Origin of the sequence: Bradyrhizobium sp. in8p8, from assembly GCF_000426845.1 — a bacterium.
Lineage (GTDB): Bacteria > Pseudomonadota > Alphaproteobacteria > Rhizobiales > Xanthobacteraceae > Bradyrhizobium > Bradyrhizobium japonicum_C.
In genome coordinates this window covers 745,626-801,280 of the sequence record NZ_AUGD01000001.1, presented here as the reverse complement: position 1 = coordinate 801,280, position 55,655 = coordinate 745,626, and the positions used below count along the sequence as shown (strand labels likewise).

Here is a 55,655-nt window from a genome sequence, read left to right as displayed (position 1 = left end):
CGGCGTGCCGCCGAGCGCCCTGGCGATTGCGCCGGACAGCTTCACCGAGTCGATCAGGTCCTTGCCTGCCATCTCGTAGTCGACGCCGAGCGCGACCCATCGCATCGCCCAGTCGGCCTTCCACTGGCACTTGACGTTGCCGCCGGTGACGGGAGTCTCGACTTCCTGGTTCGTATCGGGGTCGACATAGGTCACGGTGCCGGCCGCGACGTCGCGACGGATCATTGGCACCTGCAGCACGACACCTGTGGTCTTGCTGATCGGCAGGAACGGCGAATAGGTGGCGCGCCGGTCGGGCCCCAGCGTCGGCAGGATGATCGCCATGATCTTGTCGTAGGCCGCGAGCATCTTCAGCAGCGTCGCATCGAAGCGGCCTGACGTATAATAGTCGGTCGAGCTCGCGAATTCGTAGTCGAAGCCGAAATGATCCAGGAAGGCGCGCAGGCGCGCATTGTTGTGCGCGCCGAAGCTGTCATGCGTACCGAAGGGATCGGGCACGCGCGTCAGCGGCTTGCCGAGATTGGCTTCCAGCGGCGCCCGGTTCTGCACGTTGTCGGGCACCTTGCGCAGGCCGTCCATGTCGTCCGAGAAGGCGAGCAGGCGCGTCTTGACCTTGTCCTCGGTCAGCACGCGGAAGGCATGGCGCACCATCGAGGTCCGCGCGACCTCGCCGAACGTGCCGATATGCGGCAGGCCGGAGGGACCGTAGCCTGTTTCGAACAGCACCTCGTCCTTCGGGCTTTTCTTCAGCCGCGCGACAATGGCCTTCGCCTGCTCGAACGGCCAGGCGTTGGATTGTTCGGCGAGCGCACGCAAGTCGCTCGGGTTCGCGGCGAGATCGATAACGGACATCAGGGGCCTCCGGGCCGCGGAAAATAGCGATTTCCGGGCCAAATGCAATTTTGTGAGCGGTGTTGCCTCTCGCACCGTCGTTGCGAGCCAACGGGTCCGCGCAGAGCGCGGCCCGATGACAGGCTCCGCGAAGCAATCCGGAATCTTTCCGCGGAAACAGTCTGGATTGCTTCGTCGCTGCGCTCCTCGCAACGACGACGGAGGGAGAGGCGTTCGCCTTAGAACGGGCTCACCGAGAAATAGCGTAGCCACAGATCGGTATAGCGGCCTTTCTCCCAGACGCGGAACATCGCCCAGTTGAGGGCCTGACGCAGCACGTCGTTGCCCTTGCGCACGGCAATGCCGATGCCCTCGCCGAAGAAACGGCTCTCGACGAAGGGGCCGCCGGAGAAGGCGCAGCAATCGCCGGAATCCGTACCGTTGATCCAGAATGCGAGCGAGATGGCGTCGCCGAAGATGAAATCGACCTCGCCCCTGCGCAAAGCTGCGCGCACCGCGTCGTCGCCGGGATAGGCGTGCAACTCGGCGTCGGTGAACATCGCCTTGAGATAAGCCTCATGCGCCGAGCCCGCGATCACGCCGACCTTCTTGCCCTCGAGATATTCGGGCCGGATCTCCGGCATCACGGCATCCTTGCGCGAGACGAAGCGCGCCGGCACGCGGTAATAGGGATCGGTGAAATCGACGCGGGCGCGGAGCTGCGGGCTCACCGCCATCGAGGCGATGATGGCATCGCCCCGGTTGGAGGTGAGGGCATCGACCAGCGTCTCGAAGCGGCGCATCTGGACGGTGCAGGTGACCTTGATCTCCTCGCAAAGCGCGCGGGCGAAATCGACATTGAAGCCGGCCGGATTGCCGTCGGCACCGGTGAAATTGAATGGCGGATAGTCGGTCTCCGTCAGGAATCGGATGACGGTGAGGCGCGACAGGTCCGGCCGCTCCGGTCGTCGGCGCGGGTCCCAGAAGCCGGGCACGGCCTGCGGGGCTGCTTGGGGCGCGGCTTGCGGCGCGGCTGGAGGCCGCTTGGCGGGCGCCTGGGCCTCGGCGGCAGGCAGGCTCGCGAGCAAGCATGCGGCCACGGCCAGCCCGGTCAGCAAGCCACGGGCAGATTTGGACGATTTCGCCTGTTGCGATGGTGCCATCGGCCGGGAATGAACGAACTTCGTTGGGATCGGAGGGCTTATAGACCATCCCAGCGGGAACGCGAGTGCCGATTATGGGCTGGATCGTTAGGCCGGCCTTGTCCCGGGCACCCACGTTCTGCGCGCGCCGAGCCGTGGATGGCAAGCCCGGCCGTGACGGCTGGATCAGAGATACTTCTTCAAATCCGCCGCGGCTTCCTCGGGCGTCCGCTTCAGATTGAACGGAGACACGAACCTCCCCTCGCGGTCCATCAGATAGATCAGCGCGGTGTGGTCCATAGTGTAGTCGCCGTCCTTGGTCGGGACCTTCTTGGCGTAGACCCGGTAGGAGCTGATGACCTTGGCGGTCTCGGCTGGATCGCCGGACAGGCCCTGGAGGTGGGGATCGAAGCTCGAAAGATAATCCTTCATCGTTGCAGGCTTATCGCGCTCGGGATCGACCGAGATGAAGACGGCGTTGATCTTGTCGGCATCCTTGCCCATGACGCGCAGCACTTCCGAGATTTCGAACAACGAGGTTGGGCAGACGTCGGGGCAATGGGTGTAGCCGAAGAAGATCAGGGTCGGCTTGCCTTTCAGGCTCTTGTCGGTCACGGCCTTGCCGTTCTGGTCGGTCAGCTGGAATGGGCCGCCGATCGCGGCCGGTTGCGCCATTTTGCCGACCCCGCCCATCGCCCAGAACATGATCAGGAGCCCGACAATCAGGCTTGCGGCGAAGGCGGTCGCAATCACCAGCGCACGGGTGGCGGAGCTCATGGGCGGATAACTTCCTGTCGCAGCTCAGAAACAGGCGGCAAGGCCAGTCCTGATCATTTCGAAGAACACGTGGCTGCCATAGTGGAACCAAAGTGCCAGCGCACCGATCACCACAAGACCGCCAACGGCCGTGCCGCCCCAGACCAGCACGGATGGCATCCGGCCGGGATTGGGCGAATTGTCCGATAGCCGATGCGCTGGATGCAGTGGTTGAGCCATGACAACGAGCGGGACGAAGGCCCCGGTTCCCTGGCTCTCAGATAGGCTCTGCGCAGCCTGCGGGCAAGCCGCCGCTTGGGCGTAAAACAACCCGTCAGGCTGCGAGGATCAGCGGAGGAGCTGGCCCCGAGCGGATTCAAGTGGCTCCGTCTGTGGCGGCGACCGGCGCGACGGCTTGGCCGTCGAGGCCTGCGCGTCCAGGTAGCAGGGCTTGTACATGGCCTCGAGCTGCTTGCCCTTCAGGAAAAGCATGCGATGAGTGAGCCCGCCCCGCTGGCCGATCCACCGCCTCACCTGAGAGGGATACATCGCATACAGCATCTGCGTTGCTTCGGGATTGGTGACGGCGCGGCCGTTGGCGCCGAAATCCCAGGCAGCGTGGAAGCCGAGCGTCGCATGCGAGGTCACGCAGATGCGGTCGTGCGGGATGGCGCCAAGGACAATGGTGCAAGCGGAGGCGCAAAGGCCGTCGATGATGACGGTTTCGCCCGATTGCCTGAGGTCCTGGTATTTGTCGACGTAGGTTCCGATCCGGCCGCCGCGGTCGTCCGCGATACGAACCACTGCGTGAGAAGCCCCCATGCCCGCCATCAGGAGAACCGACGCAAGCAACCCCGTCAGAAACTTCATTGTCCCCCGCCCCAGTCGTATTCGAATCTGCGTGTCAGGTGGTGATGCGCAGCCAGCGTCCGTCGTAACCAAGGTTTTGTCTAGGCAGGCGGGCTGACTCAAAAGAAATTCAAATCCAGTGTTGCGTTCGCGCTGCACTCCGGCGGTCTCAATCCCAAAGTGGAACAAGTTAACGAGGTCTTACCGCGCCAACCCTTGATCTCAGCTACAACCGCTGGCTTCAATCCGGGCAATTACAGGGGGAACTCGTGGAGGGGAAAACACGGATGGCTGAAGAGACTGATGTCATCGTCGTTGGCGCGGGACTGTCGGGCCTCGTCGCCGCGACCGAGATTGCGGATGCGGGCAAGCGCGTGATCGTTGTGGACCAGGAAGGCGAGCAGTCGATCGGCGGCCAGGCGTTCTGGTCGTTCGGCGGATTGTTCCTGGTCGATTCGCCGGAGCAGCGCCGGCTCGGCATCAAAGACTCGATCGAGCTCGCGATGCAGGATTGGCTCGGCACGGCCGGCTTCGACCGCGACGAGGACTTCTGGCCGCGCAAATGGGCCGAGGCCTATGTGGCGTTCGCAGCAGGCGAGAAGCGTGACTGGCTGCGGGCCATGGGCCATCGCATCTTCCCCGTGGTCGGATGGGCCGAACGCGGCGGCTACGACGCGATGGGCCATGGCAATTCGGTGCCGCGCTTTCACGTCACCTGGGGAACCGGGCCCGGCATCGTCGAGCCGTTCGCGCGCCGCGCGCGCGAGGCAATGAACAGCGGCCGGTTGCTCTTCAGATTCCGCCATCGCGTCGACGCACTGTCCATTACCAACGGCACTGTGGATGGCGTCAGCGGCACCGTCCTCGCTCCGGACCCTATCGACCGTGGTAAGAGTTCCTCCCGCAACGCGACCGGCGAGTTTGCCCTGAAGGCGCAGGCCGTGATCGTCGCCTCCGGCGGCATCGGCGGCAACCACGAACTGGTCCGGCAGAACTGGCCGAAGCGGCTCGGCGATCCCCCGAAATTCATGATCTCCGGCGTGCCCGAGCATGTTGACGGCCGCATGATCGGCATTACGGAAAAATCGGGCGCGCGGCTGATTAATCGCGATCGCATGTGGCATTACGTCGAGGGCATCCAGAACTGGTCGCCGATCTGGCCGCGCCATGGTATCCGGATCCTGCCCGGCCCCTCCTCAATGTGGTTCGACGCCACAGGCACGCGGCTGCCGGCGCCGCTGCTCCCGGGGTCCGACACGCTCGGCCAGCTCAAATACATCATGTCCACCGGCTATGACTATTCCTGGTTCATCCTGACCCAGAGCATCATCAAGAAGGAGTTTGCACTGTCGGGCTCGGAGCAGAATCCCGACCTCACGGGCAAGAGCTGGCGCATGACGTTGCGCCGCGCCACCAACAAGGGGGCGCCGGCTCCGGTGGAGGCGTTCAAAAGCCATGGTGTCGACTTCATCGTGCGCGACAAGCTCGACGAACTCGTTGCGGCCATGAACAAGCTCGCCGGCAGCGATCTCCTCAAGCTCGAGCACATCAAGATGCAGATCGAGGCGCGTGACCGCGAGATCGCCAACCCCTACGTCAAGGACGCGCAAGTGATGAACATCCACAATGCGCGCCGCTATATCGGCGACAGGCTGATCCGCACCGCTCCCCCACACCGCATCCTGGATCCTGCGCATGGGCCGCTGATCGCGGTGAAGCTCAACATCCTCACCCGCAAGACGCTGGGCGGCTTCGAGACCGATCTCGATTCGCGCGTGTTCGGCGAAGAGGGCAGCGTGATCCCCGGCCTCTATGCCGTCGGCGAAGCCGCCGGCTTCGGCGGCGGCGGCATGCATGGCTATCGCTCGCTGGAAGGCACTTTTCTTGGCGGGTGTCTGTTCTCGGGCCGCAAGGCGGGCCGCGCCGCGTCGAAAGCGGTGGGTTAGATCGTGGGACGACGGATGCAGGTTGGGGTGTTTCTTGCGGCGTTGATCGCCGCCTCGGCTGCATCCGCCGAGACGATCGACGTCAACGGCGTGAAGCGCTCCTACACGGCGCAGCTGCCGGGCAAGAGGCTGGTACCGCTCGTGGTCGTGCTGCATGGCAAGTCCCGGCGCGGTGCCGACATGATCGCGCGGACGACCTGGCCTCAGGTTGCGAAGCGCGAGGGCCTTGCTGTGGTCTTTCCGGACGGGCTCAACAATGCGTGGGCAGACGCGCGAACGAAGGCCGGGCCTGCCCTGCGCGGACCGCCAGCGGGTACCGACGACGTCGCGTTCATCGCGAAAATCGTCGACAAGCTGGTGGCCGACGGCACGGCTGACGCAAAGCGCGTCTTCATCGCGGGCGTCTCCAACGGCGGCGCCATGGCAATGACCATGGCCTGCGCGCGCGCCGATCTGTTTGCGGCAGCTGCGAGTGTGATCATGAATCTCACCGACGAGGCCGCCGTCACGTGCCATCCGTCGCGGCCGCTCCCGATGCTGCTCATGAACGGCACCGCCGACCTGCTGGTCCCCTACGCCGGTGGACGCGGAACGAGCTATTTCGCCGCGGATGGATTCTGGTCGACCGACGAGACGCTGGCGTTCTGGCGCAGGCTCAATGGCTGCGAGGTTGAAGACGCGGAGACGACCGATTTGCCCGACAGGGCGCCCGCAGACCATTCCACGGTGACGCGGATCTCCTCGCGTTGCCCCCAAGGACACGACGTGGTGCTCTATCGCGTCAATAGTGGCGGCCACCGCGTGCCCGGATTTGTTCCGGATGCCCGCTTTCCGAAGATCGCAGCCGGCCTGCTGGGGCCGCAGAACATCGACATCGACGGTGCCGAGACGATCTGGACGTTCTTCAGCAGTTTTCCCTGAGGCGACGCAATCGGCCGAGACTCCGTCCGTCGCAGGCGACACATGCGGGCCCGGCGGCGCATGCGCGCCCCGGGGTGGCGGAGTGCGAGGTGCTGGGCTAGACAGAGCCGCCATTTCACCAGGAGACCCCCAATGAGCATTCAGCGTTTCGAAACCGGCCCGCGCATGAGCCAGGTCGTCGTGCACGGCAACACCGTCTATCTCGCCGGCGTCGTCGCCAACAAGGCGGCCGGCGAGAGCGTGACGAAGCAGACCCAGGATATCCTGGCGACCATCGACGCCCACCTCGCCAAGGCCGGCACCGACAAGTCGAAGCTGCTCTCGGCAACGATCTACATCACCGACATGAAGACCTTCGGCGAGATGAACGCGGTGTGGGACGCCTGGGTCTCGCCCGGCAACACGCCGGCGCGCGCCACCGTCGAAGCCAAGCTGGCGGCGCCGCAATACACGGTCGAGATCATGGTCACCGCGGCGAAGTGATTTTCGCCGACGATCCGAAATGAAGCGCGATGAGACCCATCATCGCGCTTCTTTTTTCGCGCATCGATGACGTCCGAGGTAATCGATCCCGGTGCGCAAACCTTCGATAGTGACGGTCAGCCGGAGACGGCTTCATCGAAGGAGAGCAACATGACCGACCACACCGCCATCGCCCTTTGCTATATCGATGTCTGGAACGAGCGCATGGCGAGCCGCCGCCGCGAGCTGCTGAGCGAAACCTGGACGGCGGATGCCAGCTATGTCGATCCCGTCATGAAGGGTGACGGCCGGGACGGCATCGAGGCGCTGATCGCAGGCGTGCAGCAGCGCTTCCCCGATTTCAAGTTCAAGCTGATCGGCGAACCCAACGGCTACGGCGATCACATCCGCTTTTCGTGGGGACTTGGTCCTGACGGCGCCGACAGCCCGATCAAAGGCACTGATTTCGCGGTGCTGAGGGACGGGCGGATCAAGAGCGTGATCGGATTCCTGGACCAGGTGCCGGCGGAGGTGTGAGAGCTCTGGGTCTTCTTGTGAAGCCGGGGAGGGCGCAGCCCCTCGACGAAGCCATCCTCACGGCTTACCTGTCATGCCGTGCCGCCCCGGATTCTACAAAAATCGGTCGAGACGCCTGCCCTTCTGCCCGATCGCTTCCAGCGATGGTTTGCAGCCCGCGGCTGGTCGCCGCGCGCACATCAATTGGCGCTGCTCGAGAAGGCGCGCGAGGATGCCAGCGCGCTGCTGATCGCGCCGACCGGCGCGGGCAAGACGCTGGCCGGATTTCTGCCGACGTTGGTGGAGCTGTCGATCGATCCCATCGAACGCGAGGCAAGCACGAAGCAAAGCCTCGTCTCCACCGGCCGCGGCCTGCAACGGACCGGCGGCTTGCACACGCTGTACATCTCGCCCCTCAAGGCGCTCGCCGTCGACATCGCGCGCAACCTCGAGCGTCCCATCGCCGAGATGGGCCTGCCGATCAAGGTCGAGACCCGCACCGGCGACACGCCGGTGTCGCGGCGCCAGCGGCAGCGGCGATATCCGCCGGATGTTCTGCTGACGACGCCCGAGCAGCTCGCGCTGTTGCTCTCCTCGGACGATGCGCCGTTCCTGTTTTCCTCGCTGAAGCGCATCGTGCTCGACGAGCTGCATGCGCTGGTGACGTCCAAGCGCGGCGATCTGCTCTCGCTCGGGCTGGCCCGACTGTGGCGTCTTGCGCCGCAGATGCGCGCGATCGGCCTGTCGGCGACCGTGGCCGAGCCGGATCAGCTTGCGCGCTTCCTGGTACCGCAGCCCGACGGCACGGAAGCCGCGGCCGACATCGTCGTCGCCGGCGGCGCTGCGCCGCCCGTGGTCGAGATGCTCGATACCCGCGAGCGGCTGCCCTGGGCCGGCCACAGCGCGCGCCACGCGCTTCCCGAGATCTACGAGCTGATCAAGGCGAACAAGACCACGCTTGTCTTCGTCAATACCCGCAGCCAGGCCGAAATGCTGTTCCAGAATCTCTGGAGCATGAACGACGACGGCCTCGCCATCGCGCTGCATCACGGCTCGCTCGACGTCGCGCAGCGCCGCAAGGTCGAGGACGCGATGTCGGCGGGCCGGCTGCGCGGCGTGGTCTGCACCTCCTCGCTCGACCTCGGTGTCGACTGGGGTGACGTCGATCTCGTCGTCAATATCGGTGCTCCCAAGGGCTCCTCGCGCCTGATGCAGCGCATCGGCCGCGCCAACCACCGCCTCGACGAGGCCTCGCGCGCGGTACTGGTGCCGGCCAACCGATTCGAGGTGCTGGAGTGCCGCGTCGCCATCGACGCCATTGCCGAGAACGCCCAGGATACGCCTCCCTTGCGCACCGGTGCCCTCGACGTGCTGGCTCAGCACGTGCTGGGCTGTGCCTGCGGCGAGCCGTTCCTTTCTGACAAACTGTATGCCGAGGTGCGCACAGCCGCGCCCTACGCCGGCCTGTCGCGGCAGGATTTCGACGACGTCATCGATTTTGTCGCCTCCGGCGGTTACGCGCTGAAGACCTATGAGCGCTTCGCCCGCATCAAGCAGGACAAGGAGGGGCATTGGCGTGTCGCCAATCCCAAGGTGCGGCAGAGCTATCGGATGAACGTCGGCACCATCGTCGAGGACGACATGCTGAAGGTGCGCCTGGTGCGCTCCCGCGGCGGCGGTGCAGGTTCTACTGGAGTGATTGCGCGTGGCGGCCGGCTGCTCGGCGAGATCGAGGAAGCCTTCATCGAGGGCCTGAGCCCCGGCGATACCTTCGTGTTTTCGGGCGAGGTGGTGCGCTACGAGACACTGGTCGAGGATCAGGTCTATGTCTCGCGCGCACACGACAAGGATCCGAAGGTGCCGTCCTATATGGGCGGCAAATTCCCGCTCTCGACCTATCTTGCCGAGCGCGTGCGCCGACTGCTCGACGACGGCCGCGCATGGGGCGGCCTGCCGGAGCAGGTGCGCGACTGGCTGTCACTGCAGAAGGACGTCTCGCGCGTGCCCGCGGTGCGCGAGCTTCTGGTCGAGAGCTTTCCGCGCGCCAACAAGCACTACCTGGTCTGCTATCCATTCGAGGGCCGTCTTGCGCATCAGACCCTCGGCATGCTGCTGACGCGCCGCCTCGAGCGCGCCCGTGCGCGGCCGCTCGGCTTCGTCGCCAACGAATATGCCGTGGCGATCTGGGCGCTCGGCGACATGTCGTTCATGATTCGTGACGGCAGGATCGACCTCGACGCGCTGTTCGACCCCGACATGCTCGGCGACGATCTGGAAGCCTGGCTCGCCGAATCAGCGCTGATGAAGCGCACGTTCCGCAACTGCGCGATCATCTCCGGCTTGATCGCGCGCCGCCACACCGGCGAGGAGAAGAGCCGCCGCCAGGTGCTGTTCTCGACCGATCTCGTCTACGACGTGTTGCGCAAGCACCAGGCGGATCACGTGCTTTTGCGCGCCGCGCGGGCCGATGCCGCCACCGGTCTGCTCGACCTGCGCCGACTGAGCGACATGTTGATGCGCATCCACGGTCGCATCACGCACCGGGAACTCGACCGCGTCTCCCCGCTGGCGGTGCCCGTGATGCTGGAAATCGGCCGCGAGTCAGTTTATGGCGAAGCTGCAGACGAACTGTTGGCGGAAGCCGCCGACGAACTCGTCAAAGAGGCGATGTCGTAAACTGCTGCAGCAATGTCTTTCCGCGGCCCAACTCTCTCCATGTCGCCCCCGGGCTTGACCCGGGCATCCACGTCTTTCCTGCAGCGGCAAGAACGTGGACGGCCGGGACGCGCCCGGCCATGACGGACAACGTTGCGCTATCGCTCTCTTCGGCGCTTGCGCTCGATATCGCAGGTGTATCGCTCCAAGCCGATCTCTCCGGCGCGCTGTTCTGGGAAGAGCAGCGCCTGCTCGTCGTCTCGGACCTGCATTTGGAGAAGGGCTCGAGCTTTGCCACGCGCGGCGTGCTGTTGCCGCCTTACGATACCATTGCGACGCTGAGCCGGCTCGCTGCTGTCATCTCCCGCCACAATCCGCAAGTCATCGTTGCGCTGGGCGACAGTTTTCACGACCGCAGCGCGCATGGGCGCCTATCGGCGGAAGACCGCGACACGGTCGCCGCGCTCCAGGCCGGCCGCGACTGGATATGGATCTCAGGCAATCACGATCCCATGTTGCCGCCCGATCTCGGCGGCACCGTCGCGGACGAGGTCGCGATCGGCCCGATCACCTTCCGCCACGAGCCGACCGGCTCGGATGGCGAGATCGCCGGTCATCTGCACCCGAAGGCGCGTGTCTCCGCGCGCGGCCGCTCGCTGGAGCGCCGGTGCTTTGCGAGCGACGGGATGCGCGCCGTGATGCCGGCGTTCGGCGCCTATGCCGGTGGCCTCAGCATCCGCGACGCCGCCTTCGCAAAGATCTTCCCGAAGAACGGCTTTGTCGCCCATCTCCTCGGCGATCGCCGGGTCCATGCCATCGCGGCCTCCCGCTGTTATTGAGATCCGGGCCCAAATTAGGACAGCACTCCAGCCAGTACTTTTCCGGAATCGCACAAGCCTGCCGCCGGTTCTAACCTCACGCTTGCCGGGGCTGGAATTTCTCATCCCGAACAAGATTGTAACCGGCAGGGGGTCGCTGCGAGGCGGCCCCTTTCGATTCCCGGCATTCGCCTGGACCGGCAGCGCCGGTGCCGTGAACGAATTAAGAACACTTTAGCAAGTCTTTGATATATCATTATGATTCGGCGCATTGCCGACACAATATCTAGCGTCTGACAGACCTTGCGAGAACTAGATGTCCACCATCGCCTTCGATCAGTTTGCCCTCACCCGGATCGCCGATTTCGCGCGCTCGCTGTCGCGGCTGCATCAGGCGGCACGGCGCCATGCCGTCGATGACGACCAGTTCGACCGCGAGTTCAACGCAGTGTGCCAGTCGATCTGGGGCTACACCATCGACGACATCAGCGACGATCTGTTCTCGACGGAGGACCATCTGTTTCTCGATACGCTCGACGAGTCGCATGCGCGCATCTTCGCGGCCGAGCAGGGTTATGATCTCGTCGGCGATCAGGGCATGCTGACCGACTGGTGGGGCTTTTGCTGGATGATCCTGGCCGAGAAGCGCGGCCTCCTGACCCCGGAAAACCGCGCCGCTGCGCGGGTGGCGATCGAGGAGAAATATCTGGCAGCGCCGAACGTGATCGGGGTGATCATCGGAAGGTGACGCTGCAACCGCCGTCATTGCGAGCGCAATGACGATGTTGTGACAGATTGGCCTTTAATCCAATCCCGCCCGCTTGGCAGGCTTCTGGGTCTTCGGCACCGACACATCCGGCAGCGGCTCGCGCACGATCTCGGCTGCGGCCGGCGCATCGGCCGACACCGTCTCGGCGCGCACCGGCGCCACCTTCATCTCGCCAAGCCGCGCGCGGACCTGGGCGGTGAGGCCGGGATAGGAAGCAACCGGGGTGAAGTCGGCAGCCTGGTCGTTGCCGACGCGAATGCCGGTATAGGCGACGAGCCCGTCGGTGGTGGCGATCACGTCGCCCGCCTTCAGCGAGGAATCCAGCGCAAGGTCAACCGGAGCCAGGCCGACCGGCTCGCGGCCGTTGCAGGTGCAGTCGGCGCGGAGCGCCTTGCGATAGGCGAACGCGTTCTCGCTGTCTGCATAGCGCTCGCCGGTCTGCGAATAAGCGCCCTCGATGCTGGAGCCGAAATAGACTTTTGTCGCGCTGGCAGGACAGAACGCCTGGCACATCTGCGCCGGTGAGACGAGGCCGCGCATCAGCGGGAAATATCTGCCGTCGCAGCTGCGCACGCAGAAGGCCGGCCCCGAGCCGCCGGCCGCCGCCGAGCGGGTCGGCGGCACATATTGCGGTGTCGCCCCATTCTGCTGGCCGGTGAAGGGATCGGCGTAGGAGTTTGCCTGCTGCGGCACCTCGCGCTGCGGCCGCTGCTGCGGCATGCCGCCGAAGAGGAAGTCGAACAGGCCTTCGGCCGAGACTGGGGCCGGGACTGCGAGCAGCGGCGCTACCAGCGTGGCGGCTACAAGCATCGCGCGACGCTGCCGGCGCGCATGGGACGAGATTGTACGCAAACGCCTACTCCACCCGACGCTACTGAACCGGCTGGAACCCCTTGGGTCTCAGCACATGATTCACCATAAGAGCGGATGGTAAACGAGCGGTTGAGGGGGCGGGTTTCGTGCTCTGGAGGCTGCACAGCGCGCCGCGCCCGGGGACACCCGCTACCCCTTCAAGAACTCCGACGCCTTGTACAGTGAGCGGAACGGCAGGCCGGCCGCACCGAACGTGTCGGTGGCGCCTTCCTCGCGGTCGACCATGGTCAGCACCAGCACCACATTGGCGCCGGCCTCGCGCACCGATTCCACCGCCTTCATCGCCGAGCCGCCCGTGGTCGTGACGTCCTCGACGATCACGACGCGCTTGCCCGCCAGCGTCTCGCCCTTGGGCAGGCCCTCGATCGCGAGCTTGGCGCCGTGCTCCTTCGGCTTCTTGCGCACGAAGAAGGCCGCGATCGGATGGCCCTTGATCCAGGAGATCTGCGCCAGCGCGCCGGCGAGCGGCACGGCGCCCATCTCGAGCCCGCCGATGAAATCGAGCTGCTCATCCTTCAGTGCCTCGTACGTGAGTTCGGCGAGCAGCGTTGCGCCCTCGGGGTCGAGCATGGTCGGCTTGAGGTTGAAGTAGAAATCGCTCTTGCGGCCCGACGCGAGCGTCACCTCGCCGCGGCCGAATGAGCGCCGGCGGATGATTTCGAACAGGCGGGCGCGGGAGGCGGATTTCGACACGGCGGTCCCTCGAACAGCGTTTTAGGTGGGGGCGGAATTTATCCGCGACGGACGCGACATTCCAGAGGGGGCATCTCCCGTCAACAGGGATCGGTCACCCCGGGCTGCCGGTTGTGAGGGCGCAACCTTCCGGAGTAGTTAAGGGGCAGGCTTCTTGGGAAGGAAACGGAATGACCATCGATCTCTATACCTGGAACACGCCGAACGGCCGCAAGATCTCGGTCGCGTTGGAGGAGATGGAGCTGCCTTACAAGGTCATCCCGGTGAACATCACCAAGGGCGAGCAGATGGCGCCCGAGTTCCTCAAGCTCTCGCCCAACAACAAGATCCCCGCGATCGTCGACCCCGAGGGCCCCGATGGCAAGCCTGTCAGCATCTTCGAATCCGGCGCCATCCTGCTCTATCTCGGCGAAAAGACCGGCAAATTCCTGCCGAAATCGCTTGGCGGCCGCATCCCGGTTTACGAATGGCTGATGTGGCAGATGGGCGGCTTCGGCCCGATGCCGGGCCAGGTTCACCATTTCATCGCGCTGGAGAACGAGCAGGATCGCGCCTACGGCCTGAAGCGCTACATGGCCGAGACGCGCCGGCTCTATGGCGTCCTGGACCGGCAGCTCGAGGGTCGGGAGTTCGTGGCCGGCGAGCTCTCGGTTGCCGATTTTGCCATCCTGGGCTGGGCTTGGCGTCACCCTCGCCACAAGGTTGATCTGGCCGACTTCCCCAACGTCAAGCGCTGGTACGAGGCGCTGATGGCGCGCCCGGCGGTGAAGCGCGGGATGGAAGCGAAGCTGGATTGAGGCTGCTGACGCGCTTTCGTGCCTCGTGCCCCGGACGCGGTACAGCGCGCAAGCGGTGCGCTGCAAAACCGGGGCGCATGTAGCGATGGGTCGCGGCTCTGCGCAGCAGCGCGTCCGGGGCACGGGTGTGATCGCGGCCTCCGCTACACCTTCTTCGCTTCGACCGCCATCCGCACCGCGAGCCCGGCCAGCACCGTGCCCATCAGCCAGCGCTGCACCAGCATCCAGCTCGGCCGCGTCGCCAGGAACAGTGCGATTGATCCTGCCGCGAGCGCGATCATCGCATTCACGCTGACGCTGATCGCGATCTGGATGGCCCCGAGCACCAGCGACTGCGCCAGCACGCTGCCGGCGGAGGGATCGATGAATTGCGGCAGCAGCGCCAGATACAGCATCGCGATCTTTGGGTTGAGCAGGTTGGTGACGAAGCCCATGGCGAACAATTTGCGCGGGCTGTCGACCGCGAGCTTTCTGACCTGGAACGGCGAACGCCCGCCCGGCTTCACCGCCTGCCAAGCGAGCCACAGCAGATAGGCGGCGCCGGCAAAGCGCAGCGCGTCATAGGCGAAGGGAATGGCGAGCAGCAGCGCCGTGATGCCGAACGCGGCGCACAGCATGTAGAACACGAAGCCGAGCGCGACGCCGCCGAGCGAGACGATGCCCGCCGCGGCGCCTTGCGTGATCGAGCGCGAGATCAGATAGATCATGTTCGGCCCGGGCGTGAGCACGAGGCCAAGGGAGACGAGAGCGAAGCCGAGCAGCGCGGAGGTGTGGGGCATGGGTGAACCGTGCGGGAGATGCACCAGCTCTAATATGCGCGGAACACTGACACCACCGCGCAATTGCTCGGAGGACAATTAGGTTCTCGCCACGCGCTCACTGCGCTCCCTCCCCCCGCACTTGCGGGGAGAGGGCTGGGGTGAGGGGCTATTCCCGGGAGGGATTGACGCGAGACCTGTACCCCTCACCCGGATCTCAAGAACGATCCGGCTCTCCCCGCACGCGGGGAGAGGTGAAGAGAGAGCGCTAGTGCGCCTCGTCCCAATTGTTGGCGGCGCGCGCGTCGACATGCAACGGCACCGAGAGCAGCACGGCCGGGAACGGCGCGTCCTGCATCACGCGCTGCACGACAGGGAGCGTCGCCTCGACCTCGGCGTCTGGCACCTCGAAGATCAGTTCGTCATGCACCTGCAAAAGCATCTGCGCCGACAGCTTCTTCTCGGCCAGCGCGTCCTCCACGCGCGTCATGGCGCGGCGGATGATGTCGGCCGCGGTGCCCTGGAGCCGTGCGTTGATTGCGGCGCGCTCGTTGAAGGCACGCACCGAGGCGTTGGAGGCCTTGATGTCGGGGTAGTGGCACTTGCGGCCGAACAGCGTCGTGACGTAGCCGTGGCTGCGGCAGAAGTCGCGCGTCTCGTCCATATAGGCGCGGATGCCGGGGAAGCGCTCGAAATATTTCTTGATATAGGCGGAGGCTTCCTCGCGCGCGATGCCGAGCTGGTTGGCCAGACCGAAGGCCGAGATGCCGTAGATGATGCCGAAATTGATCGCCTTGGCGCGGCGCCGGATCTCGCTCGGCATGCCCTTGATCGGAACGCCGAACATTTCCGATGCCGTCATGGCGTGAATGTCCAGCCCGTCGCGGAACGCCTGCTTCAGCACGGGAATGTCGGCGATCTCCGCGAGCAGACGCAACTCAATCTGCGAATAATCCGCGGAGACCAGCTTGTGTCCCGGCGTGGCGATGAAGGCGCGGCGGATCTTGCGGCCGTCCTCGGTGCGCACGGGGATGTTCTGCAAATTCGGCTCATTCGACGACAATCGTCCCGTCGTGGTCGCGGCCAGCGCGTAGGTCGTATGCACGCGATGTGTCTGCGGATTGACGTAAGTGGGCAGCGCGTCGGTGTAGGTCGATTTCAGCTTCGAGACCTGGCGCCACTCCAAGATCTTCTTCGGGAAGTCGTGGCCCTGCTCGGCGAGTTCGTCGAGCACCTGCGCGGTGGTCGACCATGCGCCGGTTTTCGTCTTGGTGCCCCCTGGCAATCCCATCTTGCCGAACAGGATGTCGCCGATCTGCTTGGGGCTGCCGACATTGACCGGCTCGCCCGCGATCTCCTGGATCTCGGCTTCGACACGGGCCGCGGTCTGGGCAAAGTCGCCGGACAGGCGCGACAGCACCTGGCGGTCGATCGAGATGCCGCGGCGCTCCATGCGGGCGAGCACCGACACCAGCGGCCGTTCCAGGGTCTCGTAGACGGCGGTCATGTGCTCGGCGACCAGCCGCGGCTTCAGCACGCGCCAGACGCGCAAGGCGACGTCGACGCCTTCGGCCGAAAGCGGTGCGGCCTTGTCGATCGGCACCTGGTCGAAGGTGATCTTGCCCTTGCCGCTGCCGAGCAGCTCGCTTTCCTTCAGCATGGCATGGCCGAACCAGCGCTCGGACAGCGATACCAGTGCGTGCGAGCCGCGGCCGGCATCGAGCACGTAGGAGATCAGCAGCGCATCGTCGATGTTGCGCAGCGTGATGCCGTGCTGTGCCAGCATCACGGCCGTGAACTTGACGTCGAAGCCGATCTTGAGGATGCCTGATGATTCCAGCACCGGCCGCAGCGCTTCGATGGCATCAGTGTGCCTGATCTGGTCCGGCGCAAGGCCCGCATCGAACAGGCCGGCGCCGCCGCCGGACTGCTTGTGCGCCAGCGGCACATAGCAGGCATCGTTCGGCGCCAGCGCCAGCGCGATGCCGCAAAGATCGGCCTGCATCGGATCGATCGAGTTCGCTCTCGTCTCGATCGCGACTTGCCCGGCATCATGGACGCGCGCGATGAAGGCGTTGAGCTCCTTGAGCGTCTTGATGGTCTGGTATTTGCTGCGATCGACCGGAAGCTTGCGCAGCGCTTCCTCGCGCGCGGCGGCGAGCGAGATCGGTGCACCCTTCAGGCTCGCAGCCTTGTCCTCCTTGCCGGCCGATTTGTTTGGTTCATTCGGTCGGGCCCGCGCCGGGGTTCCCGTGCCTGGTGCGGGCACGACGTCCGAGGGCGGCAGCGTTGTGAACACGCTGGCGCCGCTGGCATAGCCGGGGTCGGCGTCGACATTGGCGGGATCGATCTGCGCATACTCCGCGACGCGCCGCGTCAGCGTCGTGAATTCCATCGCCTTGAGGAAGGCGATCAGCTTGCGCGCATCGGGCTCGTGCACCGCGAGGTCGTCCAGCGGCACCTCGAGATCGACCTTGTCGTCGAGCAGCACGAGCTGTCGCGAGATCCGCGCCTTCTCCGCATTCTCCAGCAGCGCCTCGCGTCGCTTGGGCTGCTTGATCTCGCCGGCGCGGAACAACAATTGATCGAGATCGCCGTATTCGGTGATCAGCTGCGCCGCGGTCTTGATGCCGATGCCGGGCACGCCGGGCACGTTGTCAGTGGAATCGCCCGCGAGCGCCTGCACCTCGACGACCTTGTTCGGCGGCACGCCGAATTTCTCGATCACCTCGGGGATGCCGATGCGACGGTCCTTCATGGTGTCGTACATGGTGACGCAGTCGGTGACGAGCTGCATCAGATCCTTGTCTGACGAGACGATGGTGGCGCTGGCGCCGCGCTCGCAGGCCTGTCGCACATAGGTCGCGATGAGATCGTCGGCCTCGAAGCCGGTCTGTTCCAGGCAGGGCAGATCGAAGGCGCGCACAGCCTCGCGGATCAGCGCGAATTGCGGGATGAGATCGTCAGGGGCCGGCGGCCGGTGCGCCTTGTAGTCCGGATAGATCTTGTTGCGGAACGTGATCTCCGACTTGTCGAAAACGATCGCCAGATGCGTCGGCCGATTGTCCTCCGGCATCTCGCGGAGCAGCTTCCACAGCATGTTGCAGAAGCCCAGCACGGCGTTGACCTGAAGGCCGTCGGATTTGCGGTTCAGCGGCGGCAGCGCGTGATAGGCGCGGAAGATGTAGGAGGAACCGTCGACGAGGAAGACGTGGTCGCCCTTGCCTGCCGCCTTCGAGGCCACCGGTTTGGCAGGGGCTGTCGCGGCGGGCTTGGTATCGGCGGCGACTTTGGACGCGGCCTTGGTGTCAGCTTTGGCGCTGGTCTTCGGGGATGTCTTCGGCGAGGTCTCGGGCGAGGTCTTGGGCATGGGCCGCAATGTATGAATTTTTGCGGGCATTGACAGCCTGGGAAGCGCGAATTTTGGGTCGGTTGCGCGACTATCCCCACTGTCATTCCCGCGAAAGCAGGGAATCCAGTACGCCGCGGCTTCCTGGCCCAACCACTGACGTCTCGGCGGACTGGTCGCCCCGGTCAAGCCGGGCGACGACACCGGCTACTCCGCCGGCTGCAACCGCACGCCGACCTTCTTCGGCGCGATCCAGAACGCATCGGGCCGCTCGAACAGGAAGCGCACATTGAAACGCAGCGCCACGCGCCAGATCGCCAGCGCTCCGAGCACGCCTGCGATGGTGACGATCAGCGACACCGTGCCGATGTCAGGGATGACGCCCGTGCGCAGCAGCAGCGTCCGCGTCGCCGCCATCGGCAGGAAGAAGGCGAGATAGATCACGATCGAATGCTCGCCGCAGAAGCGGAGGAAGCTCAGCCATTGCGCGCGCGCCAGGAGCGTGCCGGTCGCGATGATGGCACATGCGCCGGCGAAGCCGAGCACGAGAGAGACGATCGCCCACTCGCTGGCGCCCCACGCGACCAGGCCGGCATTGACCAGCGCCCAGATCGCGAGCGCCGCAAGTGCGAGACCCGGATGGCTGCGCGCGCGATCCGACAGGGCGAACACGTAAGGCGCGAACAGATAACCTGAATAGAAATAGACGAAGCGCGAGCAGAATTCGTCGATGACGGTCCAGCCGGTGTTGATGCGGGCGGTCTCCAGCGCGGCGGCGAGAAGCCAGATCGCGAGCGGCGGAGCTTTTCGTGTCAGTTTCGTGACGACGAAGAAGATCGGCAGCAGATAGATGAACCACAGCGTGCCGAACGGCTCGATGAAGGATTCAAGGTACAGGACGCCAACGGCGGGCCAGCCGGTCTCCGCGGCAAAGGCCGGCGCCTTGAAGCCGAACTGAATTGTCACCCAGACGACATAGAAATAGGCGAAATGCACTACCTTGCGGTCGAGATAGGTTCGCCAGTCCCGATTGATCACCAGAGACAGGAACAGCCCCGAAATCAGGAAGAAGTCCGGCATCCGGAACGGCTTTGCGAAGGCCACGGCGACATGCATGAAGCCGGTCTGCCCGGCGGCAAGCTCGACCCCCAGCACCGAATGCATCATCACCACCATGACGATGCAGATGCCCTTGGCGTAGTCGACCCAGTCGACACGCGCGGCAGAAGAGGCTGTGAGCCCGGCGCCGCCGATTGTGCCCGATCGTGTCATGGTGTCCCTATTTGAGGCGCCGCCCGCCCGTCCCTGTGTGGTCGCGGGGCAGTTTGGAGCCCAGTGGTTTCCGACTTCTTTACCGGTTCAAATCGCGGGCCGGTTTTTGCATGCGGACTGTTCCATGAGCTCTGGAAAATGCTAAACCGCCCCGAATTGGCCGAGTTGGGCTTTCGTTAACCAAGCTGGAACTGGATTTTTCATGCGCATTGCGATGATCGGCACGGGTTATGTGGGGCTGGTGTCCGGGGCCTGCTTTGCGGATTTCGGCCACGACGTCATCTGCGTCGACAAGGACGAGAAGAAGATCGCGGCGCTCCATCGCGGCGAGATCCCGATCTACGAGCCCGGCCTCGACGAGCTGGTGGCGAACAATGTCAGAGCCAAGCGGCTCGATTTCACCACCGACCTGACCAAGCCGGTGGCGGATGCCGATGCTGTGTTCATCGCGGTCGGCACGCCCTCGCGCCGCGGCGACGGCCATGCCGATCTCTCCTACGTCTACGCCGCGGCAAAAGAGATCGCGCAGTCGCTTCAAGGCTTCACCGTCGTGGTGACGAAGTCGACTGTCCCGGTCGGCACCGGCGACGAGGTCGAGCGGATCATCCGCGAAGCCAATCCCAAGGCTGACGTGGTCGTCGCCTCCAACCCCGAATTCCTGCGCGAGGGCGCGGCGATCCGCGATTTCAAGTTCCCCGACCGCATCGTGGTCGGCACTTCGGACGAGCGCGGCCGCAAGGTGATGGGCGACATCTACCGCCCGCTGTCGCTGAATCAGGCGCCGCTGATGTTCACCGCGCGCCGCACCGCCGAGATGATCAAATACGCCGCCAACGCGTTCCTGGCGACCAAGATCACCTTCATCAACGAGATCGCCGATCTCTCCGAAAAGGCCGGCGCCAACGTGCAGGAGGTCGCGCGCGGCATCGGTCTCGACAACCGCATCGGCACCAAGTTCCTGCATGCCGGTCCCGGCTTCGGCGGCTCGTGCTTCCCGAAGGACACCAAGGCGCTGATCAAGATCGCGCAGGACTACGACGTCAACCTGCGCATCGTGGAATCCGTTCTGGCGGTCAACGAGAACCGCAAGCGTGCGATGGCGCGGAAAGTCAGCCAGGCGCTCGGCGGCTCGCTGCGCGGCAAGACCATCGCGGTGCTCGGCCTCACCTTCAAGCCCGACACCGACGACATGCGCGACGCGCCGTCGATCCCGCTGGTGACCGGCCTGATCGACATGGGTGCGAAGGTGAAGGCGTTCGATCCCGTCGGCATGGAGCAGGCCAAGGGCGAACTGCCCAACATCACCTATTGCGAGGATGCCTATTCCTGTGCGCAAGGTGCCGACGCGCTCGTCATCGTTACCGAATGGGTGCAGTTCCGTGCGTTGGACCTCGACCGGCTGAAGGCGACCATGGCGCAGCCCGTCATCGTCGACCTCCGCAACATCTACCGCCCCGAAGACATGGAAGCCGCCGGGTTCACGTACGAGAGCGTCGGCCGGCCCCCTGTGCAGGGCTGATTGCAGACGGGTTATCCGCTAGATGGGTCATGGCCGGGTTTGTCCCGGCCATCCACGTCATGTTCGCTGTCAGATGAAGGAACGTCATGCCCGGAGTCGGGCATGACGACGGGATGACTTCTTGCCCCGCAGCTTCGCCACCCCCCTTCCGATCGATGCCGTGCTCGACGATCTGTCGCGCACGCTGGAAACCAACAACGCTGCCGTGCTGGTGGCGCCGCCCGGCGCCGGCAAGACCACGCGGGTGCCGCTGGCGCTGCTCGATGCGCACTGGGCGAAGGACAAGAAGATCATCGTGCTGGAGCCGCGCCGCATCGCCGCGCGCGCCAGCGCCGACCGCATGGCCAAGTCGCTTGGCGAGCGCACTGGCGAGACCGTCGGCTATCGCGTTCGCTTCGGCTCGAGGATCTCGCGCGCGACCCGCATCGAGGTGGTGACCGAAGGGATCTTCACCCGCCAGATCCTGGACGATCCCGAACTGACAGGCGTCGCCGCCATCCTGTTTGACGAATTTCACGAGCGCTCGCTCGACGCCGATCTCGGCCTCGCGCTGGCGCGCGATGCGCAAACCGGCCTGCGCGAAGACTTGCGCATCCTGGTGATGTCGGCGACGCTCGATGGCGCGCGCGTGGCAAGATTGCTCGGTGATGCCCCCGTCGTTGAAAGCGAGGGCCGCGCCTTTCCGGTCGAGACGCGCTATCTCGGCCGCAAGGCGGACGCGCCGATCGAGCGGCAGATGGCGGACGCGATCGCATCCGCGCTGCGCGCCGATAGCGGCTCGGTGCTGGCGTTCCTGCCAGGCGCCGCCGAGATCCGCCGCACCCAGAACTTTCTCGGCGAGCGCGTGCAGGACGCTGCCATCGAGATCGTGCCGCTGTTCGGCGCTCTCGATGCCGCCGTGCAGGACCGTGCCATCGCGCCGGCGCCGACGGGTACGCGCAAGGTGGTGCTGGCGACCTCGATCGCCGAGACCTCGCTCACCATCGAGGGCGTGCGCATCGTCGTCGATTCAGGTCTTGCCCGTGTCCCACGCTACGAGCCGGACATCGGCCTGACGCGGCTCGAGACCGTGCGCGCCTCGCGCGCGGCGGTGGACCAGCGCCGCGGCCGCGCCGGCCGCACCGAACCCGGTGTCTGCTACCGGCTCTGGGACGAGCCGCAGACCGCCTCGCTCGCACCCTACACCCAGCCGGAAATCCTCAGCGCCGATCTGTCTTCGCTGGTACTCGATCTCGCGCAATGGGGCGTGAGCGATCCCGCCACGCTGTCGTTCCTCGATCCGCCACCCCAGCCGGCCTGGAAGGAGGCGAAGAGCCTTCTCACCGAGCTCAACGCGCTCGATGTTGACGGCCGCATCACCGCTGAAGGCAAGAGCCTGCGTGCGCTCGCGCTGCCGCCGCGGCTGGCGCGCATGATCGTGGATTCGCATCGCGCTGGAAGCGGCGAGGCCGCGGCCGAGATCGCCGCGATCATCACCGAACGTGGACTTGGCGGCGACAGCGTCGATCTCGAGCACCGGCGCGACCAGTTTCGCCGTGACCGCTCGCCGCGTGCCGCGAGCGCGCGCGATCTGGCGCGCCGCTGGGCCTCGCAGGTTGCGGTGTCGGAGAAGGCAGGACCGCAGGAGGATCTCTCGACCGGGTTGATGCTCGCTTATGCGTTTCCCGACCGCGTCGCGCGCAATCGCGGCAATGGCAGTTTCGTGCTCGCCAACGGCCGCGGCGCTTCGGTCGAGCAGACCTCCTCGCTCGCCCGCGCGCCCTACATCGCGATCGGCGAAATGACGGGAACGGCGGCGAGCGGGCGAATCCTGCTCGCGGCTCAGATCACGCAGGACGAGATCGAGAACCATTTCGCCGAGCATATCGAGACCACCGACGAGATCTCGTTCGATCGTGGCGCGATGGCGCTGCGCGCGCGGCGCAAGCGCGTGTTGCATGCCATCACCCTGTCCGAGGCGACGCTTGCCGTGTCGCCTTCGGAAGATACCGCACGCATCTTCGCGGACGGGCTGATCGCAGCCGGCCTCGACCGGCTGCCCTGGTCGAAGGCCGCCAAGCAGTGGCGCGACCGAGTGACGTTCCTGCGCAAAGCCGAGGGCGACAGCTGGCCCGACGTGTCGGACTCCGGGCTGATCGCGCGCCGCGAGGATTGGCTGGTGCCGGCGCTCTACGACAAGATCGCGCTCAAGGATGTTTCCGCGGGCGATCTCTCCGATGCGCTGATGTCGCTGTTGCCCTGGGACATGCGTGCGCGGCTGGACCGCGAGGCGCCGACACATTTCGAGGCGCCGACCGGCAGCGTGCTCGCGATCGACTATGAGGCCGAGCAGGGGCCGACCATCGCGGTACGGCTCCAGGAATTGTTCGGCCTCAACACGCATCCCTCGATCGCCGCCGGCAAGGTGCCGCTGGTGCTGGAATTGCTTTCGCCAGCGCAGCGTCCGGTGCAGGTGACGCGCGATCTCCCCGGCTTCTGGCGCGGCAGCTATGCCGCAGTCCGGTCCGACCTGCGCGGCCGCTATCCGCGTCACCCCTGGCCGGACGATCCCGCCAATGCGCTGCCGACCCGGCGGGCAAAGCCGCGCGGGACGTAAGAACTCTCACCTGGAATTAACCGTCCGCTCATCCTTTTCGTCAAAATGGCATCGGCCCAGCCGTGGCTTCGCTCGCGGCCGAGCCTGTCGCGTGGTGAAATCGAGCTTTCCGGCTCGGAAGTGGTGTAATGCGTAACATTATGATCATCGCGGCCGTCATGATCGGCCTCGGCACCTTCATGGCGCAGATGGCGGACAAGATGAGCTCGGCATCCGCCACCTCGGTGCCGCGCACGACAGTCGCCGTTGCAGCCACAGAGCCCGCCGGCGGCCGCAGCATCAGCATCCCGCGCGACGGCCGCGGTCATTTCCAGACGGAGGGCCGGGTCGACGGCCAGCGCATCGGCTTCATGATCGATACCGGCGCTTCCGTGGTCGCATTGAACGAGAGTTCGGCAGCCCGCTTTGGCCTCCGTCCCTCGCGCAGCGACTACAACGCAACCGTCTCCACCGCCAACGGCACCATCAAGGCCGCGCGCACCCGCATCGCCATGCTCGAAGTGGGTGGCCTGGTCGTGCGCGACGTCGATGCCATGGTGCTGCCTGACGCAGCACTGTCGGAGAACCTGCTCGGTCTCTCCTTCCTGTCCCGCCTGAAGCGCTTCGAATACGCCAACGGCCAGATGGTGCTGGAGCAGTAAGCGTAGTCCACGCTGTCACGCGGCCCGCCCATTTCAAGAAGATATCTTTGCTCCGGCCGCCCTCCCGGTAACGTTTCTCCGTTACCAAACTGCCGCAATTATCGGCCATAAGCCTTCATTCCCGCCTTTCGTTGCAGCCCGGCATTCGCTAAGGCTGCGGCAAATCCTGCCCCCTTTGCACGAGACGTCTCAATGTTCCCGAAGCCGAAATCCGTATTGTTGCCCAACACCTACGCCTTCGAATCCGAGCCGATGGTGAAGCCGACGGGCTTTCGCGAATACGACGCGCGCTGGTTGTTCCAGAAGGAAATCAACCTGATGGGTGTGCAGGCGCTCGGCATGGGGCTGGGCGCGCTGATCGCCGAGCTCGGCGTCCGTCAGGAGATCGTCACCGGGCACGATTTCCGCGGCTATTCGGCGTCGATCAAATATGCGCTGATCTCCGGCCTGATGGCGGCGGGGTGCAAGGTGCACGATATCGGCCTCGCCGTGACTCCGATGGCCTATTTCGCGCAGTTCGACCTCGACGTGCCCTGCGTCGCCATGGTCACGGCCTCGCACAACGACAATGGCTGGACCGGCGTGAAGATGGGCGCCAACCGCCCGCTGACCTTCGGCCCCGACGAGATGACGCGGCTCAAGGAGATCGTTCTCAACGCCGAGTTCAAGAACAAGGCCGGCGGCTCCTACCAATTCCACGAGAACTATCCGGCGCGCTACATCGCCGATCTCACCTCCCGTCCCAAGCTGACGCGCAAGCTCAAGGTGGTCGCGGCCTGCGGCAACGGCACCGCCGGCGCGTTCGCCCCGCAGGTGCTGGAAGCGATCGGCTGCGAGGTGATCCCGCTCGACACCGAGCTCGACCACACCTTCCCGAAATACAATCCGAACCCCGAGGACATGGAGATGCTGCACGCGATCCGCGACGCGGTGCTGCATCACAACGCCGATGTCGGCCTCGGCTTCGACGGCGACGGCGACCGCTGCGGCGTCGTCGACAACACCGGCGAAGAGATCTTCGCCGACAAGGTCGGCGTGATGCTGGCGCGAGACATGTCCGCGATTCACAAGGATGCGCAGTTCATCGTCGACGTGAAGTCGACCGGCCTCTTCATCACCGATCCCGTGCTGCAGGAGCAGGGCGCCAGGACCGCCTACTGGAAGACCGGCCATTCCTACATGAAGCGCCGCACCAACGAGACGGGCGCGCTCGCGGGGTTCGAGAAATCCGGCCATTTCTTCTTCAACAAGCCGTATGGCCGCGGCTATGACGACGGCCTCGTGTCGGCGATCGCGATCTGCGACATGCTCGACCGCGCGCCCGGCAAGTCGATGGCCGACCTGAAGAACGCGCTGCCGAAGACCTGGTCGTCGCCGACCATGTCGCCGCACTGCGCCGACGAGGTCAAATACGGCGTCATCGACAAGGTGGTGAAGCACTTCGAGGGCTTGCAGGAGAGCGGCGCCAAGATCGGGGGACAGGCGATCCGTGATCTCGTCACCGTCAATGGCGTACGCGTCACGGTGGAGGACGGCAGCTGGGGCCTGGTGCGAGCGTCCTCCAACAAGCCCGAGCTCGTCGTCGTGGTCGAGAGCCCGGTCTCCGAGCAGCGCATGCACGACATGTTCGAGATGGTGAACAGCGTGCTGCGCACGCATCCCGAAGTCGGCGAGTACAATCAGAAGATTTGAGCGCCTGCGCGCGCTCAGCCTCCGGGCGGGCCGAACAGGGCGCGGAGCTTCGCGCCCGCCCCCGGCGCCCTCCAGGCGTCGTCCAGCATCGCGATCCATTCGCCGAGCGCGATCCGGATCGGGTTGAAGGATTGGACGCCCCCGACGAGGCCGAACCGGAGCGGCTGGTCGGAGGGATGTTCGGCAAAGGTCCCGAACAGGCGGTCGAACACGATCAGGATGCCGCCGTAGTTCTTGTCGAGGCACGGCTCATTGCAGGCATGGTGCACGCGATGGTGGCTCGGCGTGTTGAGCACCCATTCGAAGACGCCGAGCTTCGGCCCGAACTGGCTGTGGATGAAGAACTGATAGAGCAGGTTGATGCCGAGCATTGCCACGATCGCAAACGGATGAAATCCGATCAGCGCGAGCGGCAGGAAGAACAGGAAATTGCCCGAGATGTTGCCGGTCCAACCGAGCCGGATCGCCGCAGTCAGGTTCAGCCGCGTCGTCGAGTGATGCACCGCATGCGTCGCCCACATCCAGCGAATGCGATGCGACGCGCGATGCTGCCAATAGTACAGGAATTCGCTGCCCAGGAATAATCCTGCGAGCGCGACCGGCGTGGTCTGCGCAAAGTCGAACAGGCGGTGCTCGTACAGGAACGCGAAGGGCACGGCGAGAAGGCCGGCCTCGATGGCGCGGAGCAGGCTCTGTCCCAACGCCACGCCGAACGAGGCAGCGCTTTCGCGCCAGTCGTGGGTATCGTGACGTGCGAGTCGTCCGATGCCGTATTCGAGCAGCATGAGGCCGAGCGCGGTTGCGAGGATCAGTTGCCTGAGCATCGGGTCGAGCAGCAGTGAAGCGTAGCCCACAGCATTCTCCTATTTCGGTGCCGCGGCGGCGCTGGCGGCATTGTTTCGCAGCGCCTGCGCGCGCGGCAGCGCTTGCGCACAGGATGAGGAGAGCTGGCCGGCATGGGATTGAAGGCAGGCGATGATGCGCCCGCCACCCGGTGCAATGCTGCTGCACAGGCGGTCAAGGTCGGTGCGACACGCCTGCACGATGGTCCTTGCTTCGCTGCGCATCTGCGGCGTGATCTGCGTCTGCAATTGCGTCTGGGCGAGCACGGATGTCGAGGTTGCAAGGCCGAGGGCGACGACGGTTGCGGCTTGCGGCAGAGAACGGAAAATCGACGGCACGGTGCGGATCCTTTCTGACTATATGAGGTCGGCCGTCGCCGCGCGGGGCTGACGCGGCGACGGCGGCGATGCGTCAGCGCGAGACCGTGCCGGTGCGGGTGTAGGTATTGCCGGCGGGACCGGTTCGCGTCACGGTGCGCGTGCAGCTTCCGTAGGCGCAGCTTCCCGTCGCGGTGACGTGAGAGGTGCCGCGCGGCCCGCTCGCCGTCGCCGACCGCGTCCAGGCATTGGCGTCGGCTGCCGCCGCGACCGACAGGGTGCCGATGACGAGGGAGGTGAGGAAAAGCTTGGTCATGGTGGTTGTCTCCTTCTGGGGGCTGCCGTGAGCGGGAGCCGTGCGGAGGAGACTGGGGCTGCTGCGTGTGCGCCGCATTGCCGAAACGCAACGATTGTTGGGACTTTGTCGGCCTCATGTAACACCATGTAACAACGGTGCCGCAGCCCTTGCGCGGCAAGCGCGGTCGTCCACAATGGGGCGATGAACGCGCCTTCGGCCACGATCCTCATGGTGGAGGATGATCCCGAGATCAGCCGTCTCGTTGCCGACTTCATGCGGCGCGAGGGGTTCGAGGTCGCCTGCGTCGCCGACGGCAAGTCCATGGATTCGATGCTCCAGCGCCTGCGGCCCGACATCGTCATCCTCGATTTGATGCTGCCGGGCGAGGACGGGCTTTCGATCTGCCGCCGCTTGCGCGCCGACGATGCCATCCCGATCCTGATGCTGACCGCCAAGAGTGACGAGATCGATCGCGTGGTCGGTCTTGAGATGGGCGCTGACGATTATCTCACAAAGCCGTTCGGTCCGCGCGAGCTCTTGGCGCGGGTTCGCGCCATCCTGCGCCGCGCCAACGGAACTCCGGCCAAGCCGCTTGTCCGGCGATATGCCTTCGACCGCTTCGTGATCGATCTCGATGCGCGCAGCGTCGAGACGACCGAGGCCGAGACGCCGGAACTGCAATTGACCAGCGCCGAGTTCGACCTGCTCGGCTGCTTCGTGCAGCGGCCGCGAAGGGTGCTCACGCGCGACCAGATCCTCGACTGGACCCGCGGCCGTTCGGCGGAGCCGTTCGACCGCACCGTCGATATGCTGATCTCGCGGCTGCGCCGCAAGCTCGATGGTGCAAGTCCCGGCTCCAACCTGATCACGACGGTGCGCAACGGCGGCTATCTGTTCACCGCGACAGTCAAGCAGGTGTCGTGATGCTGCGCGTGACGCTCGCCGCGCGGCTCGCTCTGATCGGGCTGGTGGGGATTACCCTGGTGATCACGGTGGTCGTCGCGATCTTCTACCGCACGACCCTCCGCGAAAACGAGCTGACCCGGCCTTCGCCCGCGCGTCTCGATGCGCTGGCCACGCTCCTCGAGCGAACGGACGCGGGTTCACGGCAGGCCGTGCTCGATGCGGTGTCTTCGCCGCAGTTCACCGTGCGCATCGTGCCGTCGGGCGCGCCGGTCGGCGGCGAGACGCCGCCGGAGCAGCAGGAACTGCGCGAGACCTATGCGGCGGGCCTTGCGGGCCGCCCCGTTGAGATCGTGCCGCCGTCCAATCATCGGGGCAGCCGGGTGTTTCCCCGCCTCGCGCGGTTGATGGCCAACGCGATCGAATTCCGCATCGGCCTGCGCAGCGGAGAGTTGCTGATCATCGACGCCTATACCCGCCTGCCGGTGAGCCCGTTCGGCCTTCCCGTCGGCTTCGGCGCAGGCCTGTTCGGCACGATTGTGGCGCTGCTGGCGCTGCTGGTCATGCAGCGCGAAACGCGGCCGCTGGCGCGGCTCGCCGCCGCCGTCGATCGTGTCGACCTGTCGGCCGATCCGCTGCCGCTGCCGGATGCGCGGCGCAGCGCGCCGGAGATCCGCGCCGTCATCGCCGCGTTCAACCGCCTGCAGGGGCGGCTTGCCGAAATGCTGCGTGCGCGCATGACGCTGGTTGGCGGCATTGCGCATGATGTCAGGACCTTCGCGACGCGGCTGCGGCTGCGCGTCGAGCACATTCCCGACGATGCCGAGCGGCAGCGGGCAGTGGCCGATATCGACGACATGATCCGGCTGCTCGACGATGCGCTGTTGTCGACGCGGGCGGGCGCCGGCGGCCTGTCGCAGGAAATGATCGAGCTCCCTGCGCTGGTCGCTGCCGAGGTGCACGATCGGCGCGTTCAGGGCGCGGCAGTCGAGTTGGTTTGCCACGAGCGGACGCGGAATGTGATCGTGCTCGGTGACAGGCTGGCGCTGCGACGAATCTTTGCGAACATCATAGACAACGCGCTGGCCTACGGCCGCACCGCGCAGGTGGAGATTGCCATGAAGGACGGAGCCCTCGTCGTCTCGATCGACGATGAGGGACCCGGCATTCCCGCCGATCAGCGCCACACTGTGCTGGAGCCGTTCCATCGTCTGGAGAAGTCGCGCAACCGCGCGACCGGCGGAGCCGGTCTCGGCCTCGCGGTCGTCCGCAACCTGGTCGAAGCCCATGGCGGCACGATCGAGATCGGCGCAGCGCCAAGCGGAGGTACGCGCGTCAACGTCACGCTACCGGTGTTTCAGCTGTCCTGAAGCGTATTCGAGCGAAGTGGATAGCGGTTCGCGTGTAGCAAACGCGTCAAACCAGCAATTGGCCGTCAGGCCGCCACCACCGCCGGAATCGGTAATGCCGTCACCGACTTGATCTTCTCCATCGCAAAGCGCGAGGTGACGTTCTTCAGCGGCACCGCGCTGATCAGCTTCTTGTAGAACACGTCATAGGCCTGCATGTCCGCGACCACGACCCGCAGCATGTAGTCGACATCGCCGGCCATCCGGTAGAACTCCATCACCTCGGGCATGGCGCTGACGGCTTCGGCGAATTTCTTGAGCCAGGCCTCGGAATGGTCGGAGCTCTCCACCGACACGAACACGGAAATGCCGAGGCCGATCTTGTTCTGGTCGACCAGGGCGACCCGCTTGATGATCACGCCGTCGGCCTCCAGCCGCTGGATGCGCTTCCAGCAGGGGGTCGAGGACAGCCCGACACGGTCGCCGATCTCGGCGACGGACAGGGAGGCATCCTCCTGGAGCACCATCAGGATCTTGCGGTCGATGGCATCGAGGCGGCGGCTGGTCTCGGGGATCTGCACAGCGGCATCGGTCATTTGAAGAACTTTGTTCCATTTCGGGGGCTGATTTACCTGATATAGAGAAAATCTTTCCCCTGCAAGCCAATATTCTTGGCGCGGACATGGCGTTGCCTAGGTGTCGCATGGAAAGAGCTGGACATATCAAAGGGTTACAGGCCAGCAAGGCCACTGCGCCAGCCACCGCGTTTCAGCGCCACGGCTGCCCGGAGAACGGACGATCGCACCGTGTTGCCGATACCGAGGCGACGGCGCACCCCGGATAGCCGTCAGCGGTCAGCTCTTGTCGTGCACCCAGCGGCCGAGCAGGTGATGAGCGATGGCGAACGGATGCGGACCGGCGAGCCCGTCCGGATGCGTCCGCGTCAGCATCTTGGCCGCCTCTTCGCGCGTGAACCAGCGCGCATCTTCCAACTCCATGCGATCGACGACGATGTCCTCGTTGAGCGCCCGCGCGCTGCAGCCGATCATCAGCGACGACGGATAGGGCCAGGGCTGGGTCATGTAGTACTGCACGTCGGTGCAGCGAATGCCTGATTCTTCCAGGATCTCGCGGCGCACGGCGTCCTCGATGGTCTCGGCCGCCTCGACGAAGCCGGCGAGGCAGGAATACATGCCCGGCGGAAACTGCTTCTGGCGGCCGAGCAGGCATTTTTCGCCGGAGGCGACCAGCATGATCACGACCGGGTCGGTGCGCGGAAAGTGTTCGGCCTTGCAAGCAGGGCAGTCGCGCTTCCAGCCGCCTTCCTTCATCGCGGTACGTGCACCGCAATTGGCGCAATAGCCGTGCCGCTGATGCCAGCCGACCATCGACTTCGCCATTGCGATGGCTGACAGCTCCTGTGGCGGAAGCGCACCCTGCATCGCCATGCCGCGGAGTTCGGTCACGGTATAGTCCTCGCGGCCGACCAGCTTCTCGGCAGCGGCTTGCGGCATCCCCATTCCGAACACGGCCGCGCCCTCGCGCAGACCCAGGAAGACCGTGCCGGGATTGGCGCCGCATTTCAGCGCCTCGTCGATCGAGAGCAGCGCGCGCACTTTGTCGCCGTCGCGCTTCACCAGCAGCGAGTCGCGATAGACCACGTAGGCGCGTGAGGACGGCTTCTGCTCCATCGCGAACAGCTTCTCGTCGTCTCGGCGCAGATGCGCGGCGCGGTCGAGGACGTTGGTGACGAAGGCCGGCTGTCCCAGCGGAAATGCGTCGAATGCTGACATTATTGTTCTTTCAACCCAACCAGATCTTGCGGCGAAGCGCGCTGATGAAATTCTGCACTTCAGTGGCATCGTGCGCCAGCGGCGGCATGACGCCCCAAACCGGTCGCGGCCAGGCCGCGTCGCTGGTGCGGCGTGCGATGATGTGAACGTGAAGCTGCGGCACGAGATTGCCGAGGGCGGCGACGTTGAGCTTGTCGCACTTGGTGATCTCCTTGAGGGCGCGAGATACGCGGGAGATCTCGGTCATCAGCTGCGCCTGCTGCACCTCGTCGAGGTCGATGATCTCGACCGCGTCGGGGCGCCGCGGCACCAGCAGCAGCCAGGGATAATGCGCGTCCTTGATGACCAGCACCTTCGACAGGGGCAGGTCGCCGATGTCGATGGTGTCCTCTTTCAGGCGGGAGTGCAGCGACCAGGCAGGTTCGGGCATGAAGACCTTCTCGTGATGATTCCCACCGTCGCAGAGACCACGGTTCCGGACAATAACCGTGATACGCCGTTGCATCGGGGCGGGCATGCCGATCCGGTCGGGCCAGCCGGCCCCGTGTGTCCCGGGACCCTGGGAACAGTCATCCTGCCCGCTTGCTTTCCGCTCCCTTTGGCCCCAAATAGGGACCGGGAGATTGGCGGTGGACGAGCCACTCGCCAACCGGGTCAGGTCCGGAAGGAAGCAGCCCTAACGAGGTCCGGATCGGGTCGCTCGTCAGTCTCCTACTTGTTTTTTCGAGCGAATTGCGCCGGCGGTCGCCCCGCCAGGCGCGCTCCTTTCCGCAAGAGCCGGCCGAGAGAGATTTCATTGCGGATCGACCGATGACCGACGCTGGCGCCCCTCCCAATCCCGATAGCGCCGGCCAGGCCGGCAATGCACCCTACCGGGTGCTGGCACGCAAATACCGCCCGTCCTCATTCGATGACCTGATCGGCCAGGAGGCCGTGGTCCGCACCGTCTCCAATGCGTTCGAGACCGGGCGCATTCCGCAGGCCTGGATTCTCACCGGCGTCCGAGGGGTCGGCAAGACCACCACGGCGCGCATCCTCGCCCGGGCGCTCAACTACGAGATGCCGGATGGCTCGGTGAAGGGCCCGACCATCCACATGCCGACCTTGGGCGTGCATTGCCAGGCGATCATGGAAAGCCGGCACATGGACGTGCTGGAGATGGACGCCGCTTCGCATACCGGCGTCGACGACGTCCGCCAGATCAACGACAGCGTGCGCTATGCCCCCGCCAGCGCCCGCTACAAGGTCTACATCATCGACGAAGTCCACATGTTGTCGACGGCGGCGTTCAACGCCTTCCTGAAGACGCTGGAGGAGCCGCCGGAGCACGCCAAGTTCGTGTTCGCGACGACCGAGATCCGCAAGGTCCCGGTCACCGTGCTGTCGCGCTGTCAGCGCTTTGATCTGCGCCGGGTCGAGGCGGACGTATTGATGAAGCACCTCGCCAATATCGCGACGAAGGAAGGCGTCGAGATCGAGCCCGAGGCGCTCGGCATCATCGCCCGCGCCGCCGAAGGCTCGGTGCGTGATTCGCTGTCGCTGCTCGATCAGGCCATCGCGCATGCGGCGGGCCAGGTGAAGGCCGATGCCGTCAGGCAGATGCTGGGGCTTGCCGACCGCACCCGCGTCATCGATCTCTTCGAGTCGCTGGCGCGCGGCGACATCGCGGCCGCCTTCAAGGAGTTCCGCGACCAGTACGACGTCGGCGCCGATCCGGTCGTGGTGCTCTCTGACCTCGCCGAATTCGTCAATTTCGTCACCCGTGTGAAGGTCATTCCGGCGGTTGCCGACAACGTCGCCTATGGCGAAACCGAGCGCGTGCGCGCCAAGGAGTTCGCTTCGAAGATCTCGATGCGCGTGCTGTCGCGGATGTGGCAGATGCTGCTCAAGGGCATCGCCGAGGTGCAGGCGGCGACGCGCCCCGCCGCGGCCGCCGAGATGGTGCTGGTGCGTATCGCCTACGTTGCCGACCTGCCGACGCCAGACGAAGCCATCAAAATGCTCGAGCAGAACGGCGGCGGCTCGCCGGTCGTGAACGGCGGCAGCGCAGCGCGCAGCAGTGCGCCGTCCGCGCCGATGTCCTCCGCAGCGCCGGTTTCCGCAGCGCCGGTTCGCATGCCGACATCCTCGCCCTCCTCGTTCGGCGGGGGCGGTGCCCGGCCGCAGATGGCGGCCCCCGCGCCGGATCCGCAGGCCGCAGCGCCCGTGCTGCGCGTCACCAGCTTCACCCAGCTCGTCGCCCTCGCAGGCCAGAAGCGCGACATCATGACCAAGAGCGCGCTCGAAGGCGACATGCGCCTCGTTCGTTTCGAGGAAGGCCGGCTGGAAGTCGCGCTCGAGCCCAACGCCTCCAAGACCATGATCTCGGAGCTCGCAAAGAAATTCGAGCTGTGGACCGGCCGGCGCTGGACCGTGATCGTCTCCAACGAGCAGGGCCAGCCGACGCTGCGCTCGGTGAACCAAGCGGCCAAGCAGGAGCATGCCCGTACCGCGGAAGCCGATCCGCGCGTGCAGGAGGTGCTGTCGCGTTTCCCCGGCGCCAAGGTCGTCGAGGTCCGCAGGCTTGCCCCCGAGGCGCCGGAATCCAATATTAACGCGGACTACGGCAGTGACGATCCGCCCGACGGTTCCGATGGCGACGATCTCTGACCATTCTTTCAAGGACGAGCACCCATGGCTGATTTTCTCGGCATGATGAAGCAGGCGGCGCAGCTGCAATCCAAGATGCAGGAGATGCAGGAGCAGCTCGCCAACGTCGAGGTCGAGGGCATCTCCGGCGGCGGCCTCGTCGCCGTGCGCATGACGGCGAAGATGGACGTCAAGGGTGTCAGGATCGATCCCTCGTTGATGAAGGCGGAGGAGCGCGAGGTGCTGGAAGACCTGCTCGTCACCGCCTTCGGTGATGCCCGCCGCAAGGCGGAGACCGCGATGCAGGAGAAGATGCAGGCCCTCACCGGCGGGCTCGGCCTGCCACCGGGGTTGTTCGGCCAGTAATTATGAGCGCTGTTGCAGGTCCTGAGATCGAGCGGCTGGTCCAGCTGCTCGCGCGGCTGCCGGGCCTCGGTCCGCGCTCGGCGCGGCGCGCGGCGCTGCATCTGATCAAGAAGCGCGAAGCACTGATGATGCCGCTGGCCTCGGCCATGCAGGTGGCGCTGGACAAGGTCCAGGTCTGCAAGACCTGCGGCAACATCGACACGCAAAATCCCTGCACCGTCTGCACGGATCCGAAGCGCGATCCCTCGATCATCGTCGTCGTCGCCGACGTTGCCGATCTATGGGCGCTGGAGCGGGCAAATGCCACCCAGGGGCGCTATCATGTGCTGGGCGCGACATTGTCGCCGCTCGACGGCGTCGGCCCCCAGGACCTCACCATCGACGCGCTGGTGGCGCGCGCGCATGATTCGCAGGTGCACGAGATCATCCTGGCGCTGAATGCGACGGTCGACGGCCAGACCACGGCGCATTACATCACCGACCTGCTTCAGGACGCCAATGTGAAGGTGACGCGGCTCGCCCACGGAGTTCCCGTCGGCGGCGAGCTTGATTATCTCGACGAAGGTACGCTATCGGCTGCGATGCGGCAGCGTACGCTGTTCTAGCAATCCAGACTTTTACGGAACGGACGATATGACGACACGATTCGCCAAACGGCTGGCCCTGGTTGCGATGATGATGGCGGTGGTGACCCCGGCTGTTTCCGCGCAGCAGGACGATGGAGTCCCGCCGCCGTCCAAGCCCGGCAAGCCGATCAACACCGGCGACGTGCTGTCGGGCGAATTGAATGCAATGAAGGTGCGCGACGTCAAGAACGGCAAACGCGTTGCGACCTACCAGATCACCACCGAGCCGCGCCGCCTGCCGCCGCCGAACGGGCTGTGCAATCTCGAGACCGGCCCCGAAACCTTCCAGCTCGTCACCTCCAGCGATGCGCAGGCCACTCAGCTGAAGTCGTTCGTCGGCAAGGAGATCTCCGTGAAGGTCGACGAGATCGCCTGCGCCAGCGATCCCGGCCAGATGAGCGAGGCCGTGATCACCAAGTGGAGCCTGATCAAGAAGCAGTAGGAGGGCGGCGATGCTGTCTCCGCCGTCATTGCGAGGAGCCCTTGCGACGAAGCAATCCAGACTGCCTCAGCGGTGACAGTCTGGATTGCTTCGCTTCGCTCGCAATGACGAAAGAGAGAGGTGAGTTCTACACCCGCGCGGGCTCCAAGGTTTCGAAATGCCCGCGCTTCTGCAAGTACGCCAGCAGCATCAAGCTCGGGATTGCGACGAGCACCGAGATCGCGAAGAACATCGGCCAGCCCGTCGCTTTCGCCAGATAACCCGCACCCGATGACAGATAGGTGCGTCCCACGGCGGCGAGCGCCGTCAGCAGCGCATATTGGGTCGCCGTGTGCAGCGGGTTCTGGCACAGCGCCGAGAGATAGGCGACGAAAATCACCGTGCCGATGGCGTTGCAGAAATTATCGGACGTGATCGCGAGAGTCAGCGCCCATTCATTGACGCCGACCAGTGCCAGCCACGTGAACGACAGGTTGGACATCGATTGGACGATGCCGCCGATCCAAAGGCTCGTTGCGAGCGAATAGCGCCGCGCCACAAAGCCGCCGGCGAAGCCGCCGGCCAACGTCGCGACAATGCCGACGCCCTTGACGATCACGGCATAGTCGTTCCGCGTGAAGCCGATATCGATCACGAACGGCACCGTCATGTTGCCGGAGAACGCGTCGGTGAATTTGAACAGCACGACGAAGGCGAGCACGACCCATGCTTCCTTGCGCCGCAGGAACTCCGAGAATGCGCCCAGCGCGGCATGAAGCACCCGCGATATCGCGCCCTCGTCCTGTGTGGCGGCCTCCGCGCGCTCGGATTGTGGAGGCTCGGTGGCGGCCAGTGCAGTCACCGTGCCGATCAGCACCAGAGCGGCCATCACCACGTAGCCCCACATCCAGGCTGCGCCACGCGGGACGATCGTCTCGAAACCCGTCACGATGAACAGGGCGCCCGCGGTCGATATCAGCATGCCGATGCGGTAGGCGGCGACATAGGCGGCCATGCCGGCGGCCTGCTCGCTTTCGGGCAGGCTCTCGACCCGGAACGCATCGACGACGATGTCCTGCGTCGAGGACATTGTCGCGACCAGCAGCGCACCGAGCGCGACGAACAAGGGTGAGCGTGCCGGATCGGTCAGCGCCAACAGCAGAATCGCGCCGATCAGCAGCAATTGCGAGAACACCAGCCACCCGCGGCGACGTCCGAAGGCACGCGTGAAGAACGGCACGTGCAGCGCGTCAACCAGCGGCGCCCACAGGAATTTCAAGGTGTATGGCGTTCCGACCAGCGCAAAGAGCCCGATCGTTCCGAGATCGACCCCCGCCTCGGCCATCCACACCAGCAGCGTCGATCCCGACAGCGCCAGCGGCAGCCCCGAGGAGAAGCCGAGGAACAGCACGATCAACACCCGCGGCTGCAGGTAAACGGAAAGGCTTTCGCGCCAGGAGGCGACGGGTGCAGTGCTTGCGGCAGGAGAGGTCGCGTCGGGGGCGGTCATGGCGGCGGTGTTAGCAGATTCCGGGGGAAAAGACTCTCGCGGTAGCTGGTGAGACGGGAGAGCTTCCGGCTCGATCGGTGTCATCGTCCGCGAAGGCGGTCGATCCAGTAATCACCAGCGGCTCGGTTCAATCACAATTGCTGCGGCGTACCGGATACCCCGCCTTCGCGGGGTATGACGGCGTGCCCCAATCTCACTCCCCCGCCTGGAGCTTCCGCGGGAACAGCTCTGCCGCTCCCGTCGCCACCAGCCGCGGACCCTCCGGCGCGTCGCTCTTGCTGAAATCGAGCTCCTCGATTCGTCCGGCACGCTTCTCGATCTTGTCGGCGGAGATCAGCACCTGGCGGACGTCCTCGTTGACGTCGGCGAAATGCTTCTGCAGCTTCAGCACACGGTCGCGCAGACGGCCGAGGTCGTCGCCGAGCTTGATCACTTCGGTGCGGATCTGGTCGGCGGCGTCGCGCATGCGCGCGTCCTTCATGATCTGCTGCATCACCTGGATCGCGAGCATCAGCAGCGAGGGCGACACCAGCACGACGCGGGCGCGATAGGCCTTCTGGATCACGTCGTCGAAACCGTCGTGGATCTCGGCATAGACCGACTCCGACGGCACGAACATCAGCGCCATCTCCTGGGTCTCGCCGGCCACGAGATATTTCTCGGCGATGTCGCTGACATGCTTCATCACGTCGCCGCGCAGCCGCTGCGTGGCAACCCGCCGCTCCTCGTCGGTGCGGGCGTCGTGCAGCGCGGTCATCGCCTCCAGCGGAAACTTGGCGTCGATGCAAAGCGGGCGCTGGTCGGGCAGGAACACGACGCAGTCGGGCCGCTTGCCGGTCGAGAGCGTGAACTGGAACTCGTAGGAGCCTTTGGGGAGACCGTCCTGGACGATCGCCTCCATCCGTGCCTGGCCGAAGGCGCCGCGCGACTGCTTGTTGGCGAGCACGTCGCGCAACGTGGTCACCTGCGTGGTGAGGTCCGTGAGGTTCTTGTGCGCGTTGTCGATGATGCCGAGCCGTTCATGCAGGGCGCGCAGGCTCTCCATCGTGTTGCGGGTGGTGTGTTCCATGGACTCGCCGACGCGATGGGTCACTGAATCCAGCCGCTCGTTGACCGCACGAGCCATCTCGGCCTGGCGGCCGGCCAGCGCCTGGGTCATGGCATCGACCCGGCCCGACGACTCGCTCTGCGCCCGCAGCACCTCGCTCAGCCGTTCCTCGAGCTCGTCGGCACGGATTGCATTGGCCATGGCGAGTTCCGCGCCGCGCCGCCCCGAGCGCGCGATCACCACCGCGATCACAATCAGCAGAATGAGGACGAGCGTGCCGAAGCCGATCAGCACGTCAACGGTACGTACCGGCCAGTCGCCAACCATGAAGATGATTTCGTTCATGCAGCCTTGTAGCCGATTCGCAGGGTCGATGCGAACGAAGAGGGAACGTGTCGGGCGACAATCCCCTGATTTCCATGGTTAACGAACCCTGAAGCTTTCATGGTTGGTGGAGGATTGACGGAGTTCCGGTCCGCATTGACCGCATCCGGCATGGGGCTTAAATCGCCGCCATGGCCCTCAGAGAAATCATCATCCTGCCCGACAAGCAGCTGCGTCTGGTCTCAAAGCCGATCGAGAAGGTCACGACCGAGATCCGCAAGCTTGCCGACGACATGTTAGAGACCATGTACGACGCGCCCGGCATCGGCCTCGCTGCGATCCAGGTCGCGCAGCCGCTGCGGCTCATCACCATGGATCTCGCCAAGCGCGACGAGAACGGCGAGACCAAGCCGCTCCCGCGCGTCTTCATCAATCCCGAGATCATCGCCTCGTCCGAGGAACTGTCGGTGTATGAGGAAGGCTGCCTGTCGATCCCCGAATATTACGAGGAGGTCGAGCGCCCCGCGAAGGTGCGCGTGCGTTTCACCGACCTCGACGGCAAGGTGCACGAGGAGGATGCCGAAGGCCTCTACGCCACCTGCATCCAGCACGAGATCGACCACCTCAACGGCGTGTTGTTCGTCGACTATCTGTCGAAGCTCAAGCGCGACCGCGTGATGAAGAAATTCGAGAAGGCCGCCAAGCGCGCGGCGGAGTAAAACTCTCTGTCGTTCCGGGGGCGATGCGAAGCATCCAACCCGGAACCTCGAGATTCCGGGCTCGGCTCTTCGAGCCGCCCGGAATGACGGTCACTGATTGCGTCCCTCCGCAGGTTCGTCACATGCCCCTCCGCCTCATCTTCATGGGCACGCCCGATTTCTCCGTGCCCACGCTGCTCGAGCTGGTCGCACACGGCCACGAGATCGTGGCGGTCTACACCCGCGCGCCGAAGCCCGGCGGCCGCCGCGGCCTGCAATTGCAGCCGACCCCGGTCGAGGACGCCGCGCGAAAGCTCGGCGTTCCCGTCCTGACGCCAAAGACGTTGAAGACCCAGGAAGCGCTGGACGAATTTCGCGCCTTGGATGCCGACGCCGCCGTCGTCGTCGCCTATGGCATGATCCTGCCGCAGGCGATCCTCGATGCGCCGAAGCTCGGCTGTTACAATCTGCACGCGTCGCTGTTGCCGCGCTGGCGCGGTGCGGCACCGATCAACCGGGCGATCATGGCAGGCGATGCCGAGAGCGGCGTCATGGTGATGAAGATGGACGTCGGCCTCGACACCGGCGACGTCGCGATGGCCGAGCGCATCGCGATATCAGACAGCATGACCGCACGCGACCTGCACGACCGTCTCTCCCGGCTGGGTGCCGACCTGATGGTGCGCGCGATGGCCGCGCTCGAACGCGGCGGCCTCCAGCTCCGAAAGCAGAGCGAGGAGGGTGTCACCTATGCTGCCAAGATCGAGAAGGCCGAGGCGCGGATCGACTGGAGCAAGCCGGCCCGTGCGGTGCTGCGCCACATCCACGGCCTGTCGCCGTTTCCCGGCGCCTGGAGCGAGCTCGCGAACATCAGCGAAAACGCGCGCGTCAAGATCCTGCGCTGCGAACTCGCCAAGGGCACCGGCGTGCCGGGCGAGGTGCTCGACGATCAGCTCACCATCGCCTGCGGCGAGGGCGCGATCCGCATCCTGGAGCTCCAGCGCGAAGGCAAGGCCCGGGTGCAGGCCGCCGACTTTCTCCGCGGCATGCCGCTGAAGGCGGGCGCGAGGTTCAACTGATGCTGTCATACCCTGCGAAGGCGGGATATCCAGTATGCCGAGGCTCCTGAGATCGAACCGAACCGTCACGATGTACTGGATCGTCCGCCTGCGCGGACGAAGACACCGGAAAGATGCCCCGCTACAAGCTCACCATCGAATATGACGGCGCGCCATTCTTCGGCTGGCAGGTGCAGGAGACGCTGCCGTCGGTGCAGGGCGCGCTGCAGGCGGCGGTGAAGGCGATGACAGGCGCGGATTTGCGCGTGCACGGCGCCGGGCGCACCGATGCCGGCGTCCATGCGCGCGGCCAGGTCGCGCATGTCGACGTCGACAAGCAGTTTCCGCCGGGCCGTTTTCGCGACGGGCTCAACGCGCATCTGCGCCCGCATCCGATCGCGGTGCTCGAGGCCGAGATCGTGCCCGACAGCTTCGAGGCGCGCTTCTCGGCCATCAAGCGCCACTACCGCTATCGCATCGTCAACACCCGCGCCAATCTCGCGCTCGACGTCGGCCACGCCTGGCGCGTGCCGCGCAAGCTTGATGCCGATGCAATGCATGCGGCGGCGCAGCGTTTGCTCGGCAAGCACGATTTCACCACGTTCCGCGACACCGAATGCCAGGCCAAGTCGCCGGAGAAGACGCTCGATCAGCTCGACGTGATGCGCGACGGCCGCGAGATCACGATCGTCACCTCGGCGCGCTCCTTCCTGCACAGCCAGGTGCGCTCGATGGTGGGCTCGCTGGTCTGGGTCGGCGAGGGCCGCTGGAGCGCCGATGATCTGTCGGCCGCACTCGCCGCCCGCAAGCGCGCCGCCTGCGGCATCGTCGCACCGCCCGAGGGCTTGTACCTGATGAAGGTGGATTATTACCCCTAATGCCGCCACCGCCGTCATGCCCGGGCTTGTCTCGGGCATGACGGCGGAGCGTTGGGCGAGAGTTAGCCCTACCCAAAATACCGCGTCAGTATCCCCCGATACACCCGCGTCAGCTTCTCCAAATCAGCCACCGGCACGCGCTCGTCGACCTGGTGCATGGTCTGGCCGATAAGGCCGAACTCGATCACCGGGCAATAGCTGGAGATGAAGCGCGCGTCCGAGGTGCCGCCTGAGGTGGACAGCTCCGGCTTGCGGCCCGTCACTTCCTCGATTGCTGCCACCGCGAGATCGGTGAACGGGCCGGGCTTGGTGACGAACACGTTGGAGTTCGACGGCTCCCAGACGATGCGGGCCTTGATGCGGTTGCCGCAGGCCTTGGCGAGGCGCGCTTCGACCAGCTCGCGCAGGCTGGCCTGGGTGTGGTTGTCGTTGTAGCGGATGTTGAATTTCGCACGGGCCTCGCCGGGGATGACGTTGCTGGCCTTGTTGCCGACGTCGACCGAAGTGAATTCGAGGTTGGAGGCCTGGAACTGCGCGCTGCCATGGTCGAGAGGCTCGTCGGAGATCGCAACGATCAAGCGCGCGATGTCCGGCACCGGATTGGAGGCGCGGTGCGGATAGGCGACATGGCCCTGCACGCCGTCGACGACGAGCGTGCCCGATTGCGAGCCGCGGCGGCCGACCTTGATGGTGTCGCCGAGCGTCTCGACATTGGAGGGCTCGCCCAGCACGCAATGGTCGAATTTCTCGCCGCGCTCGGCGGCCCATTTCAACAGCTTGATCGTGCCGTTGATGGAAACGTCTTCCTCGTCGCCCGTGATCAGGAACGAGATCGAGCCCTTCCCGTCCGCGCGCGGCTTGCCGCCATTGCCGGCGAGATGCTCCAGCACCGCGGCGACCGAGCAGGCGATGCCGCCCTTCATGTCGACCGCACCGCGGCCATGCAGGACACCGTCCTTCACCTCTCCGGAGAACGCGCCGACGCTCCAGGCGCTCTCGTCGCCCGGCGGCACCACGTCGGTGTGGCCGGCAAAGGTGATGTGCGGCCCCTCGGTGCCGATGCGTGCATAGAGATTGTCGACGTCGGCGGTACCGGGCTCGCTGAAGGTGACGCGGTGGCAGGCGAAGCCGGCTGCGGTCAGGATCTTTTCAAGCACCCCGAGGGCGCCGGCATCGGCCGGGGTTACCGAGGGGCAGCGGATCAGGTCCTGGGCGATCGAGAGAGCATCGGTCATGCGCGTCGGATCAATCCCGCAGCAGCTCGTTGATGCTGGTCTTGGAGCGCGTGCGCTCGTCGACGCGCTTGACGATGACGGCGCAGGCGGTGCTGGGGCCGATCTGGCCGTTCTTCATCGGCTTGCCGGGCAGCGCGCCGGGCACCACCACGGAATATTCGGGCACTTCGCCCATGAAGACCTCGCCGGTCTCGCGGTCGACGATCTTTGTGGAGGCGCCAAGGAACACGCCCATCGCCAGCACCGCGCCCTTGCGCACGATCACGCCTTCGGCGACCTCGCTGCGCGCGCCGATGAAGCAATCGTCCTCGATGATCACGGGCTCTGCCTGCAGCGGTTCGAGCACGCCGCCGATGCCGGCGCCGCCGGAGATGTGGACGCGCTTGCCGATCTGCGCGCAGGAGCCGACGGTGGCCCAGGTATCGACCATCGTGCTCTCATCGACATAGGCGCCGAGATTGACGAAGGAGGGCATCAGGACGACGTTCTTGGCGATGAAAGCCGAGCGGCGCACCACCGCGCCCGGCACGGCGCGGAAGCCCGCATCCCGAAACCGGTTCTCGCCCCAGCCCTCGAACTTCGAGGGCACCTTGTCCCACCAATTCGCCTTGCCGGGACCGCCGGGAATGACGCCCATGTCGTTGAGACGGAAGGACAGCAGCACCGCCTTCTTGAGCCACTGATTGACCTTCCACTTGCCGTCGGCGCCGCGCTCGGCAACGCGCGCCTCGCCCTTGTCCAGAATCTCCAGCGACTGGTCCACGGCCTCGCGCACCTCGCCCCTGGTCGAGGTCGAGATGCCGTCGCGCGCGTCGAAGGCGCTGTTGATGGTGGATTCGAGGGCTGCAAGGGACATCGGGATTTCCTCTGGGGAGCGGGAATTTTGATGGATTGGGGCGCTTTTTCGGGATTTGCAGGGGTGGAGTCAAGGCGTACTCCGCCGTTGCCTACACTCCGCTGTCGCCCCGGATCTGCGCTGACGCCTGTCCAGGAGACGACACGGGTCAGCCTGGCGACAGCTTACCCAAGAACCTCGCCAGATCATCCGTGACATGGTCGACATGGGCGGCGTCCCGGCCTTCCAGCTCCCAATCTTCCCGCACCACTTCTTTCGTCCCGTCAGGCACCACCAGGACCGTGGTCATGCCGAGCCGGTGCGGCACCGTGAGGTTGCGGGCAAGGTCTTCGAACATGGCGGCGCGGGTCGGATCGACGGCATGGTCGCTCAGGAACTTCCGGTACGTCTGCTCAGCCGGCTTGGGCTCGAACTCAGCGGCAATGATGTCGAACACACCGTCGAAATGCGAGGCGAAGCCGAGTCTCGCCAGTACGGCATCGACATGATCGACCGAGCCGTTGGTCAGGATCAGCTTGCGGCCCGGCAGCTTTGCGATGGCCGCGCCGAGCGCCGGGTTCGGCTCGAGCGGGGAGTGGTCGATCTTGTGGACGTAGGCGAGATAATCGTCTGCGGAGACGCCGTGCAGAGTCATCATGCCGCGCATGGTGGTGCCGAAGCGCAGGTAATAATCCTTCTGGATCTTGCGCGCTTCCTCCGGGCCGACATTCAGCCAGCTGCAGACGAACTCCCCGATCCGCGCATCGACCTGCTGCCACAGGTTGACGTGATGCGGATAGAGCGTGTTGTCGAGGTCGAACACCCAGGTGTCCACGTGGTCGAAAGTGCGGGGCAAGTTCATCGAATCCTCTTGATCACGGCACCGCAAAGCGCAGCGTCTTGCCGCCGCTCGACATGTCCACGGCGACAAAGCCCGTCGGCGCAAATCCGCGCGCGCCGCAATCGGTCTGCTCGCTCGTTTCGAACTTGGTCTCGCGCGTGCAGAATTGCCTGTCGCCGCCCCAATTCAGCGGCCGGTCCCTGAGCTTCACGACGCGGTTGTCGGCGTCGACCGCCTCTGCGAAACTGAAGATCTGCTTCGGCTGGCCCGATACGTCGGGGTGCAGGCAGGTCTTGGGATCGATGCGATACCAGCCGCGGCTCGTCACCGACTTGCCGTCGTCGGTCGCGATCGCCGCCATCACCTTGTGCGGCGTGTCGTTGCACCAGGTGAGGCCGGCGGCAGACGGCGTCTGCACCGCATCGACCATGGTCTTGAAGAAGGTCTGCGAGTTCACGATGTCCGGCGCCAATCCGCGGCTCTTCAGGAAGGCGGCGAGCGCCGCTTGCGTCTTCGGCCCGTCGACGCCGTCGATCGGCGCCGCGTCGTAGCCCGCGATGACCAGCAGCCGCTGGATGCCGGCGAGGCGCGCCTGCTCGTCGTCATATTCGGAATCCTCGGCGAGATAGGCAATGAGGTTGCCGTCGGCGCCTTGTGTCGGCGTCACCTGCGTGAACGAGACTTGGGTCTGACCGCTACGGCATTGCCGCGCCGCGGCGATGACGAAATTGTCCTGCGCGACGCAGAGCATGTCGCTGCCGCTTTGCGGAATCGGAGAAGCGCCGTAGACGCCGAGCGCGCGGGCGTTGAGCAGGATGCGGTCCGCCGAAAGCGTGCCCTGCACCACAACGCGGCAGGTGGCGGGGTCGATCCTGAACCAGCCGCGCGTCGCGGTTGCCGCCTTGTCGTCGATGCCGATCGCGGCCTCCACGACATAGGACATGCGGTTGCAGATCTTGAGGTCTGCGATGGCGGGCGCGGAGGAAAAGAAGAACGAGACGACCGCAGCCGGTAGCGCCATCAGGAAGCGTGTGAGCGGGGACCGGTGCGGGGGACGCGATCCCCTCGTTCCGGGATGGTCCGAACGACCGGACCCGGAATCTCGAGATTCTCCGGTGCGCAGTTGCGCACCGTACTTCGCCCTGCGGGCGCTCCGGGATGACTGCGCGAGGCGAGAGCCGTGGATACCCGGGTCGAGCCCGGGCATGACGACCTTCTTCCGCTGCTCGCGCTCCCGCATCACTTGTGGATCAGCGTGCCCGTGCCCTGGTTGGTGAAGAGCTCGAGCAGCACCGCGTGCTGCATCTTGCCGTCGATGATGACGACGCCCTCGACGCCCTGTTCCAGGGCATAGATGCAGGTCTCGACCTTCGGGATCATGCCGCCGGAAATGGTGCCGTCGGCGATCAGCTTGCGCGCGTCCTTCACCGAGAGCTGCGGGATCAGCTTCTTCGACTTGTCGAGCACGCCGGGCACGTCGGTGAGCAGCAACAGGCGCTTGGCCTTCAGCGCGCCGGCGACAGCGCCGGCAAAGGTGTCGGCGTTGACGTTCAGCGTCTGGCCGTCCTTGGACGTCGCGAGCGGCGCAAGCACAGGAATCAGCTCGTAGCCGATCAGCTGGTTCAGCAGCGTGAGGTCGACCTTCTCGGGATCACCGACGAAGCCGAGATCGATCGCCTTCTCGATGTTCGAATCCGGATCGATGATGGTGCGCGTCGTCTTCGACGCCTTCACCATGTTGCCGTCCTTGCCCGACAGGCCCACGGCCTTGCCGCCGGCTTCGTTGATGTAGCCGACGATCTGCTTGTTGACGGAGCCGGCCAGCACCATCTCGACGATCTCGATGGTCGCGGCATCGGTGATGCGGAGGCCAGCCGCGAATTCCGAGACGATGCCGAGGCGCTTGAGCATGGTCGCGATCTGCGGACCGCCGCCATGCACCACCACGGGATTGATCGCGGTCTGCTCGAGCAGCACGATGTCGCGGGCAAAGTTCTTCGCGGTCTCCTCGTCGCCCATGGCATGGCCGCCATACTTGATGACGATGGTTTCCTCGTCGTACTGCTGCATGTGCGGCAGCGCTTCGGACAGGATGCGGGCCTGGTCGAGCGGGGAGATGTTGGTCATGTCGCGATCTCGCTGGCGGGTCGGTGAGCCGCGTTCTATCCGATTGGCGCGCGAGGCGCAAAGCGTGGCAGCCATGTAGCCCGGATGGGCTACGGATTTAGCTCTTCGCCACCAATGCTGCCAACGTCACCGTCAGCCAGCTCGCGATCATCACCGTCCCGCCGGTTGGCGCCGCGTACGGAAACAGCGAGTGCCCGGCATATTGCCGCAAGGCGAGGTCGCCTGCGAACAGCGCGGCGCCGATCACGAAGCCGAACGCCGCAACGAGGCCAATTCCGCCATGCAGAAGGCCGCGCGCGAGCAAGGCGCCGGTGGCAAGTATGGCTGTTGCGTGAAACAGCAGCATTGCGCTTGCCGAGGCGAGCCGGGTGGCATCGGCGCCATGGGCGGAGGCGGCGGCGAGCGCGACGCCGGCGGCGCCCATCAAGCCGGCAAGCCCAAGCATCAGGCGGTGCGCGGCCATCACAAGGCCCGCTCTTCCAGCAGCTGCGCCATCGCGGCCCGCAGCTCGGCCATGCCGGTCGAGCTGCGTGACGAGGTGGCGAGCACGGTAGGGAACGCGGCCGGATGCTTGGCGAGCGCGGCTTCGGTCTCGGCGATGCGCGCCTGCAGCTCGGCGGCCTTTACCTGGTCGGCCTTGGTCAGCACGATCTGGTAGCTGACGGCGGAGCGGTCGAGCGTCTTCAGGACTTCGAGATCGACGTCCTTGATCCCATGCCGCGCGTCGATCAGCACGTAGACGCGCGCGAGGCTGGCGCGCCCGAGCAGGAATTTATGGATCAGCTCGGTCCAGGACGCGACCTGGCTCTTGGGTGCCTTGGCATAGCCGTAGCCCGGCATGTCGACGAGGCGGAGGTCGGTCTTCCCGGGGACTTCGAAAAAGATCAGCTCCTGGGTGCGGCCCGGCGTATGCGAGGTGCGCGCCAGCGCGTTGCGACCGGTGAGCGCGTTGATGAGGCTGGACTTGCCGACATTGGAGCGGCCGGCAAAGGCGATCTCCAGCCCCGCCATCGGCGGCAGTGTTTCGATCGAGGGCGAAGCCCAGATGAACTGCCAGTCGCGAGCGAACAGCTTTCGCCCCGCTTCGATCAGCTTCGCATCTTTGTCGTCGATCATGCGAAGGCCTTTTGCTCGCTGTCTCTCCGCGTCATTGCGAGCGAAGCGAAGCAATCCAGGAATGCATCCGCGGAGGCACTCTGGATTGCTTCGTCGCTTCGCTCCTTGCAACGACGATTACGTCGCCTTCCTCACGAACGTCGCCTTGAGATTGTCGAACAGCTCCACCTTCACGCCGTTGCGGCGCATGATGTAGCTCTGCTGGACCACCGAAAGCAGATTGTTCCAGGCCCAGTAGATCACGAGCCCTGCGGGGAAGCCTGCCAGCATGAAGGTGAAGATCAGCGGCATCCAGTTGAATATGAGCTGCTGCGTCGGATCCGGCGGCGTCGGGTTCAGCTTCATCTGGAACCACATCGTGATGCCCATGATGATCGGCCAGATGCCGAGCGCGAGGTAATAGCCGAACACCGGAATCGTGGTCGGATCGAACGGGATCAATCCGAACAGGTTGAAGAGATTGGTCGGGTCCGGCGCCGAGAGGTCCTTGATCCAGCCGAAGAACGGCGCGTGCCGCATCTCGATGGTGACGAACAGCACCTTGTAGAGCGCGAAGAACACCGGGATCTGGATCAGCACGGGCAGACAGCCGGCGACCGGATTGATCTTCTCCTTGCGGTAGATCTCCATCATCTCCTGCTGCTGCTTCACCTTGTCGTCGGGATAGCGCTCCTTCAGCGCCAAAAGCTGCGGCTGGATCGACTTCATCTTCGCCATCGAGGCGTAGGATTTGCTCGCCAGCGGGAAGAACAACAGCTTCACGATCACGGTGACGAGCAGGATCGAGATGCCGAAATTGCCGAAGAAGCGGAAGAAGAAGTCGAGGCCGAGGAACATCGGCTTGGTAAGGAAGTGGAACCAGCCCCAGTCGATCAACAGATCAAAATGGTTGAGGCCGAGCTCCTTGTTGTAGCCGCCGAGGCCGGCGAGCGGGAAGTTGATGCCGACCACGCCGGCTTCCTTTGCGCCCGCGAACAGCCGCGCGTTCGCGGTCGCCGTGCCGCCGATCGCGACGGTGACGGGATCGAGCAGATAGTCGGTCTGATAGGTGTGAACTTTGCCGACGGGGTTTGACGAGAACCGCGCCTGCAGCCGGGCATTGGTGTCGGGCAGCAGTGCCGAGGCCCAGTACTTGTCGGTGATGCCGAGCCAGCCATTGGTGACATTGTTGAAATTCACCTGCTTGGCTTCGTCGACCTGCTTGTAGCCATATTCCTTCAGCTTCTCGTCGCCGAGATAGCCGATCAGGCCTTCATGCAGGATGTAATAGCCCGAGACGTGCGGCGCGCCGTGGCGCGAGATCAGCGCGAACGGATAGAGCGTGACAGGCGCATTGCCGACATTGCTCACCTCGTCCTTGATGGTGAAGAGATAATGGTCGTCGACGGCAATGGTGCGGCGGAAGGTCAGGCCGTCGCCATTGTCCCATTTCAGCACCACCGGTGTCGACGGCGTCAGGCTGCCGCTGCCCTCCTGCTGCCAGACGGTCTGTGCATCCGGCATCTTTGCCGTCACGCCCGTCGCTGCCACCCAGCCGAACTCGGCGTAATAGGGCTCCGCCGTGCCCGAGGGCGAATAGAGGATGATCGGCGGCGACTTCGGATCGACCGTCTCGCGATATTGCACCAGCGCGATGTCGTCGATGCGGCCGCCCTTCAGCGAGATGCTGCCGGCAATCCGCGGCGTCTCGATCTTCACGCGCGGGCTTGCTGCAATGGCGGTCTCGCGGGCGACGACCGGCTGGGCCTGGTTCACCGCCGGCGTCGACGGCTGGGCAGCGCCGGGCTGCGGCGCGCTGCCGGGCGTCGTGGACGCGCTCGGCTGCGGCGTGCTGCCCTTTTGCAGCTCGGCCTGGGTCTGCTGCTGGGCGCGCTGCTTCTCCATCTGCGGCACGTTGTAGAAATACTGCCACGCGATCAGCACCAGGCCCGACAGAATGACGGCGAGGATGGTATTGCGATTGTCGGTCATCTCGATTGTCTCGTCATCAATCCGGTTTGCGGCTGGTCGCTGCGGCGGGACCTGGCCTGTGGCCGCGCGCATTGGCCGTATGCCGCGCGGGCTTCGTGAACGCTATGCGCAGATCGTCGAGCATGGTGGCGAAGTCGCGCGAGAGCGCGTCTCTTCGTCCGACCAGGACATAATCATGATGGGGCTGCATCGACACCGGATCGAGCCGCTTCACCAATTCGCGAAGCCGGCGCCGGATACGATTGCGCTCGGGCGCGTTGCCGTTCTTCTTGGTGACGGTGAAGCCGATGCGGACCGGGCCAAGGTCATCGCGGCGGCGGCTTTGCAGGACGAACGCGGGATTATTCACCCGCGCGCCATTGGCAACGGCGACGAAATCCGCCCGCTGCCTCAGCCGATCCATGATGAAATCCCAAAAGGGGGTCCGGCTCAGGCGCTCAGACGCTTGCGGCCGCGGGCGCGGCGGGCGGCGAGAACCTTGCGGCCGCCAGCAGTGGCGAGGCGGGCGCGGAAGCCGTGACGGCGCTTGCGCACCAGTTTGCTGGGTTGATAAGTCCGCTTCACGGGTTTTTCTCCGCTGACCGGGCAATTTGCCTGTAGAATTGATGGTAAAGTCCGGAAGATGCGGCCCAAAACGGGCCCTTTTCCGGCCCCGAGAGAGCCGCTCCCGGTGTCGCACCGGGTCATCGCGGACAATTTGCGCGGCTTATAAGGGAGCGCCTTCTTTTCGTCAACGCCGCACAAGGGCGCGATTCCGGTGAATATCGCTGTTTGTGCGGGGTTTTTATCCCTCGCGGTGGCGACTCGCGATATCAGCGCCTACATGCCACCTCGGCAGATTAGCGATCCGTAATTTGACCGGACATCGGGCGGGTCGCATCCTCCACCAGCCAAGGCCAACAGGGGCGAATTTCGTGGCAGCCACAGATCGCCAGCCGATCCAGGATCTGGATCAGCCGGAGCAGCCGGCCATGGGGCCCCGTGGGTCGCGCGGGCTCGGGCTGTCCGGCAAGCTGCTGCTGCTCACCATCCCCCTCGTGATGATCGCCGCCGTGCTGCTCTACGTACCCGCGATCGCCAATTTCTGGGTCAACCGGCTGAATGACCGCGTTGCGGCGGCCAATACGGCGGCGCTGGTGCTGGACGCTGCGCCGCTCGGCATGGTTCCTGATTCGCTCTCGCGCCAGATCCTGAAGAGCATCAACGCCCGCGCCGTCGCCATCAAGATGGGCCAGCAGCGCCGGTTGCTCGCCAGCGACAACATTCCGACCGCCATCGAGCACGACATTGACCTGCGCGACATGACGGCCTGGGAGGCGATCACCGGCTCGTTCCGGATGATGCTCGAAACCGGCAATCAGGCCATCCGCATCGTCGGGCCCGGGGTCGGCAATGCTCAGTTCATCGAGATCGTCACCGACGAACTGCCGCTGCGCAAGCAGATGTACCGCTTCTCCCGCAACCTCGTGGTGGTCGCGCTGATCATCGCGGTGCTGACCGCAGGCCTCGTCTATCTCGCGCTTCATTATCTCTTCGTGCGGCCGATGCGGCGGCTGACTGCGAGCCTGGTCGGCTTCCACGAGAATCCCGAGAGCTCGGCCGGGATCATCGTGCCGAGCCAGCGCAGCGATGAGATCGGGGTGGCCGAGCGCGAATTGTCGGACATGCAGCGCGACCTCATGTCGATGCTGAATCAGAAGAGCCGGCTCGCCGCCCTCGGCCTCGCCGTCTCCAAGATCAACCACGATCTGCGCAACCTGCTTGCCTCAGCCCAGCTCCTGTCGGACCAGCTCGCCAGCGTGCCGGATCCGCGGGTGCAGCGCTTCGCGCCCAAGCTCGTGCGCTCGCTCGAACGCGCCATCGCCTTCTGCCAGTCGACGTTGTCCTACGGCCGCGCCCAGGAGGCCGCGCCCGACCGCCGCATGATCCTGATCGAGCCGGTGGTGATGGAGGTGCGCGAGACGGCCGGGCTCGCCAACGACGCCTCGATCGCCTGGGTCGCTGCGATCGAGCGCGGGCTCGCGGTCGATGCCGATCCAGACCAGCTGTTCCGCGTCTTGCTCAACCTCGTCCGCAACGCCGCCCAGGCACTCGAAAGCCATGCGGCGGGCGAGGGCCGCGTGCAGCAGATCCGGATCACCGGAAAACGCGAGGGCGCCGTCGCCATTCTCGAGGTCTCCGACACCGGTCCCGGCGTTCCCCAGAAAACCCGGGAACACCTGTTCGAGGCGTTCCAGACCTCCGGCCGGCCCGGCGGCAGCGGCCTTGGCCTCGCCATCGCCGCCGAACTCGTCCGCGCCCATGGCGGCGACATCCACCTGGTCGAAGGCACCATCGGCGCCACCTTCCGTATCGTCATCCCCGACCGCCCGGTGGAACTGCTCTCCGTCCGCAACGAGCGAGCCAGGGCGTAAGTCGGCCAGAGGCCGACTGAACGAGCGGGGCGATCTCCATTCCCTCCGTCATTCCGCGACGACCTGAGGGTCGGGGCCGGAATCCATAACCCGGCTGGTGGTTATGGATTCTCAGGTGCGCATTGCGCACCATGGCTCGCGACTCGTCGCGCCCGGAATGACGAACAGAGTTGCGGAAATGCCCCAAAATACCGGCAAGCCAGACCTTGCCAATCGGGACAAGAGCGGTTAGTCAGAGCGCTCTTTCGCACCCCTCCCGGTCCTCGGGAGATGCGTCGCGGGTCCATGCCCGCGCTGTTTGCGAAGCACGCGCCCGTAGCTCAGCTGGATAGAGCATCAGACTACGAATCTGAGGGTCGGACGTTCGAATCGTTCCGGGCGCGCCATTCTTCGGCGGAAGGTCAGGACAAGGCAGCATCTGGTCGCCAGCCCGGCCCGAGACCGGTTGGCCACGCCGTGTGGGGAGCTGGATGAGGATATCGCAGGCGTTCAAGTTCGAGGCGGCGCATCGGCTGCCAAACGTGCCCGAGACACACCGGTGCAGCCGGCTGCATGGTCATTCCTATCGGGTCGAGGTCCAGCTGGACGGTCCGGTGGACCCGCACACCGGCTTCGTCGCGGACTTCTTCGACATCGAAAAATGCTTCGCCGCCATCATGGGCGCGCTGGACCATCACTGCCTCAACGAAGTCGAAGGACTCGAGAACCCGACCGCCGAGAACATCGCGGTCTGGATCTGGGATCGATTGCAGCCGAGCCTTCCGCAGCTATCGGCGGTCCGGGTCTACGAAACGGCGGATTGCTGGGCCGAATATCAGGGGCGGTGACAGACGTGGAAAGCTGTAAGGGGGCGGGCTGACTGACGCATTTCCGCCGCCGCAGATCAGCGTCAACCTCCCGCCGTTCCGTCCCTGATGCCGCCACCTACACCGTCAGCCCGCAGGCCTGCCGGATCGCGATCTGGACCGGCGACGGTGGCAATGCCGGATCGAACTCGCCTTTCGGCAGCAGCGGCGGTTGTGCCATGAAGCGCGGCCGTGTCCCTCGGTGCGGTTGCGCGGCATGGACAAGGAACGGGTGGCACAGATAGACGCTGCCTGCCGCCCCCGTCGCCAGCTCGATCTTGCAATCTTTCGTCGATGCCCAGTTCTCGGAAGCGAGCTGCCGGAGGGTTGCACCTGCGTCGCCATGGGGCAGCAGCTCCCGCGCGATCGTGGCATGCGAGCCTTTCCGGATCCGCGTTGGCGCATCATCGGCGCCGACATCCGAGAGCAGGAAGAGCATCAGCAGCGCACGGCCGCTGCTTTTGACATTGGCGCGCCATTCCATGAAGTCCGGATCGGCGGTGCCAAAACTCATGTCCACATGCCAGCCGTCATCACCGGGGGATTCCGTCGACGGAAAGCGGATCGGAAACGTTCCAAACCCTCTGGGCGCAAGCCAACGCCCTTCGCCCACGAGTTGATCGTAGGCTCTGTGGAGCGACGCCACATTCGCAGCTTCGATGAATGGGGGTGACGCCTTGGATCCCACCCGGACCACGGGGCGGGTCCACTGCTCGGGACGGTCCGGCGACAGGCCGATATCCGCCCACAGCGCGTCCCTGCATTGCTTTGCAAGCTCGGCGCTGAAGGCGTTCTCGATCTTGACGAAACCGTCGGCGATGAAATTCTGGACCTGACCAGGCGTCAGGCCAGCCTCTTCGGTCTGCGACATTGCACATTCTCCGTTTGGCCGCCGCATTGAGCGCAGCCGTTTGATCTGATTGGCGCAGCTGCGCCGGAACGACGTTCTGTCGTTCAGATCAGCGGGAAGAATGTGGTGATGAACATCATGGCCCGAACGTACAACGCAAGAGAGCGTGGAATCAAGACACGCTGGCCGCGTGATGAATGTCGGCAGCCTCTCGCGGACGCGAGGGCTGCCGCAGGCTCATGCGTGCGTCATGGGCACGGATGGCGGAGACCGTCGCGGCCTAGGTAGGTTCCCGAGCCGGGATCGTAGGAGCGATAGCGCTGCGCACAGTAGGAGGCGGCATTGGACTGAGCCTGGCTGTTGGCGATTGCACCGCCGATGATCGCGCCCGCAGCGAGGCCGCCGAGGACGGCAGCGCCGGTGCCGTGACGGCGGTGATGGTGCCCGTACCGGTAGCCATGTCCATGCCGGTACTGCACCTGCTGCACGCCGGATTCGGCGCCCGGATTTCCGATCGGCAAAGGCGCCGCAAGCCCGGGTGAGGCAGCCGTCGAGAGCATCGCTCCAGCGGCCGCGAGAGCAATGAAAGTTCTACGAATGGTCATGTCGGGCTTCCCTATTGGTGAGGATGCATGAGTAACGGCGGCTCGCCCGCTCCGTTCCTCCGGCGCCGGGCGAGCGTCAGACGTCCGCAGATAATGAAACCGGTCGTAAGATGCAGGTGGAACAATGTGAGCATCAGCCCTTCACCGCAGGCCCTGTTCGTCGATCAGAATGTGGTGGATCTCGATGCGCTCAGGCAGCTCGATCAGGAATTCCGGGTCGCGCGGGAGATGATGGACCTTGGTCGGCTCGCCCCTGGTGAAGGCCGTCATCGCGGCGATGTCCGCCCAATAGGAGATGGTCGTGAACCACGTCTCCGCGTCGCGGTCCTCGCGCAATTGTTGCACCCCAAGTGCGGTCTCGAGCAGCGGCGGAATGCCCTCGGCCTGCAGATAGGCCTGGTAGGCGTCGGCGAGATCGCGGCGGGTGCGGCCGCGCCAGATGCGGGCGATGGTCGGTTTGGTCGGCATGGCGGGACTCCCTGCGAGCCGAACGCTGTCCCGCGCATTCCCGTTCCATGCGGCTTCAGTGGACGCCGGCGACGGGACTTGTGCCGCCCGAAGCCGGCGCTGTCGCACGGTTTCCACATCATTGATCTGAAACAATGAGCATCTCCGCCACAAATGCTAGGGCGAGTCGCAGTCACGTGCGAGGCTCCCCAGGCCAGTCAAGACAATTTCAGCGCGTGATGAAATCCGAGGGCTCGATGGGACGACTTCTGAATATTGTGACGCCGCTGCATACCGCGACCAAGCGCGACTACATGGCTCGCATGAATGACGACAAGATCGGCTGCTCGCTGAAGGCGCGGGAATACGAGGCCGATTATTGGGATGGCGACCGCCGTTTCGGCTACGGCGGCTACCGCTTCATCGAGGGTCGCTGGGCCCCGGTCGCGAAGGCGCTGATCGAGACCTACGGCCTGAAGGATGGGTCCAGTGTGCTCGACGTCGGCTGCGGCAAGGGCTTCTTGCTGTACGAGATGCAGAAGATCCTGCCGGGCCTGAAGGTCGCCGGCTTCGACATTTCCAAGCACGGTCTCGCCAATGCCCACGAGCAGGTGAAGCCGTACCTCTTCAATTATCGCGCCCAGGACATCTATCCCTACGGCGACGACAGCTTCGATCTCGTCATCTCGCTCGGAACGCTGCACAATCTCCGGCTCTACGAGCTCGAGGCGGCGCTCAAGGAAATCGAGCGGGTTGGCAAGAACAAATACGTCATGGTCGAGGGCTACCGCAACGTCGCCGAGCTGCACAATCTCGAATGCTGGGCGTTGACGGCGGAGTCGATCCTGCACACCTCGGAATGGATCTGGCTGTACGGCAAGCTCGGCTACACCGGCGATTACGAATTCATCTATTTCGAGTGACCGGGCGCGAGCGATGGACATCAAGACTGCCAAGGCGGCCATTCTCGTCGAGTCCGGCAAGCCGCTGATCGTCGACGAGTTCAATTTGCCCGAGACGCTCGAGCACGGCCAGGTGCTCGCGCACGTCCACACGTCGAGCATATGCGGCGCGCAGATCAACGAGATCGATGCCGTCAAGGGCGTCGACAAGTTCCTGCCGCACCTTTTGGGCCACGAGGCGCTGGCAACGATCGTCGAAACCGGACCCGGCGTCGTCTCCTGCAAGCAGGGCGACACCGTCGTCATGCATTGGCGGCCGGGCAAGGGCATCCAGTCCAACACGCCGGTCTATTCCTGGCGCGGCAAGCGGCTCAACGCGGGCTGGGTCACCACCTTCAATGAATATGCCGTGGTGTCGGAAAACCGCGTCACGCCCGTTCCCGCCTCGATCGATCGCACCAGCGCGCCGCTGCTCGGCTGCGCCGTGACGACCGCGCTCGGCGTCGTCAACAACGATGCGCAAATCGCCATCGGCGAAGCTGTGGTCGTGTT

General features: G+C 65.1%; 56 protein-coding genes, 1 tRNA gene and 1 other RNA gene (2 of these 58 cut by a window edge). 27 read left to right on the top strand and 31 right to left on the bottom strand.

What is annotated here, in order from left to right:
• The 5 genes from K408_RS0103850 to K408_RS0103830 form a co-directional block, all read right to left on the bottom strand.
• Nucleotides 1-852 carry the 5' portion of a lysine--tRNA ligase gene (locus K408_RS0103850; protein WP_024337134.1) on the bottom strand. Its footprint begins 789 nt before the window's first position, so only the first 852 of its 1,641 coding nucleotides appear in the window; it begins with the start codon at nt 850-852; its stop codon lies off the left edge, out of view.
• Nucleotides 853-1,070: 218 nt separating this feature from the next.
• The gene (locus K408_RS0103845; protein WP_024337135.1) at nt 1,071-1,994 is read right to left on the bottom strand and encodes a transporter substrate-binding domain-containing protein; all 924 of its coding nucleotides are present in this window, start codon (nt 1,992-1,994) and stop codon (nt 1,071-1,073) included.
• Nucleotides 1,995-2,159: 165 nt separating this feature from the next.
• A complete protein-coding gene (locus tag K408_RS0103840) occupies nt 2,160-2,750 on the bottom strand; it encodes an SCO family protein (protein WP_024337136.1) in 591 nt (196 codons plus the stop codon).
• Nucleotides 2,751-2,774: 24 nt separating this feature from the next.
• Nucleotides 2,775-2,969 carry a hypothetical protein gene (locus K408_RS0103835; protein WP_024337137.1) on the bottom strand — a complete coding sequence of 65 codons (195 nt, stop codon included), beginning with the start codon at nt 2,967-2,969 and terminating at the stop codon, nt 2,775-2,777.
• A gap of 108 nt (nt 2,970-3,077) precedes the next feature.
• On the bottom strand, nt 3,078-3,599 hold the full coding sequence (locus K408_RS0103830) for a Clp protease/crotonase-like domain-containing protein (RefSeq protein ID WP_024337138.1): 522 nt from the start codon (nt 3,597-3,599) through the stop codon (nt 3,078-3,080).
• A gap of 266 nt (nt 3,600-3,865) precedes the next feature.
• On the opposite strand from K408_RS0103830, the gene K408_RS0103825 reads away from it, so the two are divergent.
• The 7 genes from K408_RS0103825 to K408_RS0103795 all read left to right on the top strand — a co-directional run bounded on the left by K408_RS0103825 (nt 3,866) and on the right by K408_RS0103795 (nt 11,644).
• Nucleotides 3,866-5,524: an FAD-binding dehydrogenase gene (locus K408_RS0103825; protein ID WP_024337139.1), complete on the top strand. Its 1,659-nt coding sequence runs from the start codon at nt 3,866-3,868 to the stop codon at nt 5,522-5,524.
• A 15-nt stretch (nt 5,525-5,539) separates the two neighbouring features.
• Entirely contained in the window at nt 5,540-6,445 is a 906-nt protein-coding gene (locus K408_RS0103820; protein ID WP_029673855.1) for a CE1 family esterase, read from the top strand.
• A 132-nt stretch (nt 6,446-6,577) separates the two neighbouring features.
• Nucleotides 6,578-6,928, top strand: coding sequence for a RidA family protein (locus tag K408_RS0103815; protein WP_024337141.1), 351 nt, complete (start codon nt 6,578-6,580; stop codon nt 6,926-6,928).
• A gap of 150 nt (nt 6,929-7,078) precedes the next feature.
• The gene (locus tag K408_RS0103810; RefSeq protein ID WP_024337142.1) at nt 7,079-7,444 is read left to right on the top strand and encodes a nuclear transport factor 2 family protein; all 366 of its coding nucleotides are present in this window, start codon (nt 7,079-7,081) and stop codon (nt 7,442-7,444) included.
• A 78-nt stretch (nt 7,445-7,522) separates the two neighbouring features.
• Complete coding sequence (locus tag K408_RS0103805; protein ID WP_024337143.1) at nt 7,523-10,099, top strand: ligase-associated DNA damage response DEXH box helicase; 2,577 nt, start codon at nt 7,523-7,525, stop codon at nt 10,097-10,099.
• Between the two features lie 119 nt (nt 10,100-10,218).
• Nucleotides 10,219-10,917 (top strand): ligase-associated DNA damage response endonuclease PdeM, encoded by a 699-nt coding sequence (pdeM, locus tag K408_RS0103800; RefSeq protein WP_024337144.1) that lies wholly within the window; start codon nt 10,219-10,221, stop codon nt 10,915-10,917.
• A gap of 295 nt (nt 10,918-11,212) precedes the next feature.
• The gene (locus K408_RS0103795; protein WP_024337145.1) at nt 11,213-11,644 is read left to right on the top strand and encodes a hypothetical protein; all 432 of its coding nucleotides are present in this window, start codon (nt 11,213-11,215) and stop codon (nt 11,642-11,644) included.
• Nucleotides 11,645-11,698: 54 nt separating this feature from the next.
• Here the strand turns inward: K408_RS0103795 and K408_RS0103790 are convergent, their stop codons facing one another.
• Both K408_RS0103790 and pyrE read right to left on the bottom strand, forming a co-directional pair.
• Nucleotides 11,699-12,475 carry a DUF2865 domain-containing protein gene (locus K408_RS0103790; RefSeq protein WP_024337146.1) on the bottom strand — a complete coding sequence of 259 codons (777 nt, stop codon included), beginning with the start codon at nt 12,473-12,475 and terminating at the stop codon, nt 11,699-11,701.
• 192 nt (nt 12,476-12,667) lie between these two features.
• Complete coding sequence (gene pyrE / locus K408_RS0103785) at nt 12,668-13,231, bottom strand: orotate phosphoribosyltransferase (protein WP_024337147.1); 564 nt, start codon at nt 13,229-13,231, stop codon at nt 12,668-12,670.
• Nucleotides 13,232-13,401: 170 nt separating this feature from the next.
• On the opposite strand from pyrE, the gene K408_RS0103780 reads away from it, so the two are divergent.
• The gene (locus tag K408_RS0103780; protein WP_024337148.1) at nt 13,402-14,028 is read left to right on the top strand and encodes a glutathione S-transferase family protein; all 627 of its coding nucleotides are present in this window, start codon (nt 13,402-13,404) and stop codon (nt 14,026-14,028) included.
• Nucleotides 14,029-14,171: 143 nt separating this feature from the next.
• Here the strand turns inward: K408_RS0103780 and K408_RS0103775 are convergent, their stop codons facing one another.
• From K408_RS0103775 to K408_RS0103765, 3 genes are all read right to left on the bottom strand, one after another.
• Nucleotides 14,172-14,807: a LysE family translocator gene (locus K408_RS0103775; protein ID WP_024337149.1), complete on the bottom strand. Its 636-nt coding sequence runs from the start codon at nt 14,805-14,807 to the stop codon at nt 14,172-14,174.
• Between the two features lie 247 nt (nt 14,808-15,054).
• Nucleotides 15,055-18,156, bottom strand: a complete 3,102-nt coding sequence (gene polA, locus K408_RS0103770; protein ID WP_024337150.1) for a DNA polymerase I — start codon at nt 18,154-18,156, stop codon at nt 15,055-15,057.
• A 186-nt stretch (nt 18,157-18,342) separates the two neighbouring features.
• Nucleotides 18,343-19,407, bottom strand: coding sequence for an acyltransferase family protein (locus K408_RS0103765; RefSeq protein ID WP_024337151.1), 1,065 nt, complete (start codon nt 19,405-19,407; stop codon nt 18,343-18,345).
• Between the two features lie 202 nt (nt 19,408-19,609).
• On the opposite strand from K408_RS0103765, the gene K408_RS0103760 reads away from it, so the two are divergent.
• From K408_RS0103760 to K408_RS0103745, 4 genes are all read left to right on the top strand, one after another.
• Complete coding sequence (locus K408_RS0103760) at nt 19,610-20,926, top strand: UDP-glucose dehydrogenase family protein (protein WP_024337152.1); 1,317 nt, start codon at nt 19,610-19,612, stop codon at nt 20,924-20,926.
• Nucleotides 20,927-21,047: 121 nt separating this feature from the next.
• Nucleotides 21,048-23,522 carry an ATP-dependent helicase HrpB gene (gene hrpB / locus K408_RS0103755; protein WP_024337153.1) on the top strand — a complete coding sequence of 825 codons (2,475 nt, stop codon included), beginning with the start codon at nt 21,048-21,050 and terminating at the stop codon, nt 23,520-23,522.
• A gap of 128 nt (nt 23,523-23,650) precedes the next feature.
• Nucleotides 23,651-24,163, top strand: a complete 513-nt coding sequence (locus K408_RS0103750; RefSeq protein WP_029673858.1) for a TIGR02281 family clan AA aspartic protease — start codon at nt 23,651-23,653, stop codon at nt 24,161-24,163.
• A 192-nt stretch (nt 24,164-24,355) separates the two neighbouring features.
• Nucleotides 24,356-25,855, top strand: a complete 1,500-nt coding sequence (locus K408_RS0103745; protein ID WP_024337155.1) for a phosphomannomutase/phosphoglucomutase — start codon at nt 24,356-24,358, stop codon at nt 25,853-25,855.
• Nucleotides 25,856-25,869: 14 nt separating this feature from the next.
• On the opposite strand, the gene K408_RS0103740 is transcribed toward K408_RS0103745, so the two are convergent.
• The 3 genes from K408_RS0103740 to K408_RS0103730 all read right to left on the bottom strand — a co-directional run bounded on the left by K408_RS0103740 (nt 25,870) and on the right by K408_RS0103730 (nt 27,331).
• Nucleotides 25,870-26,709 (bottom strand): sterol desaturase family protein, encoded by an 840-nt coding sequence (locus K408_RS0103740; protein WP_024337156.1) that lies wholly within the window; start codon nt 26,707-26,709, stop codon nt 25,870-25,872.
• Nucleotides 26,710-26,718: 9 nt separating this feature from the next.
• Nucleotides 26,719-27,036, bottom strand: coding sequence for a cysteine rich repeat-containing protein (locus K408_RS37560; protein ID WP_024337157.1), 318 nt, complete (start codon nt 27,034-27,036; stop codon nt 26,719-26,721).
• A gap of 73 nt (nt 27,037-27,109) precedes the next feature.
• Nucleotides 27,110-27,331 (bottom strand): hypothetical protein, encoded by a 222-nt coding sequence (locus K408_RS0103730; protein WP_024337158.1) that lies wholly within the window; start codon nt 27,329-27,331, stop codon nt 27,110-27,112.
• 183 nt (nt 27,332-27,514) lie between these two features.
• On the opposite strand from K408_RS0103730, the gene K408_RS0103725 reads away from it, so the two are divergent.
• Together K408_RS0103725 and K408_RS0103720 are read left to right on the top strand one after the other, a co-directional pair.
• On the top strand, nt 27,515-28,237 hold the full coding sequence (locus K408_RS0103725) for a response regulator (RefSeq protein WP_024337159.1): 723 nt from the start codon (nt 27,515-27,517) through the stop codon (nt 28,235-28,237).
• Entirely contained in the window at nt 28,237-29,586 is a 1,350-nt protein-coding gene (locus K408_RS0103720) for a sensor histidine kinase (RefSeq protein WP_024337160.1), read from the top strand. Before K408_RS0103725 ends, K408_RS0103720 begins: the two co-directional genes overlap by 1 nt.
• 65 nt (nt 29,587-29,651) lie before the next feature.
• Here K408_RS0103720 and K408_RS0103715 read toward each other — a convergent pair whose 3' ends face one another.
• The 3 genes from K408_RS0103715 to K408_RS0103705 all read right to left on the bottom strand — a co-directional run bounded on the left by K408_RS0103715 (nt 29,652) and on the right by K408_RS0103705 (nt 31,788).
• Nucleotides 29,652-30,161 carry an Lrp/AsnC family transcriptional regulator gene (locus K408_RS0103715; protein WP_024337161.1) on the bottom strand — a complete coding sequence of 170 codons (510 nt, stop codon included), beginning with the start codon at nt 30,159-30,161 and terminating at the stop codon, nt 29,652-29,654.
• Between the two features lie 258 nt (nt 30,162-30,419).
• The gene (gene nudC, locus K408_RS0103710) at nt 30,420-31,358 is read right to left on the bottom strand and encodes an NAD(+) diphosphatase (protein ID WP_024337162.1); all 939 of its coding nucleotides are present in this window, start codon (nt 31,356-31,358) and stop codon (nt 30,420-30,422) included.
• 10 nt (nt 31,359-31,368) lie between these two features.
• Nucleotides 31,369-31,788, bottom strand: coding sequence for an HIT domain-containing protein (locus K408_RS0103705; RefSeq protein WP_024337163.1), 420 nt, complete (start codon nt 31,786-31,788; stop codon nt 31,369-31,371).
• Between the two features lie 188 nt (nt 31,789-31,976).
• Here K408_RS0103705 and ffs point away from each other — a divergent pair.
• The 5 genes from ffs to K408_RS0103685 all read left to right on the top strand — a co-directional run bounded on the left by ffs (nt 31,977) and on the right by K408_RS0103685 (nt 35,420).
• Nucleotides 31,977-32,073: signal recognition particle sRNA small type (gene ffs, locus K408_RS40700), an RNA gene on the top strand.
• A 95-nt stretch (nt 32,074-32,168) separates the two neighbouring features.
• The gene (locus K408_RS0103700; protein WP_024337164.1) at nt 32,169-34,007 is read left to right on the top strand and encodes a DNA polymerase III subunit gamma/tau; all 1,839 of its coding nucleotides are present in this window, start codon (nt 32,169-32,171) and stop codon (nt 34,005-34,007) included.
• Nucleotides 34,008-34,031: 24 nt separating this feature from the next.
• Nucleotides 34,032-34,352: a YbaB/EbfC family nucleoid-associated protein gene (locus tag K408_RS0103695; RefSeq protein ID WP_024337165.1), complete on the top strand. Its 321-nt coding sequence runs from the start codon at nt 34,032-34,034 to the stop codon at nt 34,350-34,352.
• A complete protein-coding gene (gene recR / locus K408_RS0103690) occupies nt 34,352-34,957 on the top strand; it encodes a recombination mediator RecR (protein WP_024337166.1) in 606 nt (201 codons plus the stop codon). Before K408_RS0103695 ends, recR begins: the two co-directional genes overlap by 1 nt.
• A 28-nt stretch (nt 34,958-34,985) precedes the next feature.
• A complete protein-coding gene (locus tag K408_RS0103685; RefSeq protein ID WP_024337167.1) occupies nt 34,986-35,420 on the top strand; it encodes a hypothetical protein in 435 nt (144 codons plus the stop codon).
• A gap of 127 nt (nt 35,421-35,547) precedes the next feature.
• Here the strand turns inward: K408_RS0103685 and K408_RS0103680 are convergent, their stop codons facing one another.
• The gene (locus K408_RS0103680) at nt 35,548-36,909 is read right to left on the bottom strand and encodes an AmpG family muropeptide MFS transporter (RefSeq protein WP_024337168.1); all 1,362 of its coding nucleotides are present in this window, start codon (nt 36,907-36,909) and stop codon (nt 35,548-35,550) included.
• A gap of 193 nt (nt 36,910-37,102) precedes the next feature.
• Nucleotides 37,103-38,302: a DNA recombination protein RmuC gene (locus K408_RS0103675; protein ID WP_024337169.1), complete on the bottom strand. Its 1,200-nt coding sequence runs from the start codon at nt 38,300-38,302 to the stop codon at nt 37,103-37,105.
• 170 nt (nt 38,303-38,472) lie between these two features.
• On the opposite strand from K408_RS0103675, the gene def reads away from it, so the two are divergent.
• From def to truA, 3 genes are all read left to right on the top strand, one after another.
• Entirely contained in the window at nt 38,473-39,000 is a 528-nt protein-coding gene (gene def, locus K408_RS0103670) for a peptide deformylase (RefSeq protein ID WP_024337170.1), read from the top strand.
• A 122-nt stretch (nt 39,001-39,122) separates the two neighbouring features.
• Entirely contained in the window at nt 39,123-40,058 is a 936-nt protein-coding gene (fmt, locus tag K408_RS0103665; RefSeq protein ID WP_024337171.1) for a methionyl-tRNA formyltransferase, read from the top strand.
• Between the two features lie 113 nt (nt 40,059-40,171).
• Nucleotides 40,172-40,915, top strand: a complete 744-nt coding sequence (gene truA, locus K408_RS0103660; protein ID WP_024337172.1) for a tRNA pseudouridine(38-40) synthase TruA — start codon at nt 40,172-40,174, stop codon at nt 40,913-40,915.
• Nucleotides 40,916-40,983: 68 nt separating this feature from the next.
• Here truA and dapE read toward each other — a convergent pair whose 3' ends face one another.
• From dapE to rpmH, 10 genes are all read right to left on the bottom strand, one after another.
• On the bottom strand, nt 40,984-42,150 hold the full coding sequence (gene dapE, locus K408_RS0103655) for a succinyl-diaminopimelate desuccinylase (protein WP_024337173.1): 1,167 nt from the start codon (nt 42,148-42,150) through the stop codon (nt 40,984-40,986).
• A 10-nt stretch (nt 42,151-42,160) separates the two neighbouring features.
• Nucleotides 42,161-43,006, bottom strand: coding sequence for a 2,3,4,5-tetrahydropyridine-2,6-dicarboxylate N-succinyltransferase (gene dapD, locus K408_RS0103650; protein WP_024337174.1), 846 nt, complete (start codon nt 43,004-43,006; stop codon nt 42,161-42,163).
• Between the two features lie 148 nt (nt 43,007-43,154).
• Nucleotides 43,155-43,847, bottom strand: coding sequence for a pyrimidine 5'-nucleotidase (locus K408_RS0103645; protein WP_024337175.1), 693 nt, complete (start codon nt 43,845-43,847; stop codon nt 43,155-43,157).
• A gap of 13 nt (nt 43,848-43,860) precedes the next feature.
• Nucleotides 43,861-44,847, bottom strand: a complete 987-nt coding sequence (locus tag K408_RS0103640; protein WP_024337176.1) for a DUF1036 domain-containing protein — start codon at nt 44,845-44,847, stop codon at nt 43,861-43,863.
• 218 nt (nt 44,848-45,065) lie between these two features.
• Nucleotides 45,066-45,953 carry an acetylglutamate kinase gene (argB, locus tag K408_RS0103635; protein ID WP_024337177.1) on the bottom strand — a complete coding sequence of 296 codons (888 nt, stop codon included), beginning with the start codon at nt 45,951-45,953 and terminating at the stop codon, nt 45,066-45,068.
• A 97-nt stretch (nt 45,954-46,050) separates the two neighbouring features.
• Nucleotides 46,051-46,416: a DUF423 domain-containing protein gene (locus tag K408_RS0103630; RefSeq protein WP_029673862.1), complete on the bottom strand. Its 366-nt coding sequence runs from the start codon at nt 46,414-46,416 to the stop codon at nt 46,051-46,053.
• Nucleotides 46,416-47,069 (bottom strand): ribosome biogenesis GTP-binding protein YihA/YsxC, encoded by a 654-nt coding sequence (gene yihA / locus K408_RS0103625; RefSeq protein ID WP_024337179.1) that lies wholly within the window; start codon nt 47,067-47,069, stop codon nt 46,416-46,418. The genes K408_RS0103630 and yihA overlap by 1 nt, the downstream gene beginning before the upstream one ends.
• Nucleotides 47,070-47,186: 117 nt before the next feature.
• Entirely contained in the window at nt 47,187-49,040 is a 1,854-nt protein-coding gene (gene yidC, locus K408_RS0103620) for a membrane protein insertase YidC (protein ID WP_024337180.1), read from the bottom strand.
• A 16-nt stretch (nt 49,041-49,056) separates the two neighbouring features.
• Complete coding sequence (gene rnpA / locus K408_RS0103615; protein WP_024337181.1) at nt 49,057-49,443, bottom strand: ribonuclease P protein component; 387 nt, start codon at nt 49,441-49,443, stop codon at nt 49,057-49,059.
• Between the two features lie 26 nt (nt 49,444-49,469).
• On the bottom strand, nt 49,470-49,604 hold the full coding sequence (gene rpmH / locus K408_RS0103610; protein WP_008542748.1) for a 50S ribosomal protein L34: 135 nt from the start codon (nt 49,602-49,604) through the stop codon (nt 49,470-49,472).
• 350 nt (nt 49,605-49,954) lie between these two features.
• Here rpmH and K408_RS0103605 point away from each other — a divergent pair, with 350 nt between their 5' ends.
• From K408_RS0103605 to queD, 3 genes are all read left to right on the top strand, one after another.
• Nucleotides 49,955-51,454, top strand: a complete 1,500-nt coding sequence (locus K408_RS0103605; protein ID WP_024337182.1) for an ATP-binding protein — start codon at nt 49,955-49,957, stop codon at nt 51,452-51,454.
• A 309-nt stretch (nt 51,455-51,763) separates the two neighbouring features.
• Nucleotides 51,764-51,840: transfer RNA gene (locus tag K408_RS0103600), tRNA-Arg, on the top strand.
• An 84-nt stretch (nt 51,841-51,924) separates the two neighbouring features.
• Nucleotides 51,925-52,281 (top strand): 6-carboxytetrahydropterin synthase QueD, encoded by a 357-nt coding sequence (gene queD, locus K408_RS0103595; protein ID WP_024337183.1) that lies wholly within the window; start codon nt 51,925-51,927, stop codon nt 52,279-52,281.
• 97 nt (nt 52,282-52,378) lie between these two features.
• Here queD and K408_RS0103590 read toward each other — a convergent pair whose 3' ends face one another.
• The 3 genes from K408_RS0103590 to K408_RS0103580 form a co-directional block, all read right to left on the bottom strand.
• The gene (locus tag K408_RS0103590) at nt 52,379-53,170 is read right to left on the bottom strand and encodes a phytanoyl-CoA dioxygenase family protein (protein WP_024337184.1); all 792 of its coding nucleotides are present in this window, start codon (nt 53,168-53,170) and stop codon (nt 52,379-52,381) included.
• Nucleotides 53,171-53,397: 227 nt separating this feature from the next.
• The gene (locus tag K408_RS0103585; protein WP_024337185.1) at nt 53,398-53,754 is read right to left on the bottom strand and encodes a BA14K family protein; all 357 of its coding nucleotides are present in this window, start codon (nt 53,752-53,754) and stop codon (nt 53,398-53,400) included.
• A 141-nt stretch (nt 53,755-53,895) separates the two neighbouring features.
• Nucleotides 53,896-54,222, bottom strand: a complete 327-nt coding sequence (locus tag K408_RS0103580) for an antibiotic biosynthesis monooxygenase family protein (RefSeq protein WP_024337186.1) — start codon at nt 54,220-54,222, stop codon at nt 53,896-53,898.
• 236 nt (nt 54,223-54,458) lie between these two features.
• On the opposite strand from K408_RS0103580, the gene K408_RS0103575 reads away from it, so the two are divergent.
• Together K408_RS0103575 and K408_RS0103570 are read left to right on the top strand one after the other, a co-directional pair.
• Nucleotides 54,459-55,124, top strand: coding sequence for a class I SAM-dependent methyltransferase (locus tag K408_RS0103575; RefSeq protein WP_024337187.1), 666 nt, complete (start codon nt 54,459-54,461; stop codon nt 55,122-55,124).
• Nucleotides 55,125-55,137: 13 nt separating this feature from the next.
• On the top strand, nt 55,138-55,655 hold the 5' portion of the coding sequence (locus tag K408_RS0103570; RefSeq protein ID WP_024337188.1) for a zinc-binding dehydrogenase. 526 nt of this gene lie beyond the right edge of the window; 518 of the gene's 1,044 nt are visible here — the first part of the coding sequence; its start codon is at nt 55,138-55,140; the stop codon falls past the right edge of the window.

Bases quoted from the DNA above. Each gene is read 5' to 3' on its own strand.
- K408_RS0103845 (WP_024337135.1), bottom strand. From the start codon at position 1,994: ATGGCACCATCGCAACAGGCGAAATCGTCCAAATCTGCCCGTGGCTTG.
- K408_RS0103840 (WP_024337136.1), bottom strand. From the start codon at position 2,750: ATGAGCTCCGCCACCCGTGCGCTGGTGATTGCGACCGCCTTCGCCGCA.
- K408_RS0103835 (WP_024337137.1), bottom strand. From the start codon at position 2,969: ATGGCTCAACCACTGCATCCAGCGCATCGGCTATCGGACAATTCGCCC.
- K408_RS0103830 (WP_024337138.1), bottom strand. From the start codon at position 3,599: ATGAAGTTTCTGACGGGGTTGCTTGCGTCGGTTCTCCTGATGGCGGGC.
- K408_RS0103825 (WP_024337139.1), top strand. From the start codon at position 3,866: ATGGCTGAAGAGACTGATGTCATCGTCGTTGGCGCGGGACTGTCGGGC.
- K408_RS0103820 (WP_029673855.1), top strand. From the start codon at position 5,540: ATGCAGGTTGGGGTGTTTCTTGCGGCGTTGATCGCCGCCTCGGCTGCA.
- K408_RS0103815 (WP_024337141.1), top strand. From the start codon at position 6,578: ATGAGCATTCAGCGTTTCGAAACCGGCCCGCGCATGAGCCAGGTCGTC.
- K408_RS0103810 (WP_024337142.1), top strand. From the start codon at position 7,079: ATGACCGACCACACCGCCATCGCCCTTTGCTATATCGATGTCTGGAAC.
- pdeM (WP_024337144.1), top strand. From the start codon at position 10,219: ATGACGGACAACGTTGCGCTATCGCTCTCTTCGGCGCTTGCGCTCGAT.
- K408_RS0103795 (WP_024337145.1), top strand. From the start codon at position 11,213: ATGTCCACCATCGCCTTCGATCAGTTTGCCCTCACCCGGATCGCCGAT.
- K408_RS0103790 (WP_024337146.1), bottom strand. From the start codon at position 12,475: ATGCTTGTAGCCGCCACGCTGGTAGCGCCGCTGCTCGCAGTCCCGGCC.
- K408_RS0103780 (WP_024337148.1), top strand. From the start codon at position 13,402: ATGACCATCGATCTCTATACCTGGAACACGCCGAACGGCCGCAAGATC.
- K408_RS0103775 (WP_024337149.1), bottom strand. From the start codon at position 14,807: ATGCCCCACACCTCCGCGCTGCTCGGCTTCGCTCTCGTCTCCCTTGGC.
- polA (WP_024337150.1), bottom strand. From the start codon at position 18,156: ATGCCCAAGACCTCGCCCGAGACCTCGCCGAAGACATCCCCGAAGACC.
- K408_RS0103765 (WP_024337151.1), bottom strand. From the start codon at position 19,407: ATGACACGATCGGGCACAATCGGCGGCGCCGGGCTCACAGCCTCTTCT.
- K408_RS0103760 (WP_024337152.1), top strand. From the start codon at position 19,610: ATGCGCATTGCGATGATCGGCACGGGTTATGTGGGGCTGGTGTCCGGG.
- K408_RS0103750 (WP_029673858.1), top strand. From the start codon at position 23,651: ATGCGTAACATTATGATCATCGCGGCCGTCATGATCGGCCTCGGCACC.
- K408_RS0103745 (WP_024337155.1), top strand. From the start codon at position 24,356: ATGTTCCCGAAGCCGAAATCCGTATTGTTGCCCAACACCTACGCCTTC.
- K408_RS0103730 (WP_024337158.1), bottom strand. From the start codon at position 27,331: ATGACCAAGCTTTTCCTCACCTCCCTCGTCATCGGCACCCTGTCGGTC.
- K408_RS0103725 (WP_024337159.1), top strand. From the start codon at position 27,515: ATGAACGCGCCTTCGGCCACGATCCTCATGGTGGAGGATGATCCCGAG.
- K408_RS0103720 (WP_024337160.1), top strand. From the start codon at position 28,237: ATGCTGCGCGTGACGCTCGCCGCGCGGCTCGCTCTGATCGGGCTGGTG.
- K408_RS0103715 (WP_024337161.1), bottom strand. From the start codon at position 30,161: ATGACCGATGCCGCTGTGCAGATCCCCGAGACCAGCCGCCGCCTCGAT.
- nudC (WP_024337162.1), bottom strand. From the start codon at position 31,358: ATGTCAGCATTCGACGCATTTCCGCTGGGACAGCCGGCCTTCGTCACC.
- K408_RS0103705 (WP_024337163.1), bottom strand. From the start codon at position 31,788: ATGCCCGAACCTGCCTGGTCGCTGCACTCCCGCCTGAAAGAGGACACC.
- K408_RS0103700 (WP_024337164.1), top strand. From the start codon at position 32,169: ATGACCGACGCTGGCGCCCCTCCCAATCCCGATAGCGCCGGCCAGGCC.
- K408_RS0103695 (WP_024337165.1), top strand. From the start codon at position 34,032: ATGGCTGATTTTCTCGGCATGATGAAGCAGGCGGCGCAGCTGCAATCC.
- K408_RS0103685 (WP_024337167.1), top strand. From the start codon at position 34,986: ATGACGACACGATTCGCCAAACGGCTGGCCCTGGTTGCGATGATGATG.
- K408_RS0103680 (WP_024337168.1), bottom strand. From the start codon at position 36,909: ATGACCGCCCCCGACGCGACCTCTCCTGCCGCAAGCACTGCACCCGTC.
- K408_RS0103675 (WP_024337169.1), bottom strand. From the start codon at position 38,302: ATGAACGAAATCATCTTCATGGTTGGCGACTGGCCGGTACGTACCGTT.
- def (WP_024337170.1), top strand. From the start codon at position 38,473: ATGGCCCTCAGAGAAATCATCATCCTGCCCGACAAGCAGCTGCGTCTG.
- fmt (WP_024337171.1), top strand. From the start codon at position 39,123: ATGCCCCTCCGCCTCATCTTCATGGGCACGCCCGATTTCTCCGTGCCC.
- truA (WP_024337172.1), top strand. From the start codon at position 40,172: ATGCCCCGCTACAAGCTCACCATCGAATATGACGGCGCGCCATTCTTC.
- dapE (WP_024337173.1), bottom strand. From the start codon at position 42,150: ATGACCGATGCTCTCTCGATCGCCCAGGACCTGATCCGCTGCCCCTCG.
- dapD (WP_024337174.1), bottom strand. From the start codon at position 43,006: ATGTCCCTTGCAGCCCTCGAATCCACCATCAACAGCGCCTTCGACGCG.
- K408_RS0103645 (WP_024337175.1), bottom strand. From the start codon at position 43,847: ATGAACTTGCCCCGCACTTTCGACCACGTGGACACCTGGGTGTTCGAC.
- K408_RS0103640 (WP_024337176.1), bottom strand. From the start codon at position 44,847: ATGGCGCTACCGGCTGCGGTCGTCTCGTTCTTCTTTTCCTCCGCGCCC.
- argB (WP_024337177.1), bottom strand. From the start codon at position 45,953: ATGACCAACATCTCCCCGCTCGACCAGGCCCGCATCCTGTCCGAAGCG.
- K408_RS0103630 (WP_029673862.1), bottom strand. From the start codon at position 46,416: ATGGCCGCGCACCGCCTGATGCTTGGGCTTGCCGGCTTGATGGGCGCC.
- yihA (WP_024337179.1), bottom strand. From the start codon at position 47,069: ATGATCGACGACAAAGATGCGAAGCTGATCGAAGCGGGGCGAAAGCTG.
- yidC (WP_024337180.1), bottom strand. From the start codon at position 49,040: ATGACCGACAATCGCAATACCATCCTCGCCGTCATTCTGTCGGGCCTG.
- rnpA (WP_024337181.1), bottom strand. From the start codon at position 49,443: ATGGATCGGCTGAGGCAGCGGGCGGATTTCGTCGCCGTTGCCAATGGC.
- queD (WP_024337183.1), top strand. From the start codon at position 51,925: ATGAGGATATCGCAGGCGTTCAAGTTCGAGGCGGCGCATCGGCTGCCA.
- K408_RS0103590 (WP_024337184.1), bottom strand. From the start codon at position 53,170: ATGTCGCAGACCGAAGAGGCTGGCCTGACGCCTGGTCAGGTCCAGAAT.
- K408_RS0103585 (WP_024337185.1), bottom strand. From the start codon at position 53,754: ATGACCATTCGTAGAACTTTCATTGCTCTCGCGGCCGCTGGAGCGATG.
- K408_RS0103580 (WP_024337186.1), bottom strand. From the start codon at position 54,222: ATGCCGACCAAACCGACCATCGCCCGCATCTGGCGCGGCCGCACCCGC.
- K408_RS0103575 (WP_024337187.1), top strand. From the start codon at position 54,459: ATGGGACGACTTCTGAATATTGTGACGCCGCTGCATACCGCGACCAAG.